We start from the raw sequence: 56,301 nt of genomic DNA, 5'->3' as shown, positions 1-56,301 counted from the left end.
CCGCAACGGATAACGTTGCGGCTTCTTTTTTACCGCCCTTGGGTAATGCCGCACTCTTCTTTCCGGCAACACCAGCCCTGGCGCCATCGCCATTATCTCTTCCATTATCCGCGGTATTTTTCCCGGTGAGATGCCCGGTAGCAGGCTCAGATGACTTCTCAGATACAGTGCGGACTGCTTAAAACTCATCTGATAAGGTTCCACGCCTTTCAGACTGTACGCCATTTGCGCCATCATGAACCTCAGAAGGTTATAGGCCAGGACCACGCCCCACAGCTCCTGACGCACAAGTTCTGGCTTTTTGCTTCTCAGCGTCAGCTCATTATTCAGCAGGTGTTGTTTCATCTCGCGGAACCCATGCTCTATTTCCCAGCGATGGCTGTACAAATCCACGACATCTGCTTTGGGATACCTCAGGGGGTCGCACATAGATGTCAGGATTTGAACCGTTTTTCCGTTGAGTTCTTTGCTGATAAGCCTTGCCGTCAGCGTGTCTCCAGCACCCTGCCATTTTTTCTTCGCCTGCGGCGACAGCTGTAATTCCACCAACTCCTGCCCGGCTCCTAAGCTACGGACTACACGGTACTGTGCTCCTTTGCGCAGCGGCAGCATCCAGTGTCTTTCCGTTCCCGCTGAGTGCCAGGCGTGCAGCAGACCCAGCGCATAAAAACCTTTATCAAAGAGAGTCAAAGAGTGGTCGGGGGTCTGTGGGATAAGCTGAGCGGCAAGATCGGCTTCGCCGACAGCTGAGACGCTGTCGAACGCTACTGCTGACAGCAGGTGACTGGTGACTTCCATCTGACAGACCATTCGCACCTGCGGCCACTCAGAGCACTTATTAATATTGGCCGTTCGCCCGAAGGCGGCATCATTCTCTGGTGTGTCAGGGATGCGCCATACGGTGCCATCCACCGCCATCAGAGTCAGTCCGTTCCAGTGCGACAGCGGTGTCTTTTCAAACCACAGGCGCTGCGTTTTCTCAAACATTAACCGGATAACATCTTCTCCAAATCGCTGTCGGGCCTGCACAACCGCGCTGGGCGCAACAAAGGGCCTTTTCCCCGGCAGAAGGATATCCAGGTGTGAGACGAGCTGGGTCATCGAATGGGAGCGAAAAAGTGCCATGCCGGTCACAGCCCAGACCATCATTTCCATCGATAACCGGCGCTTCCGTAACGTCACTGTGCCGGTATCAGCAAGACACTCATCAATGAGCTCAGGAGAAAGGAGATCAGAAAGCGCCGAGAATTCCTGAGGCGTAAAGTGATGAACGATATCGAGAGCCTGACTGAGAAGCATAAAAAAATCCGTAATCCCTGAGAGATTACGGATTCTTGCAGAACTGCCGGATCGTTCAACCGATCATTTTTGTCTTAACTGATCGGCATTACGCGCAAGCGGCCTTTTTTATTGCCTGAACACCGCCCTTCACCCGACCATTCAATACCCTTACTGCGATCGCGGTTGCAATCAATTCTCTGCAGGTTCATACTATTGTTATATTATAACATTACATGAGAGTGCAGCTATGAAAGCCAATATCCATCCGCAATACCGTCCCGTGGTGTTCCATGACACCTCTGTCGATGAGTATTTCAAAATCGGTTCCACCATTAAAACCGAACGCACCATTGAGTTCGAAGGTGAAGTGCTGCCGTACGTGACGCTGGATGTCTCGTCTAAATCCCACGTCCACTACACCGGCAAGCAAAAAGATCTCACCAAAGAAGGCAGCGCCGCACGCTTCAACAAGCGTTTCGGCAGCTTCCTGACGCGCGGCAATTAATCAGGAGTTAACGCATGCAGGTTTTAAGTTCATTACGGTCTGCCAAGACCCGTCATAAGGATTGCAAAGTCGTGCGTCGTAAAGGTCGCATTTACGTGATCTGCAAAACGAATCCGCGCTTTAAGGCGGTTCAGGGAAGAAAAAAGAAAAGGTAGGAAAGTGTCGTGATAATTGGCCGGGATGCTCCCCGGCCTTTTTTTTACTTCATGCTCTGCAACATGATATCGACGTTGTGCTTGAAGGCAGCCACATAAGTCGCAGCAGGACCGTTCGCTTCGGACAACGCTTCAGGATAGAGTTCACCACCTGGCTGTGCGCCGGTTTCGCTGGCAATCTGTTTCACCAAACGCGGATCGGTCTGATTCTCCATGAAGTAAGTCTTGATGTGCTCAGCCTTCAGCTGCTTGATAATCGATGCCACATCGCTGGCACTGGCTTCGGCTTCCGTGGAGAAACCGACTGGCGCAAGGAAACTCACACCGTAACGCTGGCCAAAGTAACCAAAGGCATCATGGCTGGTCAGCACTTTACGTTTGCTCTTCGGCACTGCAGCGAATTCTGTTTTCGCCCAGCTATCCAGTTTTTCCAACTGCTGAATGTAGCTTTCACCGCTCTTGCGGATATCCGCCGCATCTTCCGGGTCGGCTTTAATCAGCGCATTCATCACGTTGGTGGCATAAATCACGCCATTGTGCATGCTATTCCACGCGTGTGGGTCAGTCACGGTTTTGCCGTCTTCTTCCATTTTGCGTGTGTTGACGCCGTTGGAGGCGACCACAATCGTGCCTTTATAACCGGAGGCGCTGATCAGGCGATCCATCCACCCTTCCATCCCCAAACCACTCACAAATACCACATTGGCTTTAGCCAATGCCTGGCTATCCTGTGGCGTCGGTTCGAAGGTATGAGGATCGCCGTTAGGCTGCACCAGCGACTTCACGTTAACGTGATCGCCGCCCACTTGCTTAACGATATCCGCCAGCACGGTGAAACTCGCTACCACATCCACGGTTTTCGCCATGGTCAGTGGGCTAATCAACATGGCGCCAATCGCCAGACTCAACGGTAACTTCTTCATTCGTATCCCCTAATTGTATAGTTATCGACGGCGCAACAGGCCGCCACACGGTCCTGTTAAAACAGAAAGCAAAAACAGTACGGCCGCACTCAGCACCACCGCCGGTCCGGCTGGCAGTGAGAAGTGCCAGGAAAGAATTAAACCTACCAGCGCGGCGATCATCGCCAGCAGCATGGCGATGCCGAGCATGCAGGCGAGATGGCGACTCCAGAAACGCGCGCTGGTCGCCGGTAACATCATCAATCCCACCGACATCAACGTGCCGAGCACCTGAAAACCCGCCACCAGATTCAGCACGACCAACATCAGGAAGATGCCGTGGACGATCGGCGCGCTCCACTTGCCTTGCGCACGCAGAAAATCCGGGTCGAACGCATCGATCACCAGCGGACGGAAAATCACTGCCAGCATCAGCAAAGTGAAAGCCGCGATGCCGCCCACCAGCAGGATGGCCGCGTTATCGACGGCCAGCAGTGAACCGAACAGCACGTGCAGCAGATCGACGCTCGATCCGCGCAATGACACCAGCGTCACGCCCAGCGCCAGCGAGCCGAGATAAAAGCCAGAGAAACTGGCGTCCTCTTTTAAGGGGGTGTATCGACTGACGGCACCAGAAAGCAGCGCAACGGCTAACCCCGCAATCAATCCGCCGATGCCCATCGCCACCAGCGATAAGCCGGAAACCAGATAGCCAATCGCCGCGCCAGGCAGCACCGCGTGGGAGAGCGCATCGCCCACCAGACTCATACGACGCAGTGAAAGGAATACACCCAGCGGCGTGGCGCTCAGCGCTAATGCCACACAAGCCACTAATGCACGGCGCATAAAACCAAATTCGATAAACGGTTGAATCAATGTCACGAAGCCACCCTGCGCAGCAGTGGAGTTTGAGCGGAGTCAGCATCATCAAGTGACAACACATCTTTGAAGTAACGCGCGACCAGTGGGCGATCGTGCAACACCACTAATAAGGTGGTGCCCGCCTGCTGCTGCTGCTCAAGGATTGACATCAACAGCGTGACGGTTTGCGTATCGATGCCATTAAAGGGTTCATCCAGCAGCCAGACTTTACTTTGCTGCAGCATCAGGCGCGCAAACAGCACCCGCTGCAACTGGCCGCCGGAAAGCATTGAAGGCTGCGCATCGGCGAAATCACGCATCTGCACGGCATCCAGTGCGGCATCGATCTCCTGTCGCATCGCACGATTGATGCCACCAAACCAGCCGCAGCGCGGCCAGCATCCCATCGCAACCAGCTCATAAACGGTAAGCGGGAAACGGGTTTCTAGCTCACTACGCTGCGGTAACCAGCCAAGCGCCTTAGGCGAAATCTTTAATTCGCAAGTCCCTGCAATCGGCGGCAACAGACCGGCGATGGTTTTCAGTAGCGTGGATTTTCCGGTGCCGTTCGCGCCGATTAATGCCGTCATGCTGCCTGCCGCCAGTTCTCCGGTAACTATCGGCGTCACTGCTTGTCCCTGATAGCCGCCCTGCAAGCGCTTGAAATGCATCATTTCTGCATTCCCCAATAGATAGCGAGCGCCAGGAACGCGATAAGCAGCAGCGCGACCAGCAGGCGGCCGCTAAGTGAAAGGAGTAAACCACTGTGATTCATGGAGGGAGACCAAAACGTTATAACATAACAATTATACTACCTGATTTTCCCCGCGCGATACCCGAGAGAAAGTGTTTCAAAAGTTAACCATTTGGCGCTTACTCTATGGCTATCACTGGATCTGAAGCGATTGAGCGATAAATCCCATCGCAACGATTACGTATTCTGCACAGAGTTAACTTGCAATATTTGGCCAGAACCCCAATGATAGATTCATCCTCCTTTTTTACCGGAAGCGAAATGCAGTCTATTATTCATTGTGATATTGCTGTGGATGAGGACGATTGCGAGAAGTTGCAGGCTATTATCCAGGGGAATATTCTCAAAATAGCCGAAGCCCTGGCAGGTGATTTACAGTGGTATTCTCAAAACGCGCAATTAGTTCCCGACAGTTTTAAGATTATTTCCATTCAACCGCACGATAACAATCGATTTAAAATGCTTTACGATTTTAAGTGGGATTTATTTAATCCTTGCCTGGATTTAAATGAAACATCTACCCAGCATGAAGAGGTTTTGTTCCAGATAGTACCGGGCGCACTGGTGTTTTCAGTGATAGACAATACCCGCCCCTCGCCAGCTGACGAATTGTAATATTTGGTAATCGAGGTGAGCAAAGCTAATGAATGTGGATTATATTTAAAGAGTCGCTGAATTCTTAATATTCGTGATCGCTTCCTGATAGCTTTTCCAAATCTCGCCGCGCTGCGGTCACTGTGCAAGCTCTGGAGGGGAAAAAGATGGACGAATACTCACCAAAACGGCATGATATTGCCCAGCTTAAATTCCTGTGTGAGAACCTGTTTGACGAAAGTATGGCGACACTGACTGACAGCCATCACGGCTGGGTGAATGACCCTACTGCAGAAAGCAATTTACAGCTCAACGATTTGATTGAGCATATCGCTTCTTTCACGATGAATTACAAAATTAAGCACGTTGAAGATGAAGCGCTGATTACGCAAATCGATGAATATCTTGACGATACCTTTATGCTGTTTAGCAGTTATGGAATCAATACTCAGGATCTTCAACGGTGGCAACGTTCAGCAAGACGCTTATTTAATCTGTTTGCCGAAGAGTGCGCTTTTCTCCAACAACCCAGCCATTCCTTTTAGCATCAGAGTGAGACCGGTTTATTTATGAGCAATCAAGCCTTAACCAAAACAGACTATTTGATGCGACTGCGTCGTTGTCGCTCAATTGACACCCTTGAACGGGTGATTGAAAAGAACAAGTACGAATTATCTGACAACGAACTCGCGGTATTTTATTCTGCTGCCGATCATCGTCTCGCTGAACTGACGATGAATAAGCTTTACGACAAAGTACCGGTTTCTGTCTGGAAGTTCGTCCGCTAACTATTTTTACCCGCTGTTCGTTACGCCATCTTTTCCCTTCAGGGAATGATTCACAGGCAAAGGAGTGCCAGCGTTTCGCTGTGTACTGATTTCTTGAGGATTTTTTCGGGGAGTAGAAATGGTGGAGGCCCTGCCAGCTACATCCCGGCACACGCGTCGCCTGCTGCGGCTGCTTCCTTCCGGACCTGACCGAGTTCACAAGTTAGCGTTGCGGGAGAACCAACAGGGCCCCCATTGACGAGCTCTCTTTCGAGAGCGCAGGCATTATCAAGTAACCCCCTGGCAATTGCAAGCGCAGGCCGGGTGACCGTTGTTTTCTTGAACAGCTTGCCAGTAAAACCCTGATTCTCGCCCTCCCGGCATGTTAAAGTCGCCATTTATTCGCTGAATCCGGTGCGTGTATGAATGACACAAGCAATTTCTCCGAGCGCGTCTGGCAAATCATTGCCGCGATCCCCAGAGGCAAAGTCACCACCTACGGCGATATCGCCCTTCTTGCCGGTTCACCGCGCGCAGCCCGACAAGTCGGCGGCGTATTACGTCGCTTACCCGAGGGCAGCAAATTACCGTGGTTCCGCGTCATCAGTCGCCATGGCCGCATTTCTCTGCAGGGCGATGATCTCTTCCGCCAGCGCGATGCGCTGGAAGCCGAAGGCATCGAAGTCAGTGATGCCGGTGAGATTGAATTAGAGAAGTATCGCTGGGAGTACTAAGCGCCCCCCTGCTGAGGTGCGGGCAGGCAACACTGTGGAGTAAAGCATCCCCGCCAAAGATGAAAGTGACGAGTAATCAGAGGCAGTCCGCTAATTCCATGGAACAACTCGCCCCAACACACCCATGCTGAGGTGCGGGTAGGCAACACTGTGGAGTAAAGCGTCACACGCCAGGGATGGCGTGTGCCGAGCGATCAGGGACGAGACAGCGACTTTACGCAACAGTGTTGCCTACCCGCACACTCCCCCGTCCCAGTTTTTTACATGCTTCCCAGGCAGTGCGCCCAGACTAGCACCGAGTGATTTTCACATACTCGTCGGCGCAGGCACCGAAGCAGAAGGCACCACCTGCGTTGGCGACGTTGACGGCACCGTTGTCGCCGCGCCTGGCGTGGTCTGCATCGCCATATTGGTCACAGGTACCAACAGCAGTTCCGCTTTCGTACCGCCCTGATTGATCACCGGCTTCACAGTATCGGTAATGAACGCCAGTTTGCCATCAATAGCGATAGCCGCACTCAACAGAATCCGCGCATTCGGCTGAATATCGGCCGGGTTAAACGGCAGCACAAACTGGAACGGCGCCTGCTTCCCTTCAGTGCGCACCACATGCTGCGCCAGCACTTTCGATGGTGCATCGGCCAGTGAAGCGTCGGACAGCGTAACGGTCAGCACCGCATCCGGCGGCAACGCAATGCGCTGACGAATGTACACCGAACCACTAACATTAGGCTGCGTAATCGCGGCCTGCTGTCCTGCAACCGCGGAGCCCAGCGTTGGGGTGGCTACCGGCTTACTGTGATCGGCACAGCCAGCCAATGCTGCCGCCAGCGTCACACCGCTAATAACATGCCAGAGTTTCATCGATGTCGTCTCCTTATGAACACTATGATTGTCGGCGGACAAATTGTTGGGTAGCTTTTCAACCGCCGAATGCCCTTAATTCTGGCACAAAAAACCGGATTGCGCCCAAAAGCGCTGCCAGCTCGCTGAAATCACGGCAAAATCATTGACGGAAACTGGTCGGATCTTTCACACTGACGCGATTGCCCCCCAGAGGAATCTGCTATGAGCCAGGCACTGCAAAACCTGCTTAATTTACTCGATCTCGAAAAACTCGAAGAAGGCCTGTTTCGCGGCCAAAGTGAAGATCTCGGCCTGCGCCAGGTGTTTGGCGGCCAGGTCGTCGGTCAGGCGTTATACGCAGCAAAACAAACCGTGCCGGAAGAGCGCATCATCCACTCGTTCCACAGCTACTTCCTGCGTCCTGGTGATAGCGAAAAAGCCATCATTTACGATGTCGAAACCCTGCGCGATGGCAAAAGCTTCAGCGCGCGTCGTGTCAGCGCGGTGCAAAATGGTCACCCCATTTTCTACATGACAGCCTCATTCCAGGCACCCGAAAGCGGATTTGAGCACCAGAACAGCATGCCGTCGGTGCCAGGCCCGGACAATCTCCCCTCGGAGCAGGACCTGGCACAAAAACTGGCGGCCCATTTGCCGCTCAAACTCAAAGAAAAGTTTCTCGCTGAACGTCCACTGGATATCCGGCCGGTGCAAATCCATAACCCGCTCAAGGGCCGTGTTGATGAGCCGATGCGCCAGGTGTGGATTCGTGCCAACGGCAAGCTGCCGGACGATCGCCGCATTCATCAATACCTGCTGGGTTACGCCTCGGATCTCAACTTCCTGCCTGTGGCACTACAGCCGCACGGTAAAGGATTTTTAGAGCCTGACATGCAGGTGGCGACGATTGACCACTCCATGTGGTTCCACCGCCCGTTCGACCTCTCAGAGTGGTTGCTATACAGCGTGGTGAGCACCTCAGCTTCAGGTGCACGTGGGTTTGTACGTGGGGAGTTCTACACGCAGGATGGGACACTGGTCGCAACCACCGTTCAGGAAGGCGTCATGCGCCAACGCGACGCATAAAAAAAGGGGCGATATTATCGCCCCCTCGTCTTTTTATAATTTTAGCGCACTGCTCTTCTACCGCGCATTTCTTACTGGTTGTAAGCGTTCTCGCCGTGGCTGTTCACATCCAGACCTTCACGTTCCTGATCTTCTGGAACACGCAGGCCAACGATCATATCCGCCAGTTTGAAGCCGATGAAGGCGACAACACCTGACCAGACAATGGTCACGCCGCAGCTGAACAGCTGAACCCAAACCTGATGGCCCATGGTCACGCCTTCTGCGTAGCCCACGCCGCCCAGTGAAGAGGAGGCGAACACACCGGTCAGAATACAACCCAGGATACCGCACACGCCGTGCACACCGAACACATCACACGGGTCATCCACACGCAGCCATTTCTTCAGGGTGGTCACACCCCAGATACCTGCCAGGCCACCGGCCAGACCGATAATCAGCGCGCCGCCGACACCGACATAACCACAAGCCGGGGTGATAGCAACCAGACCAGCGATAAAGCCAGAACACGCACCCAGCAGAGAAGGTTTGCCACGCATTGCCCACTCACCGAACACCCATGACAGCACCGCACCTGCAGTCGCCACAACAGTATTCAGGAAAGCCAATGCTGCGATTTCGTTAGCTGAAGAAGCAGAACCGGCGTTGAAACCGAACCAGCCCACATACAGAATCGCAGTACCGGTGAAGACCATTGGCAGGTTGTGCGGCTTGAACGCTTCTTTACCGAAGCCAGCACGTTTGCCCACCAGATAAGCACCCACCAGACCCGCAACGGCTGCGTTGATATGAACAACGGTACCGCCAGCGAAGTCCAGCGCGCCGTCTTGCGCCAGCAGACCGCCAGCCCACACCATGTGTGCGATTGGCAGATAAGAGAGCGTCAACCAGACCACCACAAAAATCAGTACTGCTGAGAAGCGAATACGTTCAGCAATCGCGCCCACAATCAGGCCCACGGTGATACAGGCGAAGGAAGCCTGGAACGCGACGTGAATATACTGATAGAAGCTGCCCATCACCGCTTTCAGCTCGATATTTTTCAGCATCGCCCACTGGAAGTTACCGAAGAAGGCGTTGCCCTCGCTGAAGGCCAGTGAATAACCGTAAATCACCCACAGCACGCAGACTAATGCGAAGGTCACGGCAACCTGGGTCAGCATCGACAGGACGTTTTTGCCGCGAATCAAACCGCCGTAAAACAGGGCGATGCCCGGAATCGTCATAAACAGTACCAGAGCGGTACAGATCATCATAAAGGCGTTATCCGCTTTGTCCGCAACGGCAGGTGCTGCCGCCATGGCCAGAGACGGTAACAGTGCCAGGCTGGTGAGGCCCAACTTAGTCATCATTTTATTCATTTCTTTCCATCCCATCACAATTCAGAGCCCCAGTTACAGTGCTGCTTCGTCGGTCTCGCCGGTACGAATACGAATAACGCGCTGCAGTTCTGCGACGAAGATTTTGCCGTCGCCAATTTTGCCGGTGTAAGCGGCTTTGCTGATGACATCCACCACTTCATCGAGTTGATCGTCCGCAATCGCGATATCAATTTTAACTTTTGGCAGGAAGTTCACGCTGTACTCGGCACCGCGGTAAAGCTCTGCGTGACCTTTCTGGCGACCAAACCCCTTCACTTCGGTAACAGTCAGTCCCTGAATGCCAATGGAGGATAAGGCTTCACGCACGTCCTCCAGCTTAAATGGTTTGATTACCACGGTAACCAGCTTCATACGTTCCCCTCCAGATAATAAATTGAGTGAGTCTCGCGGACACGAGGAGATATAAGCAAACGCTGTGCCACAAATTAAAAAAGGGGAGAAGTCAGCGGCATAGACGCGCTGTATCGCGCTTCGTTATGTGATGGGTAGCTCAGTTTGGGGATAGGGCAGAAGAAAGGTGTTGCAATATTGCACTCCTTTGGTGCTTCAAGCCTCAAAGGAGTGCATCAATACAGAACAATCCGATAAATCTGCGCAAAAAAGGTGCAATTCACCCTTCTGCATGTGCGGGGATGCTCGCCGCGAGTTCATCACCCGCCTGCTGCAGCTGATACATCTGCCAGTAACGACCCTGTTGAGCCAGCAACTGCGCATGCGTGCCGCGCTCGGCAACCTGACCACGGTGCAATACCAAAATCTGATCCGCTTCGGTGATGGTAGAAAGACGGTGTGCAATCACCACCAGCGTGCTGTGCTGGCGTAGTGCACGCAGCGCATGCTGAATCGCTTGCTCGGTGCCGGAATCGATATTGGCGGTCGCTTCGTCAAGAATCAAAATCTGTGGCAGCGAAACCAGCACTCGCGCCAGCGCCAGCAACTGTTTTTGCCCGACCGACAAATTGTTGCCTTGTTCACCTAGCCGCGTATGAATGCCCTCTGACATCGATCGTGCCAGCGGGGCGAGCTGCACTTTTTCCAGTGCCTGCCACACCTGCTCTTCCGGGATATCGCGTCCCAGCCGCACGTTGGCTAACAGGGTATCCGCCAGCACCACCGGATCCTGCTGCACCATCGCGACGCTTTGCCGCAACGCTTCATGCGTCAGCTGCGGTAAAGGGCGACCATCCAGCTCGATGCTACCGCGTGTCACCGGGTAATATCCCATCAGTAAATTCGCCAGCGTACTTTTGCCACTGCCTGTATGCCCCACCAGCGCCACAAAACCGCGCGCCGGCACTTCGAGGCTGATATGGCTCAGTACATCCCGATTGTCGCGGTAGGCAAAACTGACATCGTGCAAGGTAATACGCCCTGAGGCCAACGGCAGGTTATCCGTGCCGTATCCCTGTTGAGTGGCATCCATCAGTTCGAAGATACGCTCGCCGGAAACCACCGCCTGTTGCAGCATCGATTGTTGCGTGGTGAGCTCAATCAAGGGTTCGTTCAGTCGTCCCAGGTAGGTAATAAAGGCGTAAAGCACGCCGACCTCAAACACCCCGGGCGTGGCAAAGCTGAACAGCATCAGCAGGCCACAGAGGATCATCGCCGAAAACAGACTCAACAGCGGACGCAACAAGAAACCGTCCAGTCGCAGAGTTTCCATGCGCGCCAGATAGTGTGAGCGGCTGGCCTCGCCCATGCGTTCACCAAAGCGCGCCTGCTGGCGAAACTGCTGGATCACGCTCATGCCGTTGATCACTTCATTGAAACCATTATTGATATCCGCCAGATAGCTACGCACACGACGTGCAATCGGCGTGCTGTAACGCTGATAAATCAGCATCACCGTGAGTACCAGCGGGAAGATGACAATCGCCACCAGCGCCATGCGCCAGTCGAGCGAGAACATCGCCACCAGCATTGCGCCAATCAGTGCCGCACTGCGCAGCACGGTGGCTACCACCGTGACGTAGAGATCTTTAATCACTTCAGTATCATTGGTGACGCGCGAGATAATCTGCCCCACCGGCTGGGTATCAAAGGCGCTAAGCGGCTGACGCAGTGCTGCGTTCATCACGTCCACGCGTAACTGCTGCACCACACCAATCGCCGCGCGATTAAACAGCAGCGCCTGGAAATAGTGCAAACCCGCAGCCAGCAGTTGCAGCAAAATAAAGCACACCAGCAGCCCGATGGCGATGCCCCAGGGCATTTGGTGTTTCGCCACCAAATTATCAATGAAGTAGCTCACCAGCACCGGGCCGGTGACTTCCGCCGCCGCCGCGATCCACAGCATGCCAACCGCCAGCCACAACGATTTTCGCCAGGGTTTACCGTATGACAGCAGGCGTTTCAGGGTTGGCCACAAACGTTGCGATTTAGCCATGATTCGCCTCCTCTGCGATTTCATCTTCATCCAGCGCCGCTTCGAGTTGCTGATAGCGGTACATATCGCGATACCATCCCTCTTTCGCTAGCAGGCTGTCATGATCGCCGCGCTGAGTCACCGCACCTTGTTGCAGCACCAGAATTTCACTGGCCTCGGTCAACGCCGATAAACGATGCGCACTGATGATCAATGTGCGGCCTTTGCCCCACTGCCGCAGGTTGTGCAGGATTTCATGCTCTGTGCGACCGTCCACCGCGGATAGTGCATCGTCGAGGATCAGGATTTCCGCATTCAGCAACAGCGCGCGGGCAATGGCAATACGCTGTTTTTGACCGCCAGAAAGCATCACACCGCGCTCACCCACTTCAGTGTCATATCCCTGCGGCAGACGCAGAATGTCATCGTGTACACAGGCCATGCGCGCCACACGCTCAATTTCTTCCTGAGACGCATTCGGACGCCCCAGTGCCAGGTTATTGGCCACGGTATCGGAGAACAAAAATGGCGTCTGGCTCACCACCGCCAGCCGACTGCGCCAGCTATCAAGTCGCAGCTGCGTGAGCGGCAGGTTATGGTAGCGAATATCACCCTGGTCGATGTCGAAATGACGTTGAATCAGACTCAACAGCGTGCTTTTACCACAGCCGGTTGGACCGCACAGCCCCAACATTTGCCCCGGTTTCAGTTGAAAATTAACATGGCTCAGCGCCGCGCCTGCGTTGGCGGGATAATGGAATTCACGAATAGCGACCTGTAAATCTCCAGCGTCGGCGGGCAGGACTTTCTGCCCATCCTCCACCGCCGGCGCTTCCGCCAACAGCGCGCGAATGCGGCTCCATGCTGCGCTCCCACGTTCAACGATGTTGATCATCCACGCCAGCGCCAGCATCGGCCAAATCATCAGTCCCAGATACATCACGAAGCTGGTGAGCTGACCCAGCGTCAAACTACCGTGCCACACCATCCAGCCACCACCCGCAATCGCCAGCAGGTTAGAGAAACCCACGGCGATATAAATGATGGGATCGAAACGTGCATCAACTCGCGCAACATGCAGGTTTTTCTTGCCGGTGTCGCGCGCAATGTCAGCAAACTGTTGCGATTGATGATCCTCCAGGCCAAAGGCTTTGATCATGCGAATGCTGGTGAGGCTCTCCTGTGTTTGGTCGTTCAGGCTGGAGAAGGCGGCCTGCGCCACTTTGAAGCGCTGGTGCAGACGAGAACCATCTTTCTGAATGGCAATCGCCATCAGCGGCATCGGGATCAACGCCAGCAGCGTCAATTCCCAGCTGATTTGCACGCTCATCACCACCAGCACCACTAAGCCCATCACCAGCGAATCCACCAGCGTCAGGACGCCTTCACCGGCGGCAAACACTACGCGATCGACATCATTGGTGGCGCGTGCAATCAAATCACCAGTGCGATGGCGCAAGTAGAACGCCGGATGCTGGCGACTCAGCTGGCGATAGAAATCTTCGCGTAATTCAACCGCGAGCTGGTAGGACGCACCGAACAGCAGCACGCGCCAGACATAGCGCAGCAGATAGACGATGACTGCCGTCACCAGCATCACGCCGATCCACATGAAAATTTTGCCGCTGCTTAAAGTGTGTTGCGTCACGCCATCAACAATCACGCCGACCACATGCGGCGGCAGCAGTTGCAATAACGCAATCACAATCAGCAAGCTGACGGCACCCAGATATCGCCGCCACTCGCGCAGGAAATACCAACTTAATTGGCTGAATAATCGCACAAGACGCTCTCTTTATGTGCCCGTTCAGGGCGCTACCGGCAACGCGGTGGTGTATTTAATCTCTTCCATGGCGAAACTGGAGGTCACATCAATCAGGCCTGGCACGCCATTCACCAGACGTTTATAAAATGCATCGTAACTTTTCATATCGGCCACCTGGATGCGCAGCAGATAATCGTACTCTCCGGCCATGCGATAGAATGCCATCACTTCAGGCATCTGCTGCACCACGGCAACAAATTGCTGAAACCAGTCGCTGCTGTGCTGTTGTGTTTTAACAAACATGAAAGCGGTGAGAGAAAGGCCCATCTTCTCCCCATCCAGCAAAGCCACGCGCGCACGAATAATGCCATCATCTTCCAGCTTTTTCAGGCGTTTCCAGCACGGCGTGGTAGTGAGATTCACCGCATCCGCCAAGGCCTGCAGTGATAACGTGCAATCCTGTTGCAGTATCGCCAGCAAAGTGCGGTCAGTTTTATCTAGCATTCGGCGCTCCGGGAGAAAAATTTTCTCTTATTCGGGCATTATACCCGGATTAAAGCAACCTTATTTTCCTGCCAGTGCCTTACACTGTGCACAATAATGATTACGGATTCGTCACATGCAAACGCCCTGGGTTCGCCATGCCATCAATGAAATTAACGCCGATTTTCAACGCTCTGCGGATACGCATCTTATTCGCTTTGCGCTGGAGGATTTTCCGGGCATCCGCTTTTACCTCAAAGATGAAAGCACCCATCCGAGTGGCAGCCTGAAGCATCGCCTGGCGCGGTCGCTGTTCCTGTATGGGTTGGCCAATGGCTGGATCCGCGAAAATACGCCTATCATTGAGGCGTCATCCGGTAGCACGGCGGTGTCAGAAGCCTATTTTGCGCGTTTGTTGGGTCTGCCATTTATTGCCGTGATGCCCGCCAGCACGGCGAAACGCAAAATTGAAATGATCCGTTTTTACGGCGGCGAGTGCCATTTCGTTGCCGATCCTTGTCAGCTATATAGCGAATCGGAACGTCTGGCGCGTGAACTCAACGGTCATTTTATGGATCAGTTCACCTATGCCGAGCGCGCGACTGACTGGCGCGGCAACAACAACATCGCAGAAAGTATTTTCCGTCAGATGGCGCATGAGCCTTTCCCGGTGCCGCATACCGTGGTGATGAGCGCGGGAACCGGCGGGACTTCGGCCACACTGGGCCGCTATATCCGTTATCAAGGGCACGATACGCGTCTGCTGGTGGTGGATCCGCAGCACTCCGTGTTCTTTGATTTCTGGCATAGTCGTGACAGCGCGCTGCGCAGCGATCGCGGCAGCATGATTGAAGGCATCGGACGTCCGCGTGTGGAGCCGTCGTTTTTACCGGATGTGATCGACGAAATGATCAAAGTACCCGATGGCGCGACAGTGGCTGCGATGCTTCATCTGGAGAAAATTCTGGGTCGTCGCCCTGGCGCTTCAACCGGCACCAACTTCTGGGGCATGCTGCAGGTGGCGAAACGCATGCGGGAAAATGGCGAGCAAGGTTCGCTGGTGACACTACTGTGCGACAGTGGTGAGCGTTATCCGGACACCTATTACAACCCAGAGTGGGTCGCGCAGCATATCGGGGATATTCAGCCGTGGCTGCGTGAGTTTTACCCTAAATAATTCGAATTGCAGGAAGGGGGCAAACGAGAGCATCCCGATGAGCTTACTGGAGTAAGTGATTCGGGTAAACGAGTGCAGCCAACGCACCTGCAATTCGAAGTATGACGGGTATGCAATAAAAAACCGGACATCCTGTCCGGTTCACTGTAAGCCTCAGCATTCGGGGGAATAATCGAGGTGTGGTGTGGTCATCCAGTGATTTAAGTAATGAGACACCGCCTGTGTCTCGCAATGTCCAATAATCGGTAAGTGCGGCAGCGACGATTTCAATTGATGCATGGCGTTGCCCATGATGAACCCGCTGCCAACGCGCTCCAGCATTTCGCGATCATTCATCGCATCACCAAACGCCATACAATCCGCCATTGATAGCGACAGATGCTGGCACAGATGCGCCAGCGCCGCGCCTTTGTGGCAGTCCAGCGGCAGAACTTCCAGACAATCCCATGCGGAAAAACAGATATTGGCGCGCTCGCCCAGGGCTTGCTGCAACTCTACTTTTAACGCCTGCAGCATCTCATGCGGCGCAATAAAGCAAATTTTGGTCACCTCATGCGCCGACATCTGACGCAAATCGCGCAGCTGATAATGGAAGCCGCTCATCACGTGTGCTTCCAATGCTCCCAGCAACGGTTTATCGGTGAACCAGCCCTCATCGTTGAAAATATGAATCGATGCAGGCGTTTGCCAATGCGTGTGGATCACCTCTTCGGCTACAGAAGAGGACAGATCACAGCCAAACAGCTGCTGACCTTCCAGATCGTGAATGCGTGTGCCATTGCCGGTGATCAACCAGGCCGGCAGGGTGAGCTGTTCACGTACCACCTGCACATCCATCAGATGGCGGCCCGTGGCAAAGGCAATGGTGATATCGCGCTGATGCAAGGCATGCAGGGTGTCGATGGTTTCATTCCCTAACCGATGCGTCGGCAGTAACAACGTGCCATCCATATCAAATGCCGCGAGGCGAGCCATGCAATGTCTCCTGTCTGAGTGAGGAATCTACTATCGCCTGGTAATTACGGAACTAATAGTGAATACTTTCAGGAAACTGTTCCGGGTTTAGCCATGCGCCAACTTCATCGGGTTAATCAATTTCAGCGCCTGTGGCAACTCAGCCAGGGCGAGCCTCTGCGTTTGAGCGTAGCCGCCATGGCACAACACTGTTTTTGCAGTGAGCGCCATGTACGTACCTTATTACGCCAGTGGCAGGATGCTGGCTGGCTGCACTGGCGCGGCGAGTCCGGTCGAGGAAAACAAGGCGAACTTACATTTAGGATCTCACCTGAACAACTTCGCCAACAGCTGCTAACCCAGCAACTGGAAGCGGGCGAAGCGATACAAGCGTTGCAGGTACTGGATCTTCATCCTGAGCGGCTGGTGAAAATGCTGCGGCCGCTGATGGGCGGCCAATGGCAGAACCAGGCACCGGTGCTGCGTATTCCCTATTATCGCGCGATGGAGCCGCTGCGGCCGCTGCGTCTGACCGGAAGGGCTGAGCAGCACCTGGTGCGGCAGATTTTCTCTGGCCTGACGCGCTTTAATGGCGACGATGTAGAAGGCGATCTTGCGCATCACTGGCAACATGATGGCAGCGGCTGTGACTGGTATTTCTGGTTACGACCTCAGATCAGCTGGCACAACGATGAGCCAATTCAAGCTGCGCAGCTGGTTGCTCAGTTACAGCAGATTATGCAAACCGTGCGCGGCAGCCGCCTGCTGGCCTCTATCGAACGCATCGAGGCGCCACATCCGCTGGCTCTGCGTATTCAATTGCGTCAGAGCGACTACTGGCTGCCGCAGCGTCTGGCACATCAATACTGCCTGCTGCCACATCCTGATGCAGTGGATATAGGCAGTGGCCCCTGGAAGCTGACCCATTTCACTGATGACTTGGTTCGCCTGGAAAGTCATGCCCGCTGGCATCTGCAACGACCGCTGATTCAGCTGGTGGAATACTGGATTACTCCACAGCTGTTTGCCCATGGTCTCGGCACCAGCTGTCGCCACCCGGTGCAAATCGCCATTGGTGATCCTGACGAGCTGGACGCATTGCGCCCGGTCGATCACAGCATCAGCCTTGGCTTCTGTTATCTGGCACCGCGCATTTCCGCCAATTTCACTGCTGCTCAGGCAACAACACTGATTGCATTAATACAACACAGTGGCGTGATTCAGCAGTTACCGTTGGATGAAGGCTTGATTACCGCGAGCAAGGAGTTGCTGCCCGGTTGGCCCGTTCCCTCTGCCGGGATGACCACCGTCAAACTACCTGAGAGACTGACACTGCACTACCATCTCCCTATCGAACTGCATGTGATGGCGCAGGCGCTGGTGCCTTTGCTGGCCCAACAGGGCTGCGAATTAACCTGCGTTTTTCATGATGTGAAAAACTGGCGTGACGATATCGACCTGAGCGATGCCGATGTGGTGATGGGTGACCGTTTAATTGGCGATGCGCCGCTGTTTACCCTGGTGAACTGGCTGGAGAACGATCCCGTATGGACTCCCTTACGTGCCCCGGTACTACAAGCGCCACTCATCGCTATCGCCCATCAGCCCGACCCAGAGCAACGCGCAGCATTAACACAGCAATTGTTCCAGCAGCTGATGGGGGATGGACATCTGTTGCCGCTGTTTAACTATCGCTATCAGGTGTTTGCCCCGCCCGGCGTTGAAGGCATCCAGCTCAATACGCTGGGCTGGTTTGATTTTACCCGCGCCTGGATTCCACCGCCCGCAACCGCAGGGGCTGTTCAGCCCGCGCCCGAGCCAGTACCATAGACGCACTGATTTTTGGGGAAATTGAGATGAAACGAGCCGTTGTCGTATTCAGTGGCGGACAAGATTCCACCACCTGTTTGATTCAGGCACTGCAGCAGTATGATGAAGTGCACTGTGTCACCTTCGATTATGGTCAGCGCCATCGCGAAGAGATTGAAGTCGCGGCAGAACTGGCGCACAAACTGGGGGCGCGTGCACACAAAGTACTGGATGTGACGCTGCTCAATGAGCTGGCAGTCAGCAGCCTGACGCGCGATAACATTCCAGTACCCACTTACGATCCTGACGCCAGCGGGTTGCCAAGCACTTTTGTGCCGGGCCGCAATATTCTGTTCCTGACCTTAGCCTCTATCTACGCCTATCAGGTGGAAGCCGAGGCGGTGATTACCGGTGTCTGCGAAACAGATTTCTCCGGCTACCCTGATTGCCGCGATGAGTTCGTTAAAGCGCTCAACAATGCCGTGAGTCTCGGTATGGCGCGCAACGTTCGCTTCGAAACGCCATTGATGTGGCTGAATAAAGCGGAAACCTGGGCGCTGGCCGATTACTGGCAGCAGTTGCCACTGGTGCGGGCGGAAACCCTGACCTGTTATAACGGCGTGAAAGGCGATGGCTGTGGTGAATGCGCGGCTTGCCATCTGCGCGCGCGCGGGTTGGCGGATTATCAGGCTAATGCTTCAGCCGTCATGGCAGCGATGAAACAAAAAAGCGGCCTTAACTGATTGCGCTAAATCGGTGGCTCGAAGTGATTGCGCGGCCTGGCTGGTTGGTAGGGTTTAGCTGATTCGCTAGCAGGAAATAATTGAGCTGCTTCGCTAGCCGGAACTGATTGAGCGTCTTCGTTCGCTGCAACTCATTGGGCTACTTAACTAGCTGGAACTTATTAAGCGGCTTCGCTGGCTGGCGTTTCTGACGCCAGCTCGCTCCGCTGTTAATGGCTTTCTACCATCAATGCCGACAAACGGTCGCGCAACTCCCCTTCCATCGGTACCGCTTTTTGCGTACGCAAATCGATGCAGACGAAAGTTAACGCGGCGTCTGCCACCACGGTGTTATCACCCGCCAGCAGCACGCGCTGCGAAATAATGCCGCTTTTGCCATTCAACTGTGACACTTCGCTCTCAATATGTAATACGTCGCCCAGCACCGCCGGACGACGATAGTTAATATTGATATTGACCACCACAAACGCCAGCTTCTGATCCATCAGCCAGTGAAAAGCATCGACATCCTCCAGCCATTGCCAGCGCGCCTCTTCCAGAAACTCGAGATAACGTGCGTTGTTCACATGCTGATAAACGTCCAGATGATAGCCGCGTACTTTGATGGTGGTTTGCATTGTTGCTCCTGTTCAGACTGTGAATACCAACTGGTATGACCTGTTGAGCATAGCACAGCCTGATTGGGTGCTTTATCAATCCTTCAAAGTCGCGACCCGCCTCACAGTTTCAGGCGATCGCTGTTACGTTCGACCAGCGCATTGCCGATGCCCGGTATTTCCTTAAGCTGATCGATGGCGGTAAACGGACCATATTGCTCGCGGTAACTGACAATCGCCTGAGCTTTCTTCAGGCCGATGCCGTTCATTGCGGCTGCGAGCTGTTCAGCGCTGGCTTGATTGATGCTGACCTGTCCCTCTTGCGGCGAGGATACTTGCGTCGCCTGCGTTTCGCTGGGGCTTTCGGCCGCGGACAGTCCGGTGGTATAGAGTGCGCCACCCAGCGCCAGCGTGATACATAGAGCGCGAAAAGTTGATTTCACCATGCTGTGTTTCTCCTTGTGTTTGACAGCCACAGCAGAGTGTCACAGCGTGTTTTCAGGCTCAAAAGGGCAATTCCTGAAATGGAAAAGGCCGCAGAAGCAGCCTTTGAGTGTTGCAGCGGATTCACATTTTTTGTGAGGCTTACTGGTTTTGTGCAGCCGCGCCGTATTTGATTTTCGCGTCTTTGCGCAGGTTTTCCAGCAGCGCTTCAAACGCAATCTGTGCGTTATTCTGCGTCACGCCTTTAACCATCTCATCAATCTGCGCCTGCGGCATATTACCCGGGCTGACTTTATCCAGTGCGACCAGCACCACGTTGCCCTGCATATCTTCGCTCACGCCCCAGGACGGTTTGTTGTCCGCGGGTTGTGGCAAGTTAAAGGCAGACTGCGCAACCGGATCCTGTGCATTACGATCAAAGGATTTGCTGGCGCTCAGGGTCAAGCCTGCCGCTTTCAGCGCATCTTCTTTACCGGCTTTCAAATCAACCAGCAGCTTATCGGCCTGCGCTTTAGCCTGCTGTGTGGCTTTGTCATGCTTCAGCGTGTCGGCAATCTGCGCTTTCACCTGGTCCAGCGGTTTCACGGCTTCAGGCTTGTGCTCACTGATGCGCAGCACGAATGCACGATCGCCATCGACGCTGATGATGTCAGAGTTATTACCCGGCGCACCGTTTTGGCCCACCAGTCCACCGTTGAAGATCGCCTGCTTGACCTGATCGAAATCGAGTTCAGCCGGAACATTATCGCGCGTGATCCAGCCGGTTTCCGTGACTTTCAAACCGGAAGCCTGTGCAGCACCCGCCAACGACTCGTTGTCATTGCTGGCCGCTTCACTGACTTTCTGCTGCAGCTTGTAAAAGGCGTCGACTGCTTTTTCCTGCTTCACCTTGTCAGCAACGGCGTCATGGATCTCAGCCAGCGGCTTAATCTGCTCGGCCTGGATATCATCCAGACGCACCACCAGGAAACCGACTGAAGATTTGATCACGCCAGACAGTTGGCCTTTCTGCGTCAGGTTGGCCTTTTTCAGCTCATCCGGCGTGGTGCCCGGCTCCAGCCAACCCATATTGCCGCCTTTACGTGCCGAAATCGGGTCAATGGATTTGCTTTTTGCCAGCGTGGCGAAGTCTTCACCCTTCTTCAGTGCTTCCAGAACGGCATTGGCATCCGCTTCAGTTTTGGTCTGAATCACGCTGTAGCGATTGCGCTGCGGCTGTGAGTAGTCAGCTTTGTGTTGATCGAACCAACTCTGAATGTCCGCTTCGCTCACGGTTTCCTGCATGCTGGCAGCATCCATTTTGATGTAGCTGACGCGGAACTGCTCAGGTGCCATGAAGCTGTTCTGATGCTGCTGGTAATACTGATTGATCTCATCATCACTGGCCGTTTGTTTCGCTGCCAGCGCGTTAACATCAATCACCGCCTGACGAATTTCACGCTGCTGCGAGACCAGGTCTACCAGCTTGCTGGTTTCACCTTTCAGCATGAAATCGGTATTAGCGATCGCATTGATCAACTGCTGCGTAGCTAACTGCTTGCGCAGTGCTGCCGCGTACTGATCCGGCGTAAAGCCCATCTGAGTGATTAAGCCGTTGTATTTCGCGTTATCAAACTTGCCGTTAGTCTGGAAAGCTTTTTGATTGAAGATCGCCTGCTTGATCTGATCATCGCTAATGCCAATCTTCAGATCTTTGATGTATTGATCAAGCAACGCCTGATCAATCAACTGAGACAGCGCCTGCTGACGCATCTGCTGCATGTAACCTTCGTTGCTGGCCAGCTGCGAGAATTGATCGCCCAGCATCTGCTGCTGACGATTACGCTCGTTGTTAAAGCCCTGCTCAAGCTCTGCACGGCTAATTTCATGGCCATTAACTTTGGCGGCATAATCGCTGCCACCGCCGATCAGGTAGTTGCCCACCCCGGTCAGTACGAAAGACAGGATGATCAATCCCAGAATGATCTTGAGCACGACATGATTCGACGCCGCGCGTAAATTGTCCATCATGGTATGACAACACTCCGCTGTAGTGTGAATGTAAAGCTCTGACACGATGTCATCATCGTGCAACTGCTGTTCAGGCTGGCAGTTGGCAACCATGCGGAGACAATAGCCTGTGGCCATCGCCGCGCATCAAGAATAAAAAAGGCACATCAAAAATGATGTGCCCGTATGTTACATGAGAACGGCTTTTTCGTCCTCAATCCATAGAAGAAAATGCTTCAATGGATGTGTCAGCGGTCATTAATTGACTGAGTCTTTCAGTGCTTTACCTGCACGGAAGCCCGGAACTTTACCAGCCGGGATGGTGATCTCTTTACCGGTTTGCGGGTTACGGCCTGTACGAGCAGCACGCTCACGTACAGAGAAAGTACCGAAACCAACCAGTGCCACTTCATCACCGCCTTTCAGCGCGTCAGAAACGGAGCCCATGAATGCATCTAACACACGTCCCGCTGCTGCTTTAGAAATGTCAGCGTCTGCAGCAATTTTGTCGATCAACTGTGACTTATTCACTCTATTCATCCCCTCTTTTATTATTCACATCGCACCCGCGCTTCCCGCCCGGTGCGAACGCGCAGCCAGTTATATCAAGCCTGTGGAGCTGAAACAACGGTATTCATCTTAATCGTTGATTCAACAGCCCCCTAAATTAGCGGCACAAAAAAAAGCTGGCAAGCACCATTTGGCCTGCCAGCTTCGCTTTTTAACGGTTTTTGCCGTTAATCACTATTTTGCCGTCGCAACCTGCATGCCGTAAGGCGCATTTTCCAGTGCCAGGTTCAGCACTTCTTCAATACGCTTCACAGGATGGATGGTCAGATCGGCAATCACGTTCTGTGGAATCTCTTCCAGATCGCGCTTATTTTCATCCGGGATTAACACGGTTTTGATGCCACCGCGATGCGCGGCCAGCAGCTTCTCTTTCAGACCACCAATCGGCAACACCTGACCGCGCAGAGTGATCTCACCTGTCATCGCCACATCAGAGCGCACCGGGTTACCGGTCAGACAAGAAACCAGTGCCGTACACATGGCTATACCGGCACTTGGACCATCTTTCGGCGTTGCCCCTTCCGGCACGTGCACGTGGATGTCACGTTTCTCGTGGAAATCCCCGTTGATGCCGAGTTTCTCCGCACGTGCGCGAACCACTGTCAGCGCCGCCTGGATAGACTCCTGCATCACTTCACCCAGTGAGCCGGTGTAAGTCAGTTTTCCTTTACCTGGTACGCAGGCGGTTTCAATGGTCAGCAGATCGCCCCCCACTTCCGTCCATGCCAGACCGGTGACCTGACCAACGCGGTTTTCAGTGTCCGCTCGACCATAATCAAAGCGCTGCACGCCCAGGAAGTCGTGAAGGTTTTCACCATTAATCTTGATGCTCTTCTTACTTTTGTCCATCAACAGCGTTTTCACTGCTTTACGGCACAGCTTGGAGAGTTCACGTTCCAGACTACGCACGCCCGCTTCACGGGTGTAGTAACGAATAATGCCGATGATGGCGCTATCGTCAACACTGATCTCTTTTTCTTTCAGTGCATTACGCTCAATCTGTTTCGGCAGTAAGTGCTGTTTGGCGATATTCAGTTTTTCATCTTCGGTATAACCCGAGAGACGAATCACTTCCATACGATCCAGCAGCGGTGCCGGGATGTTCATGGAGTTAGAGGTCGCCACAAACATCACATCGGAGAGATCGTAATCCACTTCCAGATAGTGATCGTTGAACGCAATGTTCTGCTCTGGATCCAGCACTTCCAGCAGTGCCGAAGCCGGATCGCCACGCATATCGGACGACATCTTATCGATCTCATCCAGCAGGAACAGCGGGTTCTTCACGCCAACTTTCGCCATTTTCTGGATCAGTTTGCCCGGCATAGAACCGATGTAAGTACGGCGATGTCCACGGATTTCCGCTTCATCACGTACACCGCCCAACGCCATACGCACATATTTACGGCCGGTGGCTTTCGCGATCGACTGACCCAGCGAGGTTTTACCCACGCCTGGCGGTCCGACGAGGCACAGAATTGGGCCCTTAATTTTGCTAACACGACTCTGCACCGCAAGATACTCAAGAATGCGGTCTTTCACGCGTTCCAGACCGTAATGATCGGTATCCAACGTTTCCTGCGCCTTCAGCAGGTCTTTTTTCACTTTGCTGCGCGCGACCCACGGAACCTGAACCATCCAGTCGATATAACCGCGTACCACGGTGGCTTCTGCAGACATCGGCGACATCATTTTCAGCTTCTGCAGTTCTGCTTCGGCTTTTTCGCGCGCTTCAGTCGGCATTTTTGCCGCTTCAATTTTACGTTTCAGCGCTTCGTATTCGTCCGGCGCATCATCCATTTCGCCCAGCTCTTTCTGAATGGCTTTCATTTGCTCATTCAGATAGTACTCACGCTGGCTTTTCTCCATCTGCTTTTTCACGCGATTACGAATGCGCTTCTCAACCTGCAGCAGATCGATTTCGGATTCCATCATCGCCATCAGATATTCAAGACGTTCGTTGATGTCGGACATTTCCAGCACTGACTGCTTATCAGCCAGCTTCAGCGGCATATGCGCTGCCACGGTGTCGGCGAGACGCGCCGCATCGTCGATGCTGTTCAGTGAGGTCAAAACCTCAGGAGGAATTTTTTTATTCAGTTTGATGTAGCCTTCAAACTGATTAATCGCCGTACGCACCAGCACTTCCTGCTCACGCTCTTCAATTTCCGGCGAGATCAGGTATTCGGCCTGGGCAACAAAATGGTCGCCATTGTCGGCCAGTGTGGTGATGTGCGCACGCTGCAAGCCTTCAACCAGCACTTTCACCGTGCCATCGGGCAGCTTGAGCATCTGCAATACGGAAGCGACGGTCCCTACAGAGAAGAGATCGTTAATACCAGGTTCATCCGTTGAAGCCTCTTTCTGGGCAACCAGCATGATCTTCTTGTCATGATCCATTGCCGCTTCGAGGCAACGAATCGATTTTTCCCGACCAACAAACAACGGAATTACCATGTGCGGATAAACCACCACGTCGCGCAAAGGCAACACGGGGATTTCAATGCGTTCAGAACGCTCAGGATTCATAGAGCTCTCTCTTAGTTTAATGTCCGCCAGGTGATGGGTACCGCGTAAAAGAAGTTTGCAGTTCAACCCACAGGATATTGAGTATATGGGGATGCTTGGTCGACATTCAATGTCAGGGGAGTGAGAAAAACAAAAGGGGAAACATTTTCCCCTTTTTTAAGATAACAACATGGTTAGATTGTTTATTTATTCGCCAGAAGCCTGAGCTTCGTGCTTACCATAAATCAACATCGGCTCGGATTGACCGTCAATCACTGACTCATCAATCACCACTTTTTCCACGTCATCCATCGATGGCAGATCGTACATGGTTTCCAGCAGCGCACCTTCTACGATAGAACGCAGACCACGCGCGCCGGTTTTGCGTGACATCGCTTTCTTAGCGATCGCCGTCAGCGCTTCATCACGGAACTCCAGCTCCACACCTTCAAGGTTAAACAGAGCCTGGTACTGTTTGGTCAACGCATTCTTCGGTTCGCGCAGAATCTGAATCAGGGCTTCTTCACTCAATTCACTCAGCGTCGCCACCACCGGCAGACGACCAATGAATTCTGGAATCAGACCAAATTTGATCAGATCTTCTGGCTCAACCTGCGACAGCAACTCGCCTTCGCTGGCTTTTTGCGATTTACCTTTCACCGTAGCGCCGAAGCCGATACCGGATCCGGTTTCCACGCGCTGGGAAATCACTTTGTCGAGGCCAGCAAAAGCACCACCGCAAATGAACAGGATCTTAGACGTATCAACCTGCAGGAACTCCTGCTGTGGATGCTTACGTCCACCCTGCGGCGGAACCGCGGCAACGGTACCTTCGATAAGCTTCAGCAACGCCTGCTGTACGCCTTCACCGGAAACGTCACGCGTGATTGACGGGTTATCTGACTTACGAGAAATCTTATCGATTTCATCGATATAAACGATACCGCGCTGTGCTTTCTGCACATCGTAATCACACTTCTGCAGCAATTTCTGGATGATGTTTTCCACATCCTCACCCACATAACCGGCTTCGGTCAGGGTGGTGGCATCCGCCATGGTGAACGGAACATCCAGCAAACGCGCCAGGGTTTCAGCCAGCAAGGTTTTACCGCTACCGGTTGGACCGATCAGCAGAATGTTACTTTTGCCCAGTTCGATTCCATTACTGGTATCGCCGTTGCGCAGACGTTTGTAGTGGTTATAGACCGCTACCGCCAGCACTTTTTTCGCCCTTTCCTGACCGATGACGTAATCATCTAAATGATGACGGATTTCATGCGGTGTCGGCAGTGCACTGCGCTCACGGTGCGGAGCCACTTCTTTAATCTCTTCGCGAATGATGTCGTTGCATAAATCAACACATTCGTCGCAAATATACACTGACGGCCCGGCAATCAGCTTACGGACTTCATGCTGGCTTTTGCCGCAGAAAGAGCAGTACAGCAACTTACCTGAACCGTCTTTGCGCTTATCTGTCATCAGCTAACCTCTTTTCGTTCTCAGACCCAATTTGGTGTACGGCACTGGCCGCACATCAACGGCCGATATTCATGCAACTCATCGTGCTGCCCCGTTAACTATAGCGTAAGGGGCAGCCAGATGTGTCTTATTGGCGATGCGTCAGGATGGAATCGACCAAGCCATACTCTACCGCTTCGCTGGCAGAGAGGAAACGATCGCGCTCAGTGTCGCGTTCGATCTCTTCCAGTGATTTGCCGGTATGTTCAGCCATCAACTCATTCATACGCTGCTTCACTTTCAGAATTTCACGCGCATGGATTTCAATATCCGTCGCCTGGCCCTGATAACCGCCCAGCGGCTGGTGAATCATGACGCGGGAATTCGGCAGGCAGAAGCGCTTACCTTTGGTACCTGCAGTCAGCAGGAACGCACCCATCGAACAAGCCTGACCCATACAAATGGTGCTGACGTCCGGCTTGATGAATTTCATGGTGTCATAAATCGACATCCCGGCAGTAATTACACCGCCTGGCGAGTTAATGTAGAGATAAATGTCTTTTTCAGGATTCTCAGCTTCCAGAAACAGCATCTGCGCCACGATCAGGTTGGCCATATGATCTTCAACCTGGCCGGTCAGGAAGATCACACGCTCTTTGAGCAGGCGGGAGTAAATGTCGTATGAACGCTCGCCGCGCGAGGTTTGTTCGACCACCATTGGCACCAGCGCCATGTGCGGTGCAGTAAATTCACGATCGCCACTGTATGACATTACCGTCTCCTGATAAATTTCATTGGCAACATTCTGTACCGATATTACGTGAGGCGCGTCGGGAAAACTATGCGCTGCCTTCTCACTCCGACATAACAGGACGGTTAATCAGCCAGTCTCACTGTTTTCATGCATTCTCCCTGTATCTGGGGATGCTGCCCAGTTGTTTCAAGCATAACAACCTTTTGCCCATTCGCTAACACGGAAAAAGAGCTTAGCGAACAATTTGCCGATTAATTAGGCAAATAGAGGACAAATCTGTGCGGTTAGCGCCTTAAAACGAAAAAGCCCGCGACTTTTCAGTCGCGGGCTTCGCACTTTCGGTTAACTAACGAATCAGGCCGCTGAGGTCTGGTTCATCAGTTCCTGGAAGTTGGTTGCTTTATCGGTCACTTTGGCTTTCGCCAGAACCGCTTCAACAGCCTGCTCTTCCAGTGCAACGTTGCGCATGTTGTTCATCAGCTCGTTGTTCTTGCTGTAGAACTCGATCACTTCCTGCGGATCTTCGTACGCAGAAGCCATCTCTTCGATCAGCGCTTTAACGCGGTCTTCGTCAGCTTTCAGCTCGTTGATGCGAATCACTTCGCCCAGCAGCAGACCAACAACAACGCGACGTTTAGCCTGCTCTTCGAACAGCTCACGTGGCAGTTCGAAAGCTTGCTTCTCGTTGCCACCAAAACGCTGAGCAGCCTGGCGACGCAGCACGTCGATTTCGCTGTCGATCAGTGCCACTGGCACGTCGATGTCGTTGGCTTCAACCAGACCATCAATCGCCTGAGATTTCACGCGGTTACGGATAGCGCCTTTCAGCTCGCGATCCATGTTCTTACGCACTTCTGCACGCAGACCGGCAACGGAACCATCTTCAACGCCAAAGCGCTTGATGAACTCTTCAGTCAGTTCTGGCAGCTCGCGAGTTTCCACTTTTTTCAGCACGATTTCGAACTTCGCGTCTTTCCCTTTCAGGGTTTCAGCGTGGTAATCGTCCGGGAATTTCACGTCGATAGTGAAGGTTTCGCCCGCTTTGTGGCCAACAACACCTTCTTCGAAGCCTGGGATCATACGACCCTGGCCCATCGCCAGTACGAAGTCAGACGCTTTGCCGCCTTCGAACTCTTCGCCGTCTACTGAACCGGAGAAGTCGATGGTTGCGCGATCTTCAGCAGTGGCTGCTGCATCGCTCTCTTTCCAGGTCGCCTGCTGCTTCTGCAGGGTTTCCAGCATGGTATCAACGTCAGCATCGGTGACTTCAACCACTGGCTTCTCGACTTCGATAGCATCCAGGCCTTTCAGCTCAACTTCAGGATACACTTCGAACTCAACCGCGTAGGTGAAATCTTCACCTTCTTTGTACTCACCTGGCACGTAGTTTGGTGCGCCAGCTGGGTTGATTTTCTCTTTGATGATGGCGTCAACGAAGTTGCGCGTCATCAGCTCGCCCAGCACGTCCTGGCGAACAGAAGCACCGTAGCGCTGAGAAATGATGTTTGCCGGCACTTTGCCTTTACGGAAACCGTCGATACGGACTTTCTTAGCCACTTCCACCAGTTCTTTCTTCACTGCGCTTTCGATGCTGTCAGCTGCAACAGTAATCGAAATGCGACGGCCCAGACCCTGAGTGGTTTCTACTGAAACTGTCATCTTGTTACCTCAAAAAATCACGTGCTCGGTCAACTTCAGACACCACACATTAAATGCGCCGTATCCAACAATCGGGACGGCCTCTGCAGGCAGAACCTAATCCCTGTCACCAGAAGCGTCCCGAAGACATTCCGGAAAAATAGACGCCGCATTATAGCGGCATCGCTGGAATGAGTCGAGGCTGCAAACTCACCACTTTTTAGCGGTTTTGCTGCTTTTTTGCGCCATGGATCGCGTTTGAGGGTAATAGATGAAAAGAAAACGGCCCGCAGGCCGTTTTGAGAGAGGATGAAGTGTGAACTCAGGCGAGGGTACCCGCTCCACGACAGTTCGGTGACGCCAGCACGGTATCTTGCAAGCCACCCCACTCTTTTTGCGTGTAAGTGTGAAGTGCCAGTGCGTGCACGCTCCCTGCTAACTCTTCGGTCAATTCGCCATAAATGGCGCGATGACGCTGCAGGAATCGCTGGCCGGTAAACACATCGCTGACAATCACCACTTTAAAGTGACTTTCAGAACCAGCGGGCACGTTATGACGGTAGCTCTCATCATGCACTTCGAGATGTGCAGGTTCGAACGCCTTACGCAGCTTTTCTTCTATTTGTTCGCGAATCATTGTTTACACTCCTCAACGGCGAGCGCTGTGCCCATCTGTTTAAATATTAGTAGGTTTTTTGCCCAACCCGCAGGCGCGCCGGAAATAATTCCTGATCTGCTGCGCATCTTAACGAGCTTATTCTTCAGGTCAACGCTGTTGGATGACCACCTGTCCGAAAAAAGCCTTTACAATCAATTTCCACTGGCACGGGGCTTTTTTCGCCGTCGCGCAATGCTATGATGGCCGCAGTTTTGCAAACCAACCCATATGCTAACGAGAATGAGTATGTTGAAAAAACTGTTATTCCCTCTGCTGGCTGCGTTTATTTTGGCCGGCTGTGCCAGCAATAACACCACCCTGAACATTCAGCCAAAGATCCAGCTGCCACAGCAAGATCCCGGTCTGATGGGTGCCACCATCAGCGTTAACGGTGCCGATCAGCGTTCCGATCAGGCACTGGCAAAAGTGAATCGTGACGGTCAGTTAGTCACCTTAACACCATCGCGCGATCTGCGTTTCCTGTTACAGGAAGTGCTGGAGAAGCAGATGACAGCACGCGGTTATATGATCGGACCAAACGGTGCGGTTGACCTGCAGATTGTCGTCAATGGTCTTTACGCTGATGTGACACAAGGTAACGTGCGTTACAGCATTACCACCAAAGCTGACATTTCCATCATTGCAACCGCGAAAAACGGCAACAAGCAGGTTAAAAACTATCGTCAGACTTACAGCGTAGAAGGCGCATTCACCGCCACTAACGCGAAGATCACCAACGCGGTCAACTCTACCCTGAGCGACGTGATTGCTGATATGGCGCAGGACACCAGCGTTCACGAATTTATTAAACAGAACGCCCGCTAATTCCTCAGCTATTCTGCCCGGTCATCTTTGCCCGGGCATCATTTCAGGTTGGTTATGACTTCTCACTATCTGCGCATTTTCACCCAACGTAATGCAGCCATATTACTGCTGCTCGGTTTTGCTTCCGGACTGCCTTTAGCACTCACGGCCGGGACCCTACAGGCGTGGATGACCGTAGAGAATGTCGATCTGAAAACCATCGGTTTCTTCTCCCTTGTCGGCCAGGCATACGTGTTTAAGTTCCTGTGGTCGCCGATGATGGATCGCTATACCCCGCCGTTTCTTGGGCGTCGCCGTGGCTGGCTACTGGTCACTCAACTCGCACTAATCGCCGGTATTATCGCCATGGGCTTTATGCAGCCTTCGCGCGATCTGACGCTGCTGGCTGCCCTGGCCGTGCTGGTGGCCTTCTGTTCTGCATCGCAGGATATCGTGTTTGATGCCTGGAAAACCGATGTGCTACCGCCAGAAGAACGGGGCAGCGGAGCCGCGATTACTGTGTTGGGTTATCGCCTGGCGATGCTGATTTCAGGCGGACTGGCGCTGTGGCTGGCCGATCGCTATCTGGGATGGCAGGCGACTTACTGGTTAATGGCACTGTTGATGTTGCCAGGTTTGATTGCGACATTGCTGGCCAAAGAGCCCGCAGCACCCGCGCGCGAGCCGCACACCCTGCGTCAGGCCGTTTCGTTCCCGCTCAAAGACTTCTTCCTGCGTAACAATGCCTGGCTGCTGATCACCTTAATCATCCTTTATAAGCTGGGTGATGCTTTTGCTGCGTCGCTCACCACCACCTTCCTGATTCGCGGCGTAGGTTTCAGCGCCGGCGATGTCGGACTGGTGAATAAAACGCTGGGATTGCTGGCAACCATCATTGGTGCGCTGTACGGCGGTGTGCTGATGCAACGCCTGAGCCTGTTCCGTGCCCTGATGATTTTCGGCATTCTTCAGGCCGTTTCCAACTTCGCTTACTGGCTATTGGCCGTGACGCCGCCTCATTTATGGAGCATGGCGAGCGCAGTGTTCATAGAAAATCTTTGCGGCGGGATGGGCACCGCCGCGTTTGTGGCGCTGCTGATGACATTGTGCAATAAGTCGTTTTCCGCAACGCAGTTCGCGCTGCTCTCTGCCCTTTCCGCCGTCGGGCGTGTTTACGTCGGACCCGCAGCGGGATGGCTGGTCGAGTTGTGGGGCTGGCCGACCTTCTATGCTTTCACCGTGTTTGCAGGCGTGCCCGGTTTATTGCTGCTGTGGATTAGCCGCAGCACCCTGCAAGCCATTCAGCAGAGCGGGGAGTTTATGATACGAACCCGCTGGTCGCAGGGCTATCGCTGGACAGTGCGTCTGTTCAGCTTCGGAAGTGGCCTGTTGGCACTCTGGTTGGTGATGCTAGCCCTGAATGCAGCGGGCATCTGGCATGTCAATGCGCTGCTGACACCACTTTTTAAGATGGGCATGGCACTGGCGCTGGTGGCCGTGGCGCTAGGTGTGATTCTGGATTGTCTGGCGTTAAGAAAAATGCCGGGAAAAAATCTGAGTTAAGTAATGATAATTTGCCAGCGGCTAAATATTTGGCTAAAAAAATAACAACGAACTCATTTTAACGAATAGCATTTTTTTCATCGCGAAAAAGAAACATTAAATTAACAACTCTGGATTATATTTAAATCCGGTGCGCAATTACTTTGTAGAAAACTCATCACCCAAATGCTACATAATTGTTAAATAAATGAGCATTAATAGTACGGTTTATGCTTTCCCTGATTTTTCTGCGGTTTCTATCATTGTTTTTTGTTATATTGACGCCAACTGCTTGTCGCAATTAATAATTTGTCACCCTGCGCAACATCTGTGACACCCTTAGCAAAAGGTGTCAACAGCCTTCTGACACATCCTTAAGCTGGTTTACACTGCATAAACCTTCCCGTAAAATGCGCGCACACTTAAACGACAATAGAGCCCTTTGTCATTGAGGTCGTTAAATGAGACTCAGGAAATACAATAAAAGTTTGGGGATTTTGTCATTAATTGCAGGCGCTGTATTACTCAGTGGCTGCGATAGTGCGTTGTTAAATCCCAAAGGACAGATTGCACTGGAGCAACGTTCGCTGATTCTGACAGCTTTTGGCTTGATGATGATCGTGGTTATCCCGGCAGTCTTCATGGCAGTATTCTTTGCCTGGAAATATCGGGCAACCAATACTAATGCGACTTATAGCCCTAACTGGTCACACTCTAACAAAGTGGAAGCCGTGGTCTGGACGATTCCAATCCTGATCATTATCTTCCTCGGCGTGCTGACCTGGAAATCAACCCACGCACTTGAGCCAAGCAAACCGCTGGTCTCTGATGTGAAGCCGGTTGAGATCGATGTGGTTGCGCTGGACTGGAAATGGCTGTTTATCTACCCGGAACAGGGTATTGCAACCGTGAACCAGATTGCCTTCCCGGCAAATACTCCGGTGAACTTCAAGATCACCTCCAACTCCGTAATGAACTCCTTCTTTATTCCTACGCTCGGTAGCCAGATCTACGCCATGGCGGGCATGCAGACTAAACTGCACCTGATCGCCAATGAGCCAGGAACATTCGACGGTATCTCTGCGAACTTCAGTGGTCGCGGTTTCTCTGGCATGAAGTTCAAAGCCATTGCAACCAAAGACGATGCGGAATTCCAGCAGTGGGTGGCTAAAGTTAAAGCAGCACCTAACGCGCTGACCACCATGGATGATTTCGAGAAACTGGCTGCGCCAAGCGAAAATCACCCGGTGGAATATTTCTCAACTGCGAATCCAGAACTGTTCAAGCAGGTTATTGATAAGTTCATGATGAGCCACGGGAAGATGGACATGCCAGAGCATAAAGGCATGGACATGAATCACGCCGCTGCTGCGGGAGCCGAGGAATAATACGATGTTCGGAAAATTAACACTGGATGCAGTGCCATACCACGAACCCATTATCGTGGTAACGGTAGCCGCAATCATCTTAGGTGGTCTGGCACTGGTTGCCGCGATTACTTATTTTGGTAAGTGGCAATATCTGTGGTCAGAATGGTTCACCTCCATTGACCACAAAAAACTGGGTATCATGTACATCATCATGGCTTTCGTCATGCTGCTGCGCGGCTTTGCCGATGCAATAATGATGCGTACCCAACAAGTGATGGCTTCCGCAGGTGAAGCCGGCATATTACCACCGCACCACTACGACCAGATCTTCACCGCGCACGGCGTGATCATGATCTTCTTCGTGGCGATGCCTTTCGTGGTAGGTCTGATGAACATCGCGGTACCGCTGCAAATCGGTGCACGTGACGTTGCCTTCCCGTTCCTGAACAACCTGAGCTTCTGGTTTACCGCGATCGGTGTGATCCTGGTGAACATTTCTCTGGGTGTGGGCGAGTTCGCACAGACTGGCTGGTTGGCTTATCCACCGCTTTCGGGCGCGGAATATAGTCCTGGCGTCGGGGTCGATTATTGGATCTGGAGTCTCCAGCTATCCGGTATCGGTACGACACTGACCGGTATCAACTTCTTCGTGACCATTCTGAAGATGCGTGCACCGGGTATGGACCTGTTCAAGATGCCTGTATTCACCTGGGCATCACTGTGTACCAACGTCCTGATCATCGCTGCGTTCCCGGTTCTGACCGTCACGCTGGCACTGTTGACGCTTGACCGTTACCTCGGCTTCCATTTCTTCACCAATGAAATGGGCGGTAACATGATGATGTACGTCAACCTGATTTGGGTCTGGGGTCACCCGGAAGTATACATCCTCGTTCTGCCGGTATTCGGTGTGTTCGCGGAAGTCACTGCAACCTTCTCCAAAAAGCGTCTGTTCGGTTACACCTCTCTGGTGTGGGCGACCATCGCAATTACCGTTCTGTCGTTCATCGTTTGGCTGCACCACTTCTTCACCATGGGTGCCGGCGCCAACGTTAACGCCTTCTTCGGTATTATGACGATGATCATCGCCATTCCGACCGGCGTGAAAATCTTCAACTGGCTGTTCACCATGTATCAGGGTCGCGTTGAGTTCCACTCAGCGATGCTGTGGACAATCGGCTTCCTGGTCACCTTCTCTATTGGTGGTATGACCGGTGTTCTGCTGGCCGTTCCAGGTGCGGACTTCATTCTGCACAACAGCTTGTTCCTGATTGCACACTTCCATAACGTGATTATCGGTGGTGTGGTGTTCGGTTGTATGGCTGGCGTGACCTACTGGTTCCCGAAAGCATTCGGCTTCACCCTGAACGAAAAATGGGGTATCCGTGCATTCTGGTTCTGGATTATTGGTTTCTTCGTTGCCTTCATGCCGCTGTACGCACTGGGCTTCATGGGTATGACCCGTCGTATCAGCCAGGACATCGATCCTCAGTTCCACTCACTGCTGGTTGTTGCAGCAGGCGGTGCGGCACTGATTGCATGCGGTATCCTGTGCCAGCTGACTCAGTTCTACGTTTCTGTGCGTGACCGCGACCAGAACCGCGATCTGACCGGTGACCCGTGGGGTGGTCGTACGCTGGAGTGGGCAACCTCTTCACCGCCTCCGTTCTATAACTTTGCTGTTATCCCTGAAATCCACGAGCGCGATGCGTTCTGGGAAATGAAAGAGAAAGGCGAAGCCTATAAGCAACCAGAAAAATATGAAGAAATTCATATGCCGAAAAACAGCGGCGCAGCCCTGATTATCGCAGCCTTCATGACTGTGTTTGGTTTCGCGATGATCTGGCATATCTGGTGGCTGGCTGGCCTTACCTTCCTGGCCACAATTGTGACCTGGATTGTGAAGAGCTTCGATGAAGACGTGGATTACTACGTTCCGGTTGCTGAAGTCGAGCAGATCGAGAAGAAGCACTTTGACGAAATCAGCAAAGCAGGTCTGAAATAATGTCAACTGAAACTGCAAAACACCACCACGACGCCCATGCGGAGCATGGGCATCACGATGCAGGAGCCAATAAAGTCTTTGGCTTCTGGATCTACCTGATGAGTGACTGCATTATCTTCGCAACCCTGTTTGCGACCTATGCAGTTATGGTCAATAACACTGCCGGTGGTCCGGCAGGTAAAGACATCTTTGAACTGCCGTTTGTGCTGGTTGAAACCGCGCTGCTGCTGCTCAGCTCCATTACTTATGGAATGGCAGTGATCGCGATGAACAACCAGAACAAAGGTTCAGTCATCAGCTGGTTGGCTCTGACCTTCCTGTTTGGTGCTGGATTCATCGGCATGGAAATCTATGAATTCCATCACCTGATCCTGGAAGGCTTCGGTCCTGACCGCAGTGGTTTCCTGTCCGCGTTCTTTACGCTGGTCGGTACCCACGGTCTGCACGTGACCTCAGGCCTGATCTGGATGGCAGTGATGATGTTCCAGATTTCTAAACGTGGTCTGACTGCAACCAACCGCACCCGCATCATGTGCCTGAGCTTGTTCTGGCACTTCCTGGATGTGGTTTGGATCTGCGTATTCACCGTTGTCTATCTGATGGGAGCCATGTAATGAGTCATTCAGTTAACGAACATGGCGCTTCTCACGGTAGCGTGAAGTCTTACATGATCGGCTTCATCCTCTCTATCATCCTGACCGGTATTCCGTTCTGGATGGTAATGGATGGCGGCGCATCACACGGCACGATTCTGGGTGTGGTTCTGGTGTGTGCGGTGGTTCAGGTGTTAGTGCACCTGGTCTACTTCCTGCACTTAGACAGCAAGTCAGAGGGTGGCTGGAACATGGTGGCGATAGTCTTCTCAGCACTCATCATTCTGATTGTTGTTGTCGGCTCACTGTGGATCATGTGGAACCTCAACTACAACATGATGGCCGACTAAAGAGTCACACGTAATGATTAAGCAATACCTGCAAGTAACAAAACCAGGAATTATTTTCGGCAACTTAATTTCTGTGATCGGTGGATTCTTGCTGGCTTCGAAAGGCAGCATTGATTACCCCCTGTTTCTCTATTCACTGGTGGGCGTTTCGCTGGTTGTCGCATCGGGTTGTGTATTCAACAACGTGATTGACCGCGACATCGATATCAAAATGGAGAGAACGCGGAACCGTGTTCTGGTCAAAGGCCTGATCTCGGCGAAAGTAAGCCTGGTTTATGCAACCGCATTGGGTATTGCTGGCTTTGCGTTGCTGTATTTCGGCGCTAACCCGCTGGCCATGTGGCTGGCGGTGATGGGCTTCGTTGTCTATGTGGGCATTTACAGCCTGTATATGAAACGCAACTCCGTGTACGGCACGCTGATCGGTAGCCTCTCTGGTGCAGCACCGCCAGTGATTGGCTACTGCGCAGTGACCAACCAGTTTGATGCTGGCGCCCTGATCTTATTGGCTATCTTTAGCCTGTGGCAGATGCCGCACTCGTACGCGATTGCGATTTTCCGCTTCAAAGATTATCAGGCGGCTAACATCCCGGTTCTGCCTGTCGTGAAAGGCATCTCTGTGGCTAAAAATCATATTACGCTGTATATCCTGGCGTTCATGATTGCTACGCTGATGCTGACACTCGGCGGTTACGCGGGCTATAAGTATCTGGTGGTCGCAGCAGCGGTCAGCGTGTGGTGGCTGGGCATGGCGCTTTCAGGTTACAAGACTTCAAACGATAAAGTTTGGGCGCGTAAACTGTTTGTGTTCTCGATTGTCGCTATCACAGCATTGAGCGTGATGATGTCGGTTGATTTTATGACGCCGGCCTCTAAAGACCTGCTGACTTACGTCTGGTAATACAGCTCCGCAACACCAGAAAGGGCGCGAATTTCGCGCCCTTTCTTTTTGTTACCACTGCTTAACAACAATTGTTTTACCCGCCCTGCCCTGCTCCCTAAAATGAGAGCTAAATGCCCGAAATAATTCGAGATGCAGGAAGGCGGCAAGTGCATGAATCCCTGGGAGCTGACTAAAGTAAGTGACCTGGGTGAACGTGCGCAGCCAACGCATCTGCGGCTTGAAGTATAAAGGGCATAAACTTACAGAGGTTGGAATGAACGACAATAAAATGACGCCAGTAGAGCTTCGGGCTACATGGGGTTTAGGCACAGTTTTTTCCCTGCGCATGCTGGGAATGTTTATGGTCCTGCCGGTACTCACCACGTACGGTATGGCGTTGCAGGGAGCCAGTGAAACCTTAATTGGTCTGGCAATTGGCATCTATGGTCTGGCGCAAGCCGTATTCCAGATTCCGTTTGGTCTGCTGTCCGATCGCGTCGGTCGCAAACCGCTCATTGTTGGCGGGCTGTTAGTGTTCGTGCTGGGCAGTATTATCGCGGCGATGACCACCTCAATCTGGGGCGTGATCCTGGGTCGTGCTTTGCAAGGCTCTGGCGCAATTGCCGCTGCAGTCATGGCGTTACTCTCAGATCTCACTCGCGAACAAAACCGCACTAAAGCAATGGCGTTTATTGGCATCAGTTTCGGTGTGACCTTTGCTATTGCGATGGTGGTAGGCCCAATTGTCACCCATGCTCTTGGTTTGCATGCACTGTTCTGGATGATCGCTATTCTGGCCTCGCTGGGCATTGTTATCACGCTATTGGTTGTGCCGAGCGCACCGAATCACGTGCTTAACCGTGAGTCCGGCATGGTAAAAGCCAGCATTCGTGAAGTGTTAGCCAACCCTAAGCTCCTCAAATTAAACATCGGTATTCTTTGCCTGCATATCCTGCTGATGTCGAGTTTTGTGGCTTTGCCAGGCCAGTTTGAACAAGCGGGCTTCCCGGCATCTGAACACTGGAAAGTCTATCTGGTCACCATGCTGGTCGCTTTCGTTCTGGTGGTGCCTTTCATCATCTATGCCGAAGTGAAACGCCGCATGAAGCGCGTTTTTGTTACCTGCGTGGCACTGATCATTATCGCGGAAATCGTACTGTGGGGTGCGGCTGGTCATTTCTGGACGCTGGTGATTGGCGTGCAGCTATTCTTCCTCGCCTTCAACCTGATGGAAGCCATTCTGCCTTCGCTGATCAGTAAAGAATCACCGCCGGGCTACAAAGGTACAGCGATGGGCATTTACTCCACCAGCCAGTTCATTGGCGTGGCGATTGGCGGCAGCATGGGCGGTTGGATCTTCGGTCACTTTGATGCGCAGACGGTGTTTCTGGTGGGTGCGATTGTCGCGGCAGCCTGGTTGTTTGTGGCGATGTCGATGCAGGAGCCGCCTTACGTCAGCAGCCTGCGCATGGTACTCAGTGATGCCGTATTAGCGGTGCCTAACCTTGAGAAGCGTTTAAAAGCGCAGCCGGGTGTCTCTTCAGTATTTATCGTGCCGGAAGAGAAAAGTGCTTACATCAAGATCGACAGTAAAGTGACGAGCCGCGTCGAAATCGAAGCGCTGCTCGCCAGCTGTTAGTTAGTAGTCACACACTCTGTGGCGGCGCGATTAACCGCACCGCCACAAACCATCACGCTAATTAAAGCGACATATCCACCACGATACGCCCTTCAATTTTTCCCGCATGCATACGCGCAAAAATGTCATTAATGTTGGTCAGCGGTTCAACCGCCACGTTGGCTTTCACTTTGTGACGACCGGCGAAATCCAACGCTTCCTGGAGATCTTTACGCGTGCCCACAATTGAACCGCGCACCGTAATCCCGTCCAGCACCATATCGAAAATCGACAAATCAAATTTGCCCGGTGGCAGACCGTTCAGCACCATGGTGCCGCCACGGCGCATGGTGCCAATCGCCTGCTCAAACGCTTTCGGTGATACGGCCGTAACCAGCACGCCATGCGCACCACCAAAACTTTCCTGGAACACTTTTGCGGGATCGACGTTCTTCGCATTCGCTACCACACTGGCACCAAGCCGCTTAGCAAACGCCAGCTTCTCATCGTCGATATCCACCGCAGCCACATTCAGTCCCATCGCCACCGCGTACTGCACCGCCATATGACCTAAACCTCCAATACCGGACACCACTACCCAATCGCCTGGCTTGGTATCGGTCATTTTCAGGCCTTTGTACACCGTCACACCGGCACACAGAATTGGTGCGATTTCGTTGTAATCGATGTTTTCCGGGATGATGCCGACATAGTTCGCATCCGCGAGGCAATATTCTGCGAAACTGCCGTTCACCGAATAACCGGCATTCTGCTGTGACAGACACAGGGTTTCCCAGCTATCCAGACAGTGTTCGCAGTGACCGCATGCGGAATAGAGCCACGGCACGCCCACACGATCGCCCAATTTCAAATGCTTCACACCTTCACCGATCGCCACCACCTGCCCCACGCCCTCGTGGCCGGGAATAAACGGGGGATTGGGCTTAATCGGCCAGTCGCCTTCGGCGGCATGTAAGTCGGTATGGCACACGCCGGTCGCGGCAATTTTCACCAGAATCTGGCCCGGTCCCACTTGCGGTACTGGCACCTGCTCAATCACTAACGGTTCACCAAAGGCTTTAACAACGGCGGCTTTCATGGTGGTTTTGATTTGCATATTCATCTTTCACTCTCCATTTGATCGGATGCAGACTCAGAACAGGCCCAAAGGCGCGGTGCCATAGCTGACCAGCAGATTTTTGGTTTGTTGGTAGGCGCTAAGCGCCATCTTGTGCGTCTCGCGTCCCACGCCCGATTGCTTGTAGCCACCGAAAGCCGCGTGTGCGGGATAGATGTGATAGCAGTTGGTCCAGACACGACCGGCTTTGATGCCACGTCCCATGCGATACGCCAGATTGGTATCACGCGTCCACACGCCCGCCCCGAGACCAAACTGGGTTTCGTTGGCAATCGACAAGGCTTCCGCTTCATCTTTAAAGGTGGTGATGCCGATAACCGGCCCAAAAATCTCTTCCTGGAAACACCGCATCTGGTTGGTGCCTTTAATCAGGGTTGGCTGGATATAGAATCCGTTATCCAGTTCGGCAGCGACGCTGGCGCGATCGCCTCCGGTTAGAATTTGCCCCCCTTCGTCGCGCGCGATGTTGATGTAAGACAGGATTTTGTCGAATTGCTGACGGGAAGCCTGAGCACCGATCATGGTGTCGGTATCCAGCGGATCGCCCCGGCGGATGTTTGCCACTTTCTCCATCACCCGCGCCATAAACGGCTCATAGATCGATTCATGGATCAACGCACGTGATGGACAAGTACAGACCTCGCCCTGGTTGAAGAAACCGAGCACCAGCCCTTCCACCGCTTTTTCGATAAAGTCCGATTCACCCTCCATCACATCGGCAAAGTAGATGTTCGGCGACTTGCCGCCCAGCTCGACGGTGCAAGGAATGATGTTTTCAGCCGCGCACGCCATAATATGACGGCCCACTGGCGTAGAACCGGTGAAGGCGATTTTGGCGATACGTTTACTGGTAGCTAACGCTTCACCGGCTTCCCGGCCAAAGCCTTGCACCACATTGAGCACGCCCGCCGGGAACAGATCGCCGATCAATTCCATCAATAGCGCGATGGCCAGTGGCGTTTGTTCCGCCGGTTTCAGCACCACGCAGTTACCCGCCGCCAGCGCCGGAGCCAGTTTCCACGCCGCCATTAACAGCGGGAAGTTCCACGGGATGATTTGCCCAACCACGCCCAGCGGTTCGTGGAAGTGATAAGCAACGGTGGTTTCATCAATCTCAGCGGTGCTGCCTTCCTGTGCACGCAGACAACCGGCAAAGTAGCGGAAATGATCCACCGCCAGCGGTAGATCGGCGTTGAGGGTTTCACGGATCGGCTTGCCGTTGTCCCAGCTCTCCGCCACAGACAACATTTCGAGGTTTTGTTCAATGCAGTCGGCCACCTGCAGCAGCAGATTGGCCCGATGTTGCACGCTGGTTTTTCCCCAGGCGTCAGCGGCCTGATGAGCAGCGTCCAGTGCTAAATCGATATCCCGCGCGTCAGAACGCGGAAACTGCGCAATATCGCTGCCATCAACAGGCGAGGTGTTCGTAAAATACTGGCCGCTGAGCGGCTCTGTGAATTTGCCCGCAATAAAATTGCCGTAGGTCGCTTTAAAAGTGACCAAAGCGCCGGGCGTGCCGGGATGTGCATAACGCATCGCAAACTCCTTCGTGTAGGGTCGTTTATTGTTAGCTGGCAGCGGCAACCTGTGGGTCAACAGATTGAACAGCCCGCTGCCGTACATACCTATTGCAGCGGGCGTGCCAGTTTTTTTCAGCTTGCGAATTTTCGAAAAATCGTTTTATCTATCATCAATTTATAAAACCAATAGCCCTTTTAAACGCACGGTTTCTGCCACCAAAATCTTCATCTGTGTTGCGTATCGCAACACCGTAGAAACCAAGCCGCTACAATGCTGCAACACTTTCGCTTAGGCATGAGGTTACCAATGCAGGGAAATTCAGCCGCGTCTGCCGTTAATACCAACCCGCTGTTAAGCGACTCCTGGTTTCGTAGCCAGCTGTATGGTCTCGACCGCACCGCCGATGATTTTCCTCGCGTCCGCCAGGGTGAGCTGGCTGATGTGCTGGCCAGTAATGCCGGGCTACAACAATTCGCCCAGCCAGTGATCAAACAGCTGGCGCAGAAACTGGCGGAAAAACAATCTGTGGTAATCCTTTCTGATGCCACCGGTTTGGTACTGAACACCTTTGGCGATATGCAATCGATGGAGAAAGCGCAGCGATTCGCCCTCGCCCCTGGCAATTTGTGGAGCGAATGCGGGCGCGGCACCAATGCGATTGGCACCGCGCTAGCGATTGACGATGGCTGTGAAATTGAAGGCCAGCAACATTTTCTCACCTTGAATCAGGGGCTCTACTGCGCCGCCATGCCGTTGCAGATGCCCAACGGCCAGATTGCCGGCGTGCTGGATATCTCTGGCCCGGCACACTTTCCGCATCCGCAAACGTTTCAATGGGTCAAAGCCGCCGCTAAACAGATCGAGTATTTGTGGGTTAAGCAAAGCCTGCATCCCCAACAATGGTTGATGAGCCTGCACGTTGAGCCGCACGGCATTGATACCAGTGATGAGTTGCTGCTGGTGTTCTCCGATAATGTGCTCACCGCCGCAAACCGCCTGGCGATGCGTGAACTCAATCTCACCACCGGGCAGTTGGGCACCCTGACATTCCAGCAGCTGTTTGATCAGCTCGAACAGCAGGCCAACACCATTCCTTTACCGATTCATTTCGCACAACAGCGCTACTACTTCCGCCTGCGCGCTCCGCACCGCACGCATTTCGCCACACCGAGCGAACCCGCCGCCGATCTCCCCTTCTCGCTGGGTCGTGATGGCGAGAAAATGGTACGTCTGATGAATGCCGGTGTGTCATTGTGCATTCACGGTGAAACCGGCAGCGGTAAAGAGTATGTCAGCCGTGCGCTGCATCAGCAGAGTCGCTGGCGTGATGGGAAGTTTGTCGCCATCAACTGTGCTGCCATTCCGGAAGCGTTGATTGAATCAGAGCTATTTGGTTATCAGCCTGGCGCCTTTACCGGGGCCAGCAAAAATGGCTACATCGGTAAAATCCGCGAGGCGGATGGTGGCGTGCTGTTTCTTGATGAAATTGGAGATATGCCGCTGGCGCTACAAACCCGTTTGCTGCGCGTGCTGCAAGAAAAAGAGGTCGCGCCGCTCGGTTCCAGTCGCAGCTGGCCGGTGAATTTTGCCGTGATCTGCGCAACGCACCGTGATTTGGCGCAGCGTGTGGCCGAGGGCGAGTTCCGCGAGGATCTTCTCTATCGCTTGCAGGAATTTTCCATGACCATCCCGCCGTTACGTGCCTGGCCTGATATCGAAGACTTTATTGGTCGGTTGTGGATTGAGCTGGGCGGCGCAGATCGCGATATCCAGCTTTCTCCCGCCTTGCTGGCATCGCTGGCACAATTGCCATGGCCGGGCAACGTGCGGCAATTACGCAGTCTGTTGCGCGTGCTGCTGGCGTTGGCGGACGAAGGGGAAGAAGTCACTGATGTGCATTTGCCAGCCGAATATCGTCGAGCAGCGGCGGTGCCAGCGGAAGATAAGCAGAGCCATGATGAGCGGCTGATTAGCGAAACGCTCCAACGCTTCAATGGCAATATCAGTAAAACGGCGGAGGCATTAGGTGTCGCGCGCAGCACGCTCTATCGTCGTGCCGCACGCGACAAACGCGATTAGTCGCGGAAGTTCTTGAACTGGAAGGGCTGACCAAGGTTGCCACCGCGCACCAGCGCCATCGCACCCTGCAAATCATCACGTGATTTACCGGTCACGCGCAGCTCTTCACCCTGAATCTGCGTTTGCACTTTCAGCTTGCTGTCTTTAATCAGCTTCACCAGCTTTTTAGCGATATCGCTTTCGATACCCTTTTTCAGCTTGGCTTCTACGCTCCAGCTTTTACCGCTGTGAATGATCTCTTCTGGCACTTCAATCGCTGCGCCTTCAATGCCGCGTTTCAGCAGCTTTTCACGCAAAATATCCACCAGCTGTTTAACCTGAAAATCAGATTCGCTGATGATTTTGATGGTCTCATTCTTTTCGTTAAGCTCAATGCTGGCGCTCACGTTGCGGAAATCGAAACGGGTTGAGATTTCACGGCTGGCATTCTCCACCGCATTACGCACTTCCGGAAGTTCGACTTCGGAAACGATATCGAAAGATGGCATCTTTTCTTCTCCTGATACTAAAGTGACATGCATAATACGCGTCTTATGGCGCTAATTAAACACGATACGCGGAAAGCTATACTTAACGATGTCGTGAAATTGAGAACCCGTCAGCGGGAGGCAAAATGAAAATTACCGTGTTGGGTTGTGGCGCCCTGGGTCAAATTTGGCTCGCCGCGCTCGCACGTCAGGGACATGAGGTTCAGGGCTGGTTGCGCGTGCCGCAGCCCTATTGCTCGGTGAACGTGATTGATCCGCAAGGACAGGTCAGCAATCACACGTTTATCGCCAACGATCCGCTGTTTCTTGCCGAAAGCCAGCTGTTGCTGGTGACACTAAAAGCGCCACAGGTTTCCCCGGCGGTCAAAAACCTGCAAAGCATCCTGCCTGCTCATGCTGCCATTTTGTTATTGCACAATGGCATGGGCACGCTGGAAGAGCTGAAGGAGTTGCAGCAACCGCTGCTGCGCGGCATTACCACTCACGCGGCAATGCGTGATGGCACGGTGATCAAACACGTCGCGCAGGGCATCACGCATATCGGTCCCACCGGACGTGAAAGTGCCGCGATGAGCGATATCGCCGATATCCTGCACCAGGCGCTGCCGGACGTGGCCTGGCACGACAACATTGCATCTGCCAGCTGGCGCAAACTGGCGGTGAACTGCGTGATTAATCCGCTTACCGTTGAACACGATTGCCAGAACGGTGCCCTGCGCGCCTGGCCGCAGCAGATTGCCAAGCTCTGTGAAGAAATTGCCTGGGTGATGGAACGTGAAGGCCAGCACATTGCGGTCGATAACCTGCGCGACATCATCTATGACGTCATCGACAGCACCGCAGCGAACACCTCCTCAATGTTGCAGGATGTGCGCGCCCAGCGCCTGACAGAAATTGACTACATCACCGGCTACCTGCTGCGCCGCGCTCGCGCGCAGGGCATTGCGCTGCCGGAGAACACCCGTTTGTACGATCTGATTAAACGCAAGGAGTCCCAATATGAGCGCGACCGCATCGGTTCTGGTTTGCCTGGCACATGGCAGTGAAGAGATTGAAGCTGTCACCACTATCGATCTGCTGGTCCGCGCGGGCTTAAGCGTCACCACCGCCAGTGTCGAAAGCGATGGCACGCGCGAGATCGTCGGCTCACGCGGCGTGCGCCTGCTGGCCGATGCGCCACTGGTTGAGGTGGCGGATAACGATTATGACGCCGTGGTGCTGCCCGGCGGCCTCAAGGGCGCAGAGACCTTCCGTGACAGCCCACTGCTGGTGGAAACCGTACGCCAGTTTCATCTGGCAGGGAAAATCGTTGCCGCGATTTGTGCCGCACCTGGCACGGTGCTGATTCCGCACGATCTGTTCCCGGTGGGCAATATGACCGGCTTTCCTGGCTTGCGCGACACCATCCCTGACAAACACTGGATGGATCGCCGTGTGGTATGGGATCCGCGCGTCAACCTGCTATCCAGCCAGGGTCCAGGCACTTCGATTGATTTTGCACTGAAGCTGATTGATCTGCTGGTGGATAAAGAGAAAGCGCGTGAAGTGGCGTCACAGTTGGTATTAGCGGCGGGGATTTATAACTATCAGGAATTTGAAGAGCGTGAATAACCGCATTGTCATGCAGTAGAAAGCACTTAACGGTAGCGGCGCAATGTATTGCGCATGTCACAGTGGCAAGGTGCCGAGTGTGACACGCGCGATGAATCACGCCGTTACCAGGTTATCACCGTTATGGACGATAGACCTTCACGTTTTTAAAGCCTTGCTCATGCAGATACAGCGCCTGCAAACGGCTCATCACGCCGCGATCGCAATACAGCAGCCAGGTTTTGTTCTGATCCAAATCGCCAAACTGTGTGCTCAATTTGTAGAACGGCAGAGATTTCACATCCACGCCTTCCAGCGCAAGCGGTGATGCCTCTTGCTCATCCACAGAACGGATATCCAGCACCACATCATCTGCGGTGAACGAGACCACCGTCTCCACTTCCACCACTTCTTCCTGTGCCTTCTCCGCAATCTCGCGGATATCGATGTTGCTGGCTTCCTGCACCATGCGATTGAGGATCTCGAAATCGAAGTTTTGCTCTTCCGCTTCGATCTTCGCTTTCACCGCTTTTACCGTTGGGCTTTTCGAAATCACACCGCAATATTCCGGCATAGTTTTGGCAAAGTCTTCGGTGCCGATATGGCGCGCCAAATCGATGATGTGCTCTTTATCATGCGAGATCAGCGGACGCAGGATCAGGGTATCCGAGGCGTTATCAATCAGACGCAGGTTGGTCAGTGTCTGGCTCGATACCTGCCCCAGCGCTTCACCGGTCACCAGCGCCTGTACGCCGTAGCGCTCAGCGACCATGGACGCTGCACGCACCATCATGCGCTTCAGCACCACGCCCATCTGGCCGTCGTCCACTTTCTCTAAGATCTCGCCCACCACCGGCTCGAAGTTGATCGCCACAAAGCGCACGCGATGCGAACGACCAAAACGTTGCCACAGATAATGCGCGACCTGACGGACGCCGATTTCATGCGCGGCACCGCCGAGGTTGAAGAAGCAGTAGTGCACGCGGCAACCACGACGCATCAGCATATAACTGGAGACGCCGGAGTCGAAGCCGCCAGAAATCAGCGACAGCACATCTTCTTGCGTCCCGATGGGGAAACCACCCAGCCCTTCATAACGGCCGGTGATCAGCAGCAGACGATCGTCTTCGATCTCAAGGTTGACCGTCACATCAGGATTTTTCAATTGCACGCGTGCAGTCTCAATGTGCTGATTGAGACCGCCACCCACGTAACGCTCAACCTCAATCGAGCTGAAGCTGTGTTTGCCACGACGCTTCACGCGCACGCAGAAACTTTTCCCTTCCAGACGTTCGCGATTCAGTGCCAACGCCTGCTCGAAGATATCGTGCATATCGGTGTAAGGCTGATCCTCAACCTCCAGTACATGGTGAATACCGGGAATACGCGTCAGTTCATCAATAACGACGGTACGCAGTGCTTCTTTTTTAGCGCGTACTTCAATATGGTCCCAGTGACGCACCACGGCGATTTCGTCGTCGACAGTACGCAGGGTATTGCGGATGTTACCGGTCAGGATCTTGATAAAGCGCAGACGCACCGACTGACTTTTGATGGTGATTTCAGGGAAGAGCTTAATGATAAACTTCATGGCGACACAGCTTCGTTGGGCAAATAAGTGCTAAAACCATCGGCACTTAACTGGTAAAATCATATAATTACGGGTAACGCAGAAGCGCCCGCATCCGAGGCGCAAAATTATACCACCTTTGTCAGATGACCGCTTCTGCAACCGCAATCACATTCATTATTTTGCTAATTAATCCTCGTCGGCTACCATGACCGATTGCAAGATGATTCCTAACCTGTGAGTCGACACTGATTATGCCGAAAAAAGCCGAAGCGCCAGCCAGTTTTGAAAGCGCATTACAGCAGCTGGAACAAATCGTCAGCCGTCTGGAAAGTGGTGAACTGCCGCTGGAAGAAGCACTGAACGAATTTGAACGCGGCGTACAGCTGGCACGCACCGGTCAGCAAACCCTGCAGCAGGCTGAACAGCGCGTGCAGATCCTGCTCAGCGATGACAAAGATGCCGCGCTCGCGCCGTTCACGCCGGAAAATGACTGATGGATTTCGCCAAATTACTCAACGCATATCACGAACGCGTCAATCTGGCGTTGACACGCTTAATAGATCCACTTCCTTTTCAGAGTTCTCCTCTGGTGCAATCCATGCAATATGGGGCACTATTAGGCGGTAAGCGTCTGCGTCCATTTTTGGTTTACGCCACGGGCGAGATGTTAAAGGCCGATGCGGCCAGCCTGGATGCCCCGGCCGCTGCCGTAGAGTGCATTCATGCTTACTCTCTGATTCATGATGATCTGCCCGCGATGGATGACGATGCGTTACGTCGCGGACAGCCAACCTGCCATATAAAATATGGTGAAGACACAGCAATTCTCGCTGGTGATGCGTTGCAAACCCTGGCGTTTTCGATTCTGGCCGATGAGCCGATGCCCGGCGTCAGCCCGCAAGATCGCATTGCGATGATCTCCGAACTGGCTCATGCCAGCGGTGTGGCAGGCATGTGCGGTGGCCAGGCGCTGGATCTCGCCGCAGAAGGCAAGCACATCGACCTCGCCCAGCTCGAGCAGATTCATCGTCATAAAACTGGCGCTTTGATTCGCGCTGCAGTGCGTCTTGGCGCATTGACGGCGGGTGAACGTGGCCGTGCGGCACTTCCGGTCCTGGATACCTACGCCAACGCCATCGGACTGGCGTTTCAGGTGCAGGATGACATTCTTGATGTGGTGGGCGATACCGCGGTACTGGGCAAAACTCAGGGCGCGGATCAGGCATTGGGTAAGAGCACTTATCCGGCGCTGATGGGACTGGATAATGCCCGCAGTAAAGCGTGGGATCTTTATCAGGAAGCACTGGGCGCGTTAGAGATTCTGGCGGCGCAGTCCTACAACACCACCGCATTGCAAGCACTGGCAAGCTTCATAATTGAACGCGATAAATAACTTTCATAATGAGTCTCTGATGAGTTTTGATATTGCAAAATACCCGACACTGGCATTAGCGAGCACGGTTCAGGAATTACGTTTACTACCGAAAGAAAAACTTCCGGTACTGTGTGACGAGCTGCGTCAGTATCTGCTGGATAGCGTGAGCCGATCCTCCGGCCACTTTGCTTCGGGTCTGGGCGTCGTCGAACTAACAGTCGCGCTGCATTATGTTTATAACACCCCGTTTGACCATCTGGTGTGGGACGTTGGTCATCAGGCCTATCCGCACAAAATTCTGACCGGACGCCGCGATCGTATCGGCACTATCCGCCAGAAAAATGGCCTGCATCCCTTCCCGTGGCGCGGCGAAAGTGAATACGACGTATTGAGCGTCGGTCACTCATCGACCTCGATCAGCGCCGGATTGGGCATGGCGGTTGCCGCTGAGCGCGAAGGCAAAGGACGTCGTACTGCCTGTATTATTGGCGATGGCGCTATTACCGCGGGCATGGCGTTTGAAGCCATGAACCACGCAGGCGATATCAAACCTGACATGCTGGTGATCCTTAACGACAACGAGATGTCGATCTCAGAAAACGTTGGCGCACTCAACAATCGTCTGGCCCAGATTCTCTCTGGCAAAACCTACTCACGCCTGCGCGAAGGCGGCAAGCGTGTATTGGGCGGACTGCCGCCGATCAAAGAGCTGGTGAAGCGCACCGAAGAGCACCTGAAAGGCATGGTGGTGCCGGGCACGCTGTTTGAAGAGCTGGGCTTTAATTACATCGGTCCGGTTGATGGCCACGATGTGCTGACGCTGGTGAGCACGCTGAAGAATATGCGTGACCTGAAAGGCCCGCAGTTCCTGCACATCATGACCAAAAAGGGCAAGGGCTACGCGCCTGCCGAACAGGATCCCATCGCCTGGCATGCGGTACCGAAGTTCGATCCGGCCAGCGGTTCCCTGCCGAAAAGCGCGCCAGGCCTGCCGAGCTACTCGAAGATTTTCGGTAGCTGGCTGAGCGAAATGGCGGCGGACGATCCGCGTTTAATGGCGGTGACGCCGGCGATGCGTGAAGGTTCTGGCATGGTCAGCTACTCTCGTGATTATCCGCAACAGTACTTTGACGTGGCGATTGCTGAACAGCATGCGGTGACCTTTGCTGCAGGTATGGCGATTGGCGGTTATAAGCCGGTGGTGGCGATTTATTCCACCTTCCTGCAGCGCGCTTACGATCAGCTGATTCACGATGTGGCGATCCAGAAACTGCCGGTGCTGTTCGCTATCGATCGCGGCGGCATTGTTGGCGCTGATGGGCAAACGCATCAGGGCGCATTTGATATCGCCTTCCTGCGCTGTGTGCCCGAAATGGTGATCATGACGCCAAGTGACGAGAACGAATGCCGCCAGATGCTTTACACTGGCTATCACTATCAGGCGGGTCCAAGTGCAGTACGCTATCCGCGCGGCACGGGCACTGGTGCCACGCTGGAGCCGTTGGCCAGTCTGCCGCTGGGCAAAGGCATTGTGAAGCGCCGTGGTGAAAAGCTGGCGATCCTCAACTTCGGTACGCTGTTGCCTGAAGCACAGGCTGCCGCTGAAGCGCTGAACGCCACGCTGGTAGATATGCGTTTTGTGAAGCCACTGGATGAAGACTTGATTGCCGAACTGTCCACCAGCCATGATTCGCTGGTGACGCTGGAAGAAGGCGCGATCAAAGGCGGAGCCGGTAGCGGCGTCAACGAATACGTGATGGCGAAACGTCTGCGCGTGCATGTGCTGAACCTCGGCCTGCCAGATGAATTTATTCCGCAGGGCACGCAGGAAGAAGTTCGTCAGGATTATCAGCTGGATGCCGCCGGTATTCAGCAGCAAATCACTGACTGGCTGGCACAGTAATCCCCTCCCCGCTCCTGCTGCTATGCTTAGGGCATTCCTAACGCATAAGAGCAGGAGCTCCCATGAAAACCATTCGTTTAGGCCAAACCGACTTACAGGTTTCGCGTCTCTGTTTAGGCTGCATGACTTACGGCGATCCGATGCGCGGCAATCACGCATGGACCCTGCCCGAAGAGAGTAGTCGACCGCTGATCAAACAGGCGCTGGACGCTGGCATTAACTTTTTCGACACCGCCAACAGCTACTCCGATGGCAGCAGTGAAGAGATTGTCGGACGTGCGCTGAAAGATTTCGCCCAGCGCGATCAGGTTGTTGTCGCCACCAAAGTCTATTTCCCGCTCAGCAACCTTTCTCAGGGCCTGTCACGTCAAAACATCCTGCAATCCATCGACGATAGCCTGACGCGTCTCGGCATGGAGTATGTCGACCTGCTGCAGATTCACCGCTGGGATTACGACACGCCGATCGAAGAGACGCTTGAGGCGCTGAATGAGGTGGTGAAATCGGGTAAAGCGCGCTACATCGGCGCTTCTTCGATGCATGCTGCACAGTTCGCTCAGGCGCTGGATCTGCAAAAGCAGAATGGCTGGGCACGTTTTGTCAGTATGCAGGATCAATACAACCTGATTCAGCGTGAAGAAGAGAACGAGATGCACCCGCTGTGTGAACGTGAAGGCATCGCGGTACTGCCGTGGAGCCCGCTGGCGCGCGGCAAATTGACACGTCCATGGGGCGAAACCACCGCACGTTCGGTATCGGATAACGTGATGGAAAAACTCTATACCGGCACCGAAGAGAACGATGCGGCGATTGCAGAGCGTCTGGCGACCATTGCCGCCGATAAAGGCGTGACGCGTGCACAGGTGGCACTGGCGTGGCTGCTGCATAAACCGGTGGTCACAGCCCCGATTATCGGTGCATCGCGCGAGCAGCAGTTTGCAGAGTTGGTTAAAGCAGTGGATGTGGAGCTGAGTTCAACGGATATCGCCGAGCTGGAGACGGTATATCAACCGCATCCGGTTGTAGGATTCGAGTAATGATTTAACAGCCCGCATCCTGCGGGCTATCCTGGCAGACTCGTTCCGTTCAGCGCTGCGGATTGCCAGCCCCTGAACGGCACCAGCTTGCTCTGAAGCTTTGGTGCGCATTATGACAGAGGGCACGTGAGTTAGGCGCATCTGCCGAATTAAAGCACCAGCCCCAATCCATACAAAATCACGGCGGAAATCACGCCCGCGATAATGTCATCGACCATAATGCCCATGCCGCCATGCACGTTCTGATCGAACCAGCGAATCGGCCAGGGTTTCCACATATCAAAGATGCGGAAGATGACAAACCCGGCCAGCACCCACTGCCAGCTCATCGCTGGGATCGCCATCAGCGTAATCCACATGCCGATAAACTCATCCCAGACGATGCTGCCGTGGTCGTGCACACCCATGTCTTTCGCTGTGCGATGGCACAGATAAACGCCCACGCTAATGCCAATCAGTACCAGCAGCGAATAGATCTGCAACGGCAGAAAGGTCATCAACCACCAAAAGGGAATCGCGGCAATCGAACCGGCAGTACCCGGCATGATCGGGCTCAGGCCACTGCCAAAACCGATTGCCAGAAGATGCCATGGATTGCTCAGGCGCAGGCGGCTTTTCGCCACATCTTTACTTCGCATTAAAGTGATCAAATCCCTTGTGATTAAAGCTCCGCGGCTTGCCGTTTTCCAGCAGCGTCAACCCATCAGCTTCAGGCGCAATCTGCCCGATGCAGGTGTAAGACACGCCAAGATGAGCCAGCGCCACGTCCAGCGCACCACGATTCACTTCCGGCACGGTAAAGCACAGCTCGTAATCTTCGCCGCCGCTTAAGGCCCAGGTCAGCACCTGTTCCGGCTCAAAATGATCGCGCAAGGCCGCGGACAGCGGCAACGCTTCCAGATTGAGGCGCGCACCGACACGGCTCGCCGTGAGAATATGGCCGAGATCGGCAATCAAACCATCGGAGATATCGATCGCCGAGGTCGCCAGATTGCGCAGCGCCTGGCCCTGCAATACACGTGGCATCGGGCGCAGATGGCGCTTGATCAACACTTCATGGACAGCCGGATCGTTCAGGCGATGACGATGTTGCAGTAGCGACAGGCCAGCCGCGCTGTCACCCAGCGTCCCGGTAACAAAGATCCAGTCACCCGGTTTAGCACCCGAACGCTTCAGTGCGCGTCCTGTCGGCACCAGACCGTGAATACCCAGCGTCAGGCTCAGCGGTCCGCGCGTGGTATCACCACCAATCAGCTGCATATCGTAATAATCCAGCAGCTCAAACAGGCTATCGCTGAATGCGGCCAGCCAGCTTTCATTCACTTCAGGCAAGGTAATCGCCAGCGTCAACCACGCCGGATCGGCACCCATTGCCGCCAAATCACTGAGATTCACGGCCAGCGCTTTGTAACCCAGATCGGCAGGATGGATATCACGCAGGAAGTGCACGCCTGCCACCAGCGTATCGGTGCTAATGGCCAGCGTCTGTTTTTCGGGCACGTTCAGTAACGCACAGTCGTCACCAATTCCCTTCTCCACATCGCGGCGGGAGCTGGTAACGCGGTTAAAATAACGTGCGATCAGTTCGAATTCACCACAGGACATAAGTCAGGTCTCAATGAGAAAAAGGCCGGTAAACCGGCCTTTCGCATTTATTTTTTATTGGGTCGAATTTGTGGGGCTGCTTTATCCAGCACGCCGTTGACAAACTTGTGGCTGTCTTCAGCACCAAATACTTTGGCCAGTTCGATGCCTTCGTTGATGGCCACTTTATAAGGCACATCAGAGCGCTTGCTCAGCTCATACAGCGAAAGTCGCAGGATGGCTTTTTCTACCTGGCCCAGCTCTTCCAGCTGACGTGACAGGTAAGGCTTCATCAGACCGTCCAGGTACGCGCTGTTAGTCGCCACACCGGCCAGCAATTCGCGGAAATAGCTAATATCGACGTCTTTGACGTCTTGTTCCGCCAGAAACTGGTATTCCACATCGGCAATGTCGTTCTGGGACAGCTGCCAGGAGTAAAGCGCCTGGACAGCGCACTCACGGGCGCGACGACGAGCAGCAGGTTTCACAAAATTCCCCTTCCAAAAATCAGGCTTTGATGGCTTTCAATACGTTAATCATTTCGAGTGCAGTCAGGGCCGCTTCGGCGCCTTTATTACCTGCTTTAGTGCCGGCGCGTTCAATCGCCTGCTCGATGTTTTCGGTGGTTAACACGCCGAAAGTCACCGGAATTTCGCTGGTCATCGCCACGTTGGCAATGCCAGAACTGGCTTCACCTGCCACATATTCGAAGTGGGCGGTGCCGCCACGGATCACGGTTCCCAGCGCCACGATCGCGTCGTGCTTACCGGCTTTTGCCAGTGCGCGCGCTGCCAGAGGCAGTTCGTAAGCGCCTGGAACCCAGACCACAGTGATGTTTTCTGCTTTGACCTGGCCAATACGCTTCAGCGCATCAACCGCGCCATCCAGCAGGCTGTCATTAATGAAGTTGTTAAAACGCGCAATAACGATGGCAATGTGAGCATCAGGCGTGGCAACAGGAGCTTCGATAACTTTCATACATATCCTTTGGGTGTTTGATTTATGGCCCCGCAGAAGGGGGCGGATTCTATCATACTCTTCGACAACGCGCTCAGGCTTTTCAGTCGGTGCTTAAGCGGGCGTCAGGGTCAGTCGCAGGTCCGCGCCAACCTTGCGTACGTCACTAAACTTCAGCTCTGGCGCATCGGACAATCGTTCCAGCCCAGGCAGTTCACACAGGCCGCGTGCCGCATTGCCCAGCAGCTTTGGCGCCACGTAGACAATCAGCTCGTCAACCAGTCCAGCCTGTAACAGTGCCCCCGCCAGACTGGCGCCAACTTCAACCCACACCGAGTTAATCTGACGCTGGCCGAGTATCATCATCATCGCTACCAGATCCAGTTGCTCTCCGCGCAGCGGCACCGCAATCTGGCTGACGCTGTCCGGCCAGGCATGCTGATCGGCTTCAGTACGCATCAGCCAGGTTTCGCCAGGTTGTGCGATCAGACGGTGTTGTGGCGTGACACGCTGCTGGCTGTCGATCACTACTCGCACCGGTTGGCGCAGCGTGGCTTCATCGAGTTGCTGACGCACATCCGCGTTAAGCTCATTCCAGCGCACGGTCAGTGAGGGATCATCCGCCAGCACAGTGGCACTGGAGGTAAGAATAGCCGAACTCTGGGCACGTAATTGTTGCACATCGCGCCTTGCCGCCGCCGAGGTGATCCATTGACTTTCGCCACTGGCCATCGCGGTGCGCCCATCAAGGGATGCGCCGAGTTTGAGCTGAATCCACGGGAAGCCAGTGCGCATACGTTTCAGAAAACCACGATTCAATGCTTCAGCTTCGCTCATCATTAAGCCGTGGCTGACTTCAATCCCAGCCTGCTGCAAACGATACAATCCACGCCCCGCCACTTGCGGGTTTGGGTCCTGCATTGCCGCCACCACGCGACTGACGCCCGCAGTGATCAACGCATCGCAACACGGCGGCGTGCGGCCATGATGGCTGCAGGGTTCCAGCGTGACATAAGCCGTCGCGCCTTTAGCTTTTTCACCCGCCATACGCAGCGCGTGCACTTCCGCATGCGGCTCACCGGCACGGTGATGCCAGCCTTCGCCGACAATCTCGCCGTCGCGCACAATCAAGCAGCCAACATTAGGATTGGGTGTGGTGGTAAAACGTCCGCGACGCGCCAGTTCCAGCGCACGCGCCATGTAGCGTTCGTCAGTCATGGCTTAGTCCTGTAAGCGGGCGATCTCTTCGCCAAAATCACGGATATCTTCGAAGCTGCGGTACACCGAAGCAAAGCGGATGTAAGCGACCTTATCGAGTTTCTTCAGCTCTTCCATCACCAGATTACCGACCAGCTTGCTGGGAATTTCGCGTTCGCCGGTGGCACGCAGTTGCGTTTTAATGTGGTTGACGGCGTTATCCACCGCATCGGCGCTCACCGGGCGCTTCTCCAGCGCCTTCATCATGCCGCTGGCGAGCTTATCTTCGTTAAAGGGTTCACGCACATCGTTGCTTTTCACCACGCGCGGCATCACCAGCTCAGCCACTTCAAAGGTGGTAAAACGCTCATGGCACACCAGACACTGGCGGCGGCGACGCACCGATGAACCTTCACTGACCAGGCGAGAATCAATCACTTTGGTATCTACAGCGGAGCAGAAGGGGCAATGCATGACGTTTCCTGTCGCGAGATAAATAGGCCACACAGTGTAGCGCGATCTTCAAAGCAACTGAATACACGCGACCGAATCACCGCCCGGCTCACAGACGCAGGATGTCACGCTCTGTAAACAAGAAAAGCCACTAAGCTTAAACAGCCAATCCGGCACATTTGCAGGAGGTCACATGGGTCTGTTCAATTTCGTGAAAGAAGCAGGTGAAAAGTTATGGGATGCCGTCACCGGCGCTGACGATCCCAGCAAAAAACTACAGGATCATATTAATCAACTCGGCTTACCTGACAGCGATAAAGTCAAAGTCGATGTGCAAGGCGACACCGTTACCGTGAGCGGTGATGGCATTTCACAGGAGCTGAAGGAGAAAATCCTGGTGGCCGCCGGTAACGTGGCAGGGATTACCAAGGTCGATGACAAGGTCACCGTCACCGACAGTGCG

Annotated in this window: 56 protein-coding genes and 1 other RNA gene (2 of these 57 running past the window's edge); 26 read left to right on the top strand and 31 right to left on the bottom strand. The window is 53.7% G+C overall.

The features are described from left to right. Positions 1-1,299, bottom strand: partial view of an IS4 family transposase gene (locus AC6I8L_RS04925; RefSeq protein ID WP_058962543.1) — the 5' portion only. The gene continues 18 nt to the left of window position 1, outside the view; the window shows 1,299 of its 1,317 coding nt (coding positions 1-1,299); it begins with the start codon at positions 1,297-1,299; its stop codon lies beyond the left edge, outside the window. A 229-nt stretch (positions 1,300-1,528) separates the two neighbouring features. On the opposite strand from AC6I8L_RS04925, the gene AC6I8L_RS04920 reads away from it, so the two are divergent. Beyond that, entirely contained in the window at positions 1,529-1,786 is a 258-nt protein-coding gene (locus AC6I8L_RS04920; protein WP_038648520.1) for a type B 50S ribosomal protein L31, read from the top strand. A 14-nt stretch (positions 1,787-1,800) separates the two neighbouring features. Further along, on the top strand, positions 1,801-1,941 hold the full coding sequence (gene ykgO, locus AC6I8L_RS04915; protein ID WP_008103894.1) for a type B 50S ribosomal protein L36: 141 nt from the start codon (positions 1,801-1,803) through the stop codon (positions 1,939-1,941). Between the two features lie 44 nt (positions 1,942-1,985). Here ykgO and AC6I8L_RS04910 read toward each other — a convergent pair whose 3' ends face one another. The 3 genes from AC6I8L_RS04910 to AC6I8L_RS04900 are packed head-to-tail and all read right to left on the bottom strand — an operon-like array spanning position 1,986 to position 4,378. Next, entirely contained in the window at positions 1,986-2,864 is an 879-nt protein-coding gene (locus AC6I8L_RS04910) for a metal ABC transporter substrate-binding protein (RefSeq protein WP_058962373.1), read from the bottom strand. A 21-nt stretch (positions 2,865-2,885) separates the two neighbouring features. Next, positions 2,886-3,725, bottom strand: coding sequence for a metal ABC transporter permease (locus tag AC6I8L_RS04905; protein WP_045816335.1), 840 nt, complete (start codon positions 3,723-3,725; stop codon positions 2,886-2,888). After that, positions 3,722-4,378 (bottom strand): metal ABC transporter ATP-binding protein, encoded by a 657-nt coding sequence (locus AC6I8L_RS04900; protein ID WP_058962374.1) that lies wholly within the window; start codon positions 4,376-4,378, stop codon positions 3,722-3,724. Before AC6I8L_RS04900 ends, AC6I8L_RS04905 begins: the two co-directional genes overlap by 4 nt. A gap of 341 nt (positions 4,379-4,719) precedes the next feature. On the opposite strand from AC6I8L_RS04900, the gene AC6I8L_RS04895 reads away from it, so the two are divergent. From AC6I8L_RS04895 to hha, 3 genes are all read left to right on the top strand, one after another. Beyond that, a complete protein-coding gene (locus tag AC6I8L_RS04895; protein ID WP_034828141.1) occupies positions 4,720-5,073 on the top strand; it encodes a hypothetical protein in 354 nt (117 codons plus the stop codon). Positions 5,074-5,219: 146 nt separating this feature from the next. Further along, on the top strand, positions 5,220-5,597 hold the full coding sequence (gene tomB / locus AC6I8L_RS04890) for an Hha toxicity modulator TomB (RefSeq protein ID WP_034828139.1): 378 nt from the start codon (positions 5,220-5,222) through the stop codon (positions 5,595-5,597). Positions 5,598-5,621: 24 nt separating this feature from the next. Then, on the top strand, positions 5,622-5,840 hold the full coding sequence (hha, locus tag AC6I8L_RS04885; protein ID WP_034828137.1) for a hemolysin expression-modulating protein Hha: 219 nt from the start codon (positions 5,622-5,624) through the stop codon (positions 5,838-5,840). Positions 5,841-5,968: 128 nt separating this feature from the next. Here hha and ffs read toward each other — a convergent pair. Continuing rightward, an RNA gene (gene ffs / locus AC6I8L_RS04880) (signal recognition particle sRNA small type) lies at positions 5,969-6,065 on the bottom strand. 176 nt (positions 6,066-6,241) lie between these two features. Between ffs and AC6I8L_RS04875 the strand changes: the two genes are divergently transcribed. Next, positions 6,242-6,553, top strand: a complete 312-nt coding sequence (locus AC6I8L_RS04875) for an MGMT family protein (RefSeq protein ID WP_058962376.1) — start codon at positions 6,242-6,244, stop codon at positions 6,551-6,553. A gap of 306 nt (positions 6,554-6,859) precedes the next feature. On the opposite strand, the gene AC6I8L_RS04870 is transcribed toward AC6I8L_RS04875, so the two are convergent. Further along, positions 6,860-7,417: a YbaY family lipoprotein gene (locus AC6I8L_RS04870; protein ID WP_034828134.1), complete on the bottom strand. Its 558-nt coding sequence runs from the start codon at positions 7,415-7,417 to the stop codon at positions 6,860-6,862. 204 nt (positions 7,418-7,621) lie between these two features. Between AC6I8L_RS04870 and tesB the strand changes: the two genes are divergently transcribed. Continuing rightward, positions 7,622-8,485 carry an acyl-CoA thioesterase II gene (tesB, locus tag AC6I8L_RS04865; RefSeq protein WP_058962377.1) on the top strand — a complete coding sequence of 288 codons (864 nt, stop codon included), beginning with the start codon at positions 7,622-7,624 and terminating at the stop codon, positions 8,483-8,485. 71 nt (positions 8,486-8,556) lie between these two features. On the opposite strand, the gene amtB is transcribed toward tesB, so the two are convergent. From amtB to AC6I8L_RS04840, 5 genes are all read right to left on the bottom strand, one after another. After that, the gene (gene amtB, locus AC6I8L_RS04860; RefSeq protein WP_038648536.1) at positions 8,557-9,846 is read right to left on the bottom strand and encodes an ammonium transporter AmtB; all 1,290 of its coding nucleotides are present in this window, start codon (positions 9,844-9,846) and stop codon (positions 8,557-8,559) included. Positions 9,847-9,879: 33 nt separating this feature from the next. Continuing rightward, positions 9,880-10,218 (bottom strand): P-II family nitrogen regulator, encoded by a 339-nt coding sequence (gene glnK / locus AC6I8L_RS04855; RefSeq protein WP_007886947.1) that lies wholly within the window; start codon positions 10,216-10,218, stop codon positions 9,880-9,882. 259 nt (positions 10,219-10,477) lie between these two features. Beyond that, positions 10,478-12,253, bottom strand: coding sequence for a SmdB family multidrug efflux ABC transporter permease/ATP-binding protein (locus tag AC6I8L_RS04850; protein WP_058962378.1), 1,776 nt, complete (start codon positions 12,251-12,253; stop codon positions 10,478-10,480). Then, positions 12,246-14,015, bottom strand: a complete 1,770-nt coding sequence (locus AC6I8L_RS04845; protein WP_058962379.1) for a SmdA family multidrug ABC transporter permease/ATP-binding protein — start codon at positions 14,013-14,015, stop codon at positions 12,246-12,248. Before AC6I8L_RS04845 ends, AC6I8L_RS04850 begins: the two co-directional genes overlap by 8 nt. A 24-nt stretch (positions 14,016-14,039) precedes the next feature. Further along, a complete protein-coding gene (locus tag AC6I8L_RS04840) occupies positions 14,040-14,501 on the bottom strand; it encodes an Lrp/AsnC family transcriptional regulator (RefSeq protein WP_034828126.1) in 462 nt (153 codons plus the stop codon). A 115-nt stretch (positions 14,502-14,616) separates the two neighbouring features. Here AC6I8L_RS04840 and AC6I8L_RS04835 point away from each other — a divergent pair, with 115 nt between their 5' ends. After that, on the top strand, positions 14,617-15,657 hold the full coding sequence (locus AC6I8L_RS04835) for a PLP-dependent cysteine synthase family protein (protein ID WP_166933733.1): 1,041 nt from the start codon (positions 14,617-14,619) through the stop codon (positions 15,655-15,657). A gap of 153 nt (positions 15,658-15,810) precedes the next feature. Here AC6I8L_RS04835 and cof read toward each other — a convergent pair whose 3' ends face one another. After that, positions 15,811-16,632 (bottom strand): HMP-PP phosphatase, encoded by an 822-nt coding sequence (cof, locus tag AC6I8L_RS04830; protein ID WP_058962236.1) that lies wholly within the window; start codon positions 16,630-16,632, stop codon positions 15,811-15,813. A gap of 93 nt (positions 16,633-16,725) precedes the next feature. Here cof and AC6I8L_RS04825 point away from each other — a divergent pair, with 93 nt between their 5' ends. Further along, a complete protein-coding gene (locus tag AC6I8L_RS04825) occupies positions 16,726-18,441 on the top strand; it encodes an SgrR family transcriptional regulator (protein ID WP_058962235.1) in 1,716 nt (571 codons plus the stop codon). A 26-nt stretch (positions 18,442-18,467) separates the two neighbouring features. After that, positions 18,468-19,163, top strand: a complete 696-nt coding sequence (gene queC, locus AC6I8L_RS04820) for a 7-cyano-7-deazaguanine synthase QueC (RefSeq protein WP_058962234.1) — start codon at positions 18,468-18,470, stop codon at positions 19,161-19,163. A gap of 209 nt (positions 19,164-19,372) precedes the next feature. Here queC and AC6I8L_RS04815 read toward each other — a convergent pair whose 3' ends face one another. The 9 genes from AC6I8L_RS04815 to bolA all read right to left on the bottom strand — a co-directional run bounded on the left by AC6I8L_RS04815 (position 19,373) and on the right by bolA (position 29,757). Next, complete coding sequence (locus AC6I8L_RS04815; RefSeq protein WP_058962233.1) at positions 19,373-19,780, bottom strand: acyl-CoA thioesterase; 408 nt, start codon at positions 19,778-19,780, stop codon at positions 19,373-19,375. Between the two features lie 101 nt (positions 19,781-19,881). Continuing rightward, complete coding sequence (locus AC6I8L_RS04810) at positions 19,882-20,205, bottom strand: ComEA family DNA-binding protein (protein WP_034828115.1); 324 nt, start codon at positions 20,203-20,205, stop codon at positions 19,882-19,884. 139 nt (positions 20,206-20,344) lie between these two features. Continuing rightward, a complete protein-coding gene (gene ppiD, locus AC6I8L_RS04805; protein WP_058962237.1) occupies positions 20,345-22,213 on the bottom strand; it encodes a peptidylprolyl isomerase in 1,869 nt (622 codons plus the stop codon). A 237-nt stretch (positions 22,214-22,450) separates the two neighbouring features. Further along, the gene (hupB, locus tag AC6I8L_RS04800; RefSeq protein WP_034828113.1) at positions 22,451-22,723 is read right to left on the bottom strand and encodes a nucleoid-associated protein HU-beta; all 273 of its coding nucleotides are present in this window, start codon (positions 22,721-22,723) and stop codon (positions 22,451-22,453) included. Between the two features lie 213 nt (positions 22,724-22,936). After that, entirely contained in the window at positions 22,937-25,291 is a 2,355-nt protein-coding gene (lon, locus tag AC6I8L_RS04795; protein WP_034828111.1) for an endopeptidase La, read from the bottom strand. A 186-nt stretch (positions 25,292-25,477) separates the two neighbouring features. After that, positions 25,478-26,749, bottom strand: a complete 1,272-nt coding sequence (clpX, locus tag AC6I8L_RS04790; protein WP_034828109.1) for an ATP-dependent protease ATP-binding subunit ClpX — start codon at positions 26,747-26,749, stop codon at positions 25,478-25,480. Between the two features lie 127 nt (positions 26,750-26,876). Continuing rightward, entirely contained in the window at positions 26,877-27,500 is a 624-nt protein-coding gene (gene clpP / locus AC6I8L_RS04785) for an ATP-dependent Clp endopeptidase proteolytic subunit ClpP (protein ID WP_008103933.1), read from the bottom strand. A gap of 336 nt (positions 27,501-27,836) precedes the next feature. After that, positions 27,837-29,141, bottom strand: a complete 1,305-nt coding sequence (tig, locus tag AC6I8L_RS04780; RefSeq protein WP_045833927.1) for a trigger factor — start codon at positions 29,139-29,141, stop codon at positions 27,837-27,839. Positions 29,142-29,442: 301 nt separating this feature from the next. Further along, entirely contained in the window at positions 29,443-29,757 is a 315-nt protein-coding gene (gene bolA / locus AC6I8L_RS04775) for a transcriptional regulator BolA (protein WP_058962232.1), read from the bottom strand. 267 nt (positions 29,758-30,024) lie between these two features. On the opposite strand from bolA, the gene AC6I8L_RS04770 reads away from it, so the two are divergent. The 8 genes from AC6I8L_RS04770 (at position 30,025) to AC6I8L_RS04735 (ending at position 38,964) form a co-directional block, all read left to right on the top strand. Further along, complete coding sequence (locus AC6I8L_RS04770) at positions 30,025-30,603, top strand: lipoprotein (RefSeq protein ID WP_034828101.1); 579 nt, start codon at positions 30,025-30,027, stop codon at positions 30,601-30,603. 54 nt (positions 30,604-30,657) lie between these two features. Then, positions 30,658-32,145, top strand: coding sequence for a muropeptide MFS transporter AmpG (ampG, locus tag AC6I8L_RS04765; RefSeq protein WP_058962231.1), 1,488 nt, complete (start codon positions 30,658-30,660; stop codon positions 32,143-32,145). 440 nt (positions 32,146-32,585) lie between these two features. Further along, positions 32,586-33,512, top strand: a complete 927-nt coding sequence (gene cyoA / locus AC6I8L_RS04760; protein ID WP_034828097.1) for a cytochrome o ubiquinol oxidase subunit II — start codon at positions 32,586-32,588, stop codon at positions 33,510-33,512. Between the two features lie 4 nt (positions 33,513-33,516). Further along, the gene (cyoB, locus tag AC6I8L_RS04755) at positions 33,517-35,499 is read left to right on the top strand and encodes a cytochrome o ubiquinol oxidase subunit I (RefSeq protein WP_498014216.1); all 1,983 of its coding nucleotides are present in this window, start codon (positions 33,517-33,519) and stop codon (positions 35,497-35,499) included. After that, on the top strand, positions 35,499-36,113 hold the full coding sequence (locus tag AC6I8L_RS04750) for a cytochrome o ubiquinol oxidase subunit III (RefSeq protein ID WP_038648564.1): 615 nt from the start codon (positions 35,499-35,501) through the stop codon (positions 36,111-36,113). The genes cyoB and AC6I8L_RS04750 overlap by 1 nt, the downstream gene beginning before the upstream one ends. Further along, positions 36,113-36,442: a cytochrome o ubiquinol oxidase subunit IV gene (locus AC6I8L_RS04745; protein ID WP_034828092.1), complete on the top strand. Its 330-nt coding sequence runs from the start codon at positions 36,113-36,115 to the stop codon at positions 36,440-36,442. Before AC6I8L_RS04750 ends, AC6I8L_RS04745 begins: the two co-directional genes overlap by 1 nt. Before the next feature lie 13 nt (positions 36,443-36,455). Further along, positions 36,456-37,343 carry a heme o synthase gene (gene cyoE / locus AC6I8L_RS04740; protein WP_034828090.1) on the top strand — a complete coding sequence of 296 codons (888 nt, stop codon included), beginning with the start codon at positions 36,456-36,458 and terminating at the stop codon, positions 37,341-37,343. Between the two features lie 256 nt (positions 37,344-37,599). Continuing rightward, a complete protein-coding gene (locus tag AC6I8L_RS04735) occupies positions 37,600-38,964 on the top strand; it encodes an MFS transporter (protein ID WP_034828088.1) in 1,365 nt (454 codons plus the stop codon). A gap of 61 nt (positions 38,965-39,025) precedes the next feature. Here AC6I8L_RS04735 and adhP read toward each other — a convergent pair whose 3' ends face one another. Together adhP and exaC are read right to left on the bottom strand one after the other, a co-directional pair. After that, entirely contained in the window at positions 39,026-40,060 is a 1,035-nt protein-coding gene (gene adhP / locus AC6I8L_RS04730; RefSeq protein ID WP_201785697.1) for an alcohol dehydrogenase AdhP, read from the bottom strand. A gap of 36 nt (positions 40,061-40,096) precedes the next feature. Then, positions 40,097-41,617, bottom strand: a complete 1,521-nt coding sequence (gene exaC, locus AC6I8L_RS04725) for an acetaldehyde dehydrogenase ExaC (protein ID WP_058962229.1) — start codon at positions 41,615-41,617, stop codon at positions 40,097-40,099. A gap of 291 nt (positions 41,618-41,908) precedes the next feature. On the opposite strand from exaC, the gene AC6I8L_RS04720 reads away from it, so the two are divergent. Then, complete coding sequence (locus AC6I8L_RS04720; RefSeq protein WP_058962228.1) at positions 41,909-43,681, top strand: sigma-54-dependent Fis family transcriptional regulator; 1,773 nt, start codon at positions 41,909-41,911, stop codon at positions 43,679-43,681. On the opposite strand, the gene AC6I8L_RS04715 is transcribed toward AC6I8L_RS04720, so the two are convergent. Beyond that, positions 43,678-44,169, bottom strand: a complete 492-nt coding sequence (locus AC6I8L_RS04715; protein ID WP_058962227.1) for a YajQ family cyclic di-GMP-binding protein — start codon at positions 44,167-44,169, stop codon at positions 43,678-43,680. The genes AC6I8L_RS04720 and AC6I8L_RS04715 overlap by 4 nt on opposite strands. Positions 44,170-44,294: 125 nt before the next feature. Between AC6I8L_RS04715 and panE the strand changes: the two genes are divergently transcribed. Beyond that, complete coding sequence (panE, locus tag AC6I8L_RS04710; protein WP_479398082.1) at positions 44,295-45,215, top strand: 2-dehydropantoate 2-reductase; 921 nt, start codon at positions 44,295-44,297, stop codon at positions 45,213-45,215. Further along, positions 45,169-45,780: a protein deglycase YajL gene (gene yajL / locus AC6I8L_RS04705; protein ID WP_058961437.1), complete on the top strand. Its 612-nt coding sequence runs from the start codon at positions 45,169-45,171 to the stop codon at positions 45,778-45,780. Before panE ends, yajL begins: the two co-directional genes overlap by 47 nt. A 121-nt stretch (positions 45,781-45,901) precedes the next feature. On the opposite strand, the gene thiI is transcribed toward yajL, so the two are convergent. Beyond that, a complete protein-coding gene (thiI, locus tag AC6I8L_RS04700; protein WP_058961438.1) occupies positions 45,902-47,350 on the bottom strand; it encodes a tRNA uracil 4-sulfurtransferase ThiI in 1,449 nt (482 codons plus the stop codon). 233 nt (positions 47,351-47,583) lie between these two features. On the opposite strand from thiI, the gene xseB reads away from it, so the two are divergent. The 4 genes from xseB (at position 47,584) to AC6I8L_RS04680 (ending at position 51,647) form a co-directional block, all read left to right on the top strand. Next, the gene (xseB, locus tag AC6I8L_RS04695) at positions 47,584-47,826 is read left to right on the top strand and encodes an exodeoxyribonuclease VII small subunit (RefSeq protein WP_034831045.1); all 243 of its coding nucleotides are present in this window, start codon (positions 47,584-47,586) and stop codon (positions 47,824-47,826) included. Then, the gene (gene ispA / locus AC6I8L_RS04690) at positions 47,826-48,725 is read left to right on the top strand and encodes a (2E,6E)-farnesyl diphosphate synthase (RefSeq protein WP_058961439.1); all 900 of its coding nucleotides are present in this window, start codon (positions 47,826-47,828) and stop codon (positions 48,723-48,725) included. Before xseB ends, ispA begins: the two co-directional genes overlap by 1 nt. Before the next feature lie 19 nt (positions 48,726-48,744). Continuing rightward, the gene (dxs, locus tag AC6I8L_RS04685) at positions 48,745-50,610 is read left to right on the top strand and encodes a 1-deoxy-D-xylulose-5-phosphate synthase (protein ID WP_058961440.1); all 1,866 of its coding nucleotides are present in this window, start codon (positions 48,745-48,747) and stop codon (positions 50,608-50,610) included. 62 nt (positions 50,611-50,672) lie between these two features. Further along, positions 50,673-51,647: an aldo/keto reductase gene (locus tag AC6I8L_RS04680; protein ID WP_058961441.1), complete on the top strand. Its 975-nt coding sequence runs from the start codon at positions 50,673-50,675 to the stop codon at positions 51,645-51,647. Positions 51,648-51,796: 149 nt separating this feature from the next. Here AC6I8L_RS04680 and pgpA read toward each other — a convergent pair whose 3' ends face one another. From pgpA to nrdR, 6 genes are all read right to left on the bottom strand, one after another. Then, positions 51,797-52,285 (bottom strand): phosphatidylglycerophosphatase A, encoded by a 489-nt coding sequence (gene pgpA, locus AC6I8L_RS04675; protein WP_058961442.1) that lies wholly within the window; start codon positions 52,283-52,285, stop codon positions 51,797-51,799. Next, on the bottom strand, positions 52,275-53,252 hold the full coding sequence (gene thiL / locus AC6I8L_RS04670; protein ID WP_058961443.1) for a thiamine-phosphate kinase: 978 nt from the start codon (positions 53,250-53,252) through the stop codon (positions 52,275-52,277). Before thiL ends, pgpA begins: the two co-directional genes overlap by 11 nt. Before the next feature lie 47 nt (positions 53,253-53,299). Then, on the bottom strand, positions 53,300-53,719 hold the full coding sequence (gene nusB / locus AC6I8L_RS04665; protein ID WP_034831034.1) for a transcription antitermination factor NusB: 420 nt from the start codon (positions 53,717-53,719) through the stop codon (positions 53,300-53,302). 19 nt (positions 53,720-53,738) lie between these two features. Then, positions 53,739-54,209: a 6,7-dimethyl-8-ribityllumazine synthase gene (gene ribH, locus AC6I8L_RS04660; RefSeq protein WP_034831031.1), complete on the bottom strand. Its 471-nt coding sequence runs from the start codon at positions 54,207-54,209 to the stop codon at positions 53,739-53,741. Between the two features lie 93 nt (positions 54,210-54,302). Beyond that, entirely contained in the window at positions 54,303-55,406 is a 1,104-nt protein-coding gene (ribD, locus tag AC6I8L_RS04655; protein ID WP_058961444.1) for a bifunctional diaminohydroxyphosphoribosylaminopyrimidine deaminase/5-amino-6-(5-phosphoribosylamino)uracil reductase RibD, read from the bottom strand. 3 nt (positions 55,407-55,409) lie between these two features. After that, on the bottom strand, positions 55,410-55,859 hold the full coding sequence (gene nrdR / locus AC6I8L_RS04650) for a transcriptional regulator NrdR (protein WP_034831027.1): 450 nt from the start codon (positions 55,857-55,859) through the stop codon (positions 55,410-55,412). Between the two features lie 172 nt (positions 55,860-56,031). Between nrdR and lysM the strand changes: the two genes are divergently transcribed. Next, on the top strand, positions 56,032-56,301 hold the 5' portion of the coding sequence (gene lysM / locus AC6I8L_RS04645; protein WP_045833917.1) for a peptidoglycan-binding protein LysM. The gene runs 168 nt beyond the window's last position; only the first 270 of its 438 coding nucleotides appear in the window; its start codon is at positions 56,032-56,034; its stop codon lies off the right edge, out of view.

Source organism: Type-E symbiont of Plautia stali (genome assembly GCF_059731115.1).
The sequence above is the reverse complement of the archived record's forward strand: the minus strand, read 5'-3'. Positions and strand labels throughout refer to the sequence as shown.

What these genes read in the sequence shown, in the direction of transcription:
- AC6I8L_RS04920 (WP_038648520.1), top strand. Translation starts at nt 1,529, where the DNA reads ATGAAAGCCAATATCCATCCGCAATACCGTCCCGTGGTGTTCCATGAC.
- ykgO (WP_008103894.1), top strand. Translation starts at nt 1,801, where the DNA reads ATGCAGGTTTTAAGTTCATTACGGTCTGCCAAGACCCGTCATAAGGAT.
- AC6I8L_RS04910 (WP_058962373.1), bottom strand. Translation starts at nt 2,864, where the DNA reads ATGAAGAAGTTACCGTTGAGTCTGGCGATTGGCGCCATGTTGATTAGC.
- AC6I8L_RS04900 (WP_058962374.1), bottom strand. Translation starts at nt 4,378, where the DNA reads ATGATGCATTTCAAGCGCTTGCAGGGCGGCTATCAGGGACAAGCAGTG.
- AC6I8L_RS04895 (WP_034828141.1), top strand. Translation starts at nt 4,720, where the DNA reads ATGCAGTCTATTATTCATTGTGATATTGCTGTGGATGAGGACGATTGC.
- tomB (WP_034828139.1), top strand. Translation starts at nt 5,220, where the DNA reads ATGGACGAATACTCACCAAAACGGCATGATATTGCCCAGCTTAAATTC.
- hha (WP_034828137.1), top strand. Translation starts at nt 5,622, where the DNA reads ATGAGCAATCAAGCCTTAACCAAAACAGACTATTTGATGCGACTGCGT.
- AC6I8L_RS04875 (WP_058962376.1), top strand. Translation starts at nt 6,242, where the DNA reads ATGAATGACACAAGCAATTTCTCCGAGCGCGTCTGGCAAATCATTGCC.
- AC6I8L_RS04870 (WP_034828134.1), bottom strand. Translation starts at nt 7,417, where the DNA reads ATGAAACTCTGGCATGTTATTAGCGGTGTGACGCTGGCGGCAGCATTG.
- tesB (WP_058962377.1), top strand. Translation starts at nt 7,622, where the DNA reads ATGAGCCAGGCACTGCAAAACCTGCTTAATTTACTCGATCTCGAAAAA.
- amtB (WP_038648536.1), bottom strand. Translation starts at nt 9,846, where the DNA reads ATGAATAAAATGATGACTAAGTTGGGCCTCACCAGCCTGGCACTGTTA.
- glnK (WP_007886947.1), bottom strand. Translation starts at nt 10,218, where the DNA reads ATGAAGCTGGTTACCGTGGTAATCAAACCATTTAAGCTGGAGGACGTG.
- AC6I8L_RS04850 (WP_058962378.1), bottom strand. Translation starts at nt 12,253, where the DNA reads ATGGCTAAATCGCAACGTTTGTGGCCAACCCTGAAACGCCTGCTGTCA.
- AC6I8L_RS04840 (WP_034828126.1), bottom strand. Translation starts at nt 14,501, where the DNA reads ATGCTAGATAAAACTGACCGCACTTTGCTGGCGATACTGCAACAGGAT.
- AC6I8L_RS04835 (WP_166933733.1), top strand. Translation starts at nt 14,617, where the DNA reads ATGCAAACGCCCTGGGTTCGCCATGCCATCAATGAAATTAACGCCGAT.
- cof (WP_058962236.1), bottom strand. Translation starts at nt 16,632, where the DNA reads ATGGCTCGCCTCGCGGCATTTGATATGGATGGCACGTTGTTACTGCCG.
- AC6I8L_RS04825 (WP_058962235.1), top strand. Translation starts at nt 16,726, where the DNA reads ATGCGCCAACTTCATCGGGTTAATCAATTTCAGCGCCTGTGGCAACTC.
- queC (WP_058962234.1), top strand. Translation starts at nt 18,468, where the DNA reads ATGAAACGAGCCGTTGTCGTATTCAGTGGCGGACAAGATTCCACCACC.
- AC6I8L_RS04815 (WP_058962233.1), bottom strand. Translation starts at nt 19,780, where the DNA reads ATGCAAACCACCATCAAAGTACGCGGCTATCATCTGGACGTTTATCAG.
- AC6I8L_RS04810 (WP_034828115.1), bottom strand. Translation starts at nt 20,205, where the DNA reads ATGGTGAAATCAACTTTTCGCGCTCTATGTATCACGCTGGCGCTGGGT.
- ppiD (WP_058962237.1), bottom strand. Translation starts at nt 22,213, where the DNA reads ATGATGGACAATTTACGCGCGGCGTCGAATCATGTCGTGCTCAAGATC.
- lon (WP_034828111.1), bottom strand. Translation starts at nt 25,291, where the DNA reads ATGAATCCTGAGCGTTCTGAACGCATTGAAATCCCCGTGTTGCCTTTG.
- clpX (WP_034828109.1), bottom strand. Translation starts at nt 26,749, where the DNA reads ATGACAGATAAGCGCAAAGACGGTTCAGGTAAGTTGCTGTACTGCTCT.
- clpP (WP_008103933.1), bottom strand. Translation starts at nt 27,500, where the DNA reads ATGTCATACAGTGGCGATCGTGAATTTACTGCACCGCACATGGCGCTG.
- tig (WP_045833927.1), bottom strand. Translation starts at nt 29,141, where the DNA reads ATGACAGTTTCAGTAGAAACCACTCAGGGTCTGGGCCGTCGCATTTCG.
- bolA (WP_058962232.1), bottom strand. Translation starts at nt 29,757, where the DNA reads ATGATTCGCGAACAAATAGAAGAAAAGCTGCGTAAGGCGTTCGAACCT.
- AC6I8L_RS04770 (WP_034828101.1), top strand. Translation starts at nt 30,025, where the DNA reads ATGTTGAAAAAACTGTTATTCCCTCTGCTGGCTGCGTTTATTTTGGCC.
- ampG (WP_058962231.1), top strand. Translation starts at nt 30,658, where the DNA reads ATGACTTCTCACTATCTGCGCATTTTCACCCAACGTAATGCAGCCATA.
- cyoA (WP_034828097.1), top strand. Translation starts at nt 32,586, where the DNA reads ATGAGACTCAGGAAATACAATAAAAGTTTGGGGATTTTGTCATTAATT.
- cyoB (WP_498014216.1), top strand. Translation starts at nt 33,517, where the DNA reads ATGTTCGGAAAATTAACACTGGATGCAGTGCCATACCACGAACCCATT.
- AC6I8L_RS04750 (WP_038648564.1), top strand. Translation starts at nt 35,499, where the DNA reads ATGTCAACTGAAACTGCAAAACACCACCACGACGCCCATGCGGAGCAT.
- AC6I8L_RS04745 (WP_034828092.1), top strand. Translation starts at nt 36,113, where the DNA reads ATGAGTCATTCAGTTAACGAACATGGCGCTTCTCACGGTAGCGTGAAG.
- cyoE (WP_034828090.1), top strand. Translation starts at nt 36,456, where the DNA reads ATGATTAAGCAATACCTGCAAGTAACAAAACCAGGAATTATTTTCGGC.
- AC6I8L_RS04735 (WP_034828088.1), top strand. Translation starts at nt 37,600, where the DNA reads ATGAACGACAATAAAATGACGCCAGTAGAGCTTCGGGCTACATGGGGT.
- adhP (WP_201785697.1), bottom strand. Translation starts at nt 40,060, where the DNA reads ATGCAAATCAAAACCACCATGAAAGCCGCCGTTGTTAAAGCCTTTGGT.
- exaC (WP_058962229.1), bottom strand. Translation starts at nt 41,617, where the DNA reads ATGCGTTATGCACATCCCGGCACGCCCGGCGCTTTGGTCACTTTTAAA.
- AC6I8L_RS04720 (WP_058962228.1), top strand. Translation starts at nt 41,909, where the DNA reads ATGCAGGGAAATTCAGCCGCGTCTGCCGTTAATACCAACCCGCTGTTA.
- AC6I8L_RS04715 (WP_058962227.1), bottom strand. Translation starts at nt 44,169, where the DNA reads ATGCCATCTTTCGATATCGTTTCCGAAGTCGAACTTCCGGAAGTGCGT.
- panE (WP_479398082.1), top strand. Translation starts at nt 44,295, where the DNA reads ATGAAAATTACCGTGTTGGGTTGTGGCGCCCTGGGTCAAATTTGGCTC.
- yajL (WP_058961437.1), top strand. Translation starts at nt 45,169, where the DNA reads ATGAGCGCGACCGCATCGGTTCTGGTTTGCCTGGCACATGGCAGTGAA.
- thiI (WP_058961438.1), bottom strand. Translation starts at nt 47,350, where the DNA reads ATGAAGTTTATCATTAAGCTCTTCCCTGAAATCACCATCAAAAGTCAG.
- xseB (WP_034831045.1), top strand. Translation starts at nt 47,584, where the DNA reads ATGCCGAAAAAAGCCGAAGCGCCAGCCAGTTTTGAAAGCGCATTACAG.
- ispA (WP_058961439.1), top strand. Translation starts at nt 47,826, where the DNA reads ATGGATTTCGCCAAATTACTCAACGCATATCACGAACGCGTCAATCTG.
- dxs (WP_058961440.1), top strand. Translation starts at nt 48,745, where the DNA reads ATGAGTTTTGATATTGCAAAATACCCGACACTGGCATTAGCGAGCACG.
- AC6I8L_RS04680 (WP_058961441.1), top strand. Translation starts at nt 50,673, where the DNA reads ATGAAAACCATTCGTTTAGGCCAAACCGACTTACAGGTTTCGCGTCTC.
- pgpA (WP_058961442.1), bottom strand. Translation starts at nt 52,285, where the DNA reads ATGCGAAGTAAAGATGTGGCGAAAAGCCGCCTGCGCCTGAGCAATCCA.
- thiL (WP_058961443.1), bottom strand. Translation starts at nt 53,252, where the DNA reads ATGTCCTGTGGTGAATTCGAACTGATCGCACGTTATTTTAACCGCGTT.
- ribH (WP_034831031.1), bottom strand. Translation starts at nt 54,209, where the DNA reads ATGAAAGTTATCGAAGCTCCTGTTGCCACGCCTGATGCTCACATTGCC.
- ribD (WP_058961444.1), bottom strand. Translation starts at nt 55,406, where the DNA reads ATGACTGACGAACGCTACATGGCGCGTGCGCTGGAACTGGCGCGTCGC.
- nrdR (WP_034831027.1), bottom strand. Translation starts at nt 55,859, where the DNA reads ATGCATTGCCCCTTCTGCTCCGCTGTAGATACCAAAGTGATTGATTCT.